Source organism: Chitinophaga terrae (ex Kim and Jung 2007) (assembly GCF_900107795.1).
GTDB classification, from domain to species: domain Bacteria; phylum Bacteroidota; class Bacteroidia; order Chitinophagales; family Chitinophagaceae; genus Chitinophaga; species Chitinophaga terrae.
The window spans coordinates 1-57,671 of record NZ_FNRL01000031.1 but is presented as its reverse complement, the minus strand read 5'-3'; the positions used below and the strand labels follow the sequence as shown (position 1 = coordinate 57,671).

Annotated in this window: 52 protein-coding genes (1 of these 52 running past the window's edge); 24 read left to right on the top strand and 28 right to left on the bottom strand. The window is 46.0% G+C overall.

Annotation, left to right across the window (positions count from 1 at the left end; translation table 11 throughout):
- Both BLV62_RS24050 and BLV62_RS24045 read right to left on the bottom strand, forming a co-directional pair.
- On the bottom strand, positions 1 to 490 hold the 5' portion of the coding sequence (locus tag BLV62_RS24050) for an NAD(P)H-dependent oxidoreductase (protein WP_089765029.1). Its footprint begins 77 nt before the window's first position; 490 of the gene's 567 nt are visible here — the first part of the coding sequence; the start codon lies at positions 488 to 490; its stop codon lies beyond the left edge, outside the window.
- Positions 491 to 494: 4 nt separating this feature from the next.
- Positions 495 to 1,298, bottom strand: a complete 804-nt coding sequence (locus BLV62_RS24045; protein WP_089765027.1) for an enoyl-CoA hydratase/isomerase family protein — start codon at positions 1,296 to 1,298, stop codon at positions 495 to 497.
- A gap of 140 nt (positions 1,299 to 1,438) precedes the next feature.
- On the opposite strand from BLV62_RS24045, the gene BLV62_RS24040 reads away from it, so the two are divergent.
- Both BLV62_RS24040 and BLV62_RS28180 read left to right on the top strand, forming a co-directional pair.
- Positions 1,439 to 1,852 (top strand): winged helix-turn-helix transcriptional regulator, encoded by a 414-nt coding sequence (locus tag BLV62_RS24040; protein ID WP_089765073.1) that lies wholly within the window; start codon positions 1,439 to 1,441, stop codon positions 1,850 to 1,852.
- A 129-nt stretch (positions 1,853 to 1,981) separates the two neighbouring features.
- Positions 1,982 to 2,359, top strand: a complete 378-nt coding sequence (locus BLV62_RS28180) for a hypothetical protein (RefSeq protein WP_139170378.1) — start codon at positions 1,982 to 1,984, stop codon at positions 2,357 to 2,359.
- Here the strand turns inward: BLV62_RS28180 and BLV62_RS24035 are convergent.
- The 12 genes from BLV62_RS24035 to BLV62_RS28175 form a co-directional block, all read right to left on the bottom strand.
- A complete protein-coding gene (locus BLV62_RS24035) occupies positions 2,293 to 2,793 on the bottom strand; it encodes a hypothetical protein (RefSeq protein ID WP_211117949.1) in 501 nt (166 codons plus the stop codon). The genes BLV62_RS28180 and BLV62_RS24035 overlap by 67 nt on opposite strands.
- A gap of 17 nt (positions 2,794 to 2,810) precedes the next feature.
- Complete coding sequence (locus tag BLV62_RS24030) at positions 2,811 to 3,029, bottom strand: PRTRC system protein C (RefSeq protein WP_013406998.1); 219 nt, start codon at positions 3,027 to 3,029, stop codon at positions 2,811 to 2,813.
- Between the two features lie 30 nt (positions 3,030 to 3,059).
- Positions 3,060 to 3,584, bottom strand: coding sequence for a PRTRC system protein E (locus BLV62_RS24025; protein WP_028298680.1), 525 nt, complete (start codon positions 3,582 to 3,584; stop codon positions 3,060 to 3,062).
- The gene (locus tag BLV62_RS24020) at positions 3,581 to 3,790 is read right to left on the bottom strand and encodes a hypothetical protein (RefSeq protein ID WP_026706489.1); all 210 of its coding nucleotides are present in this window, start codon (positions 3,788 to 3,790) and stop codon (positions 3,581 to 3,583) included. Before BLV62_RS24020 ends, BLV62_RS24025 begins: the two co-directional genes overlap by 4 nt.
- Entirely contained in the window at positions 3,787 to 4,182 is a 396-nt protein-coding gene (locus tag BLV62_RS24015) for a DUF1281 family ferredoxin-like fold protein (RefSeq protein WP_225889699.1), read from the bottom strand. The genes BLV62_RS24020 and BLV62_RS24015 overlap by 4 nt, the downstream gene beginning before the upstream one ends.
- Positions 4,183 to 4,315: 133 nt before the next feature.
- On the bottom strand, positions 4,316 to 5,389 hold the full coding sequence (locus BLV62_RS24010; protein WP_089765024.1) for a DUF932 domain-containing protein: 1,074 nt from the start codon (positions 5,387 to 5,389) through the stop codon (positions 4,316 to 4,318).
- 35 nt (positions 5,390 to 5,424) lie between these two features.
- The gene (locus BLV62_RS24005; protein ID WP_089765022.1) at positions 5,425 to 5,802 is read right to left on the bottom strand and encodes a single-stranded DNA-binding protein; all 378 of its coding nucleotides are present in this window, start codon (positions 5,800 to 5,802) and stop codon (positions 5,425 to 5,427) included.
- A gap of 649 nt (positions 5,803 to 6,451) precedes the next feature.
- Positions 6,452 to 7,702 carry a site-specific integrase gene (locus BLV62_RS23995; RefSeq protein WP_089765019.1) on the bottom strand — a complete coding sequence of 417 codons (1,251 nt, stop codon included), beginning with the start codon at positions 7,700 to 7,702 and terminating at the stop codon, positions 6,452 to 6,454.
- Between the two features lie 232 nt (positions 7,703 to 7,934).
- The gene (locus tag BLV62_RS23990; protein WP_225889698.1) at positions 7,935 to 10,415 is read right to left on the bottom strand and encodes a heavy metal translocating P-type ATPase; all 2,481 of its coding nucleotides are present in this window, start codon (positions 10,413 to 10,415) and stop codon (positions 7,935 to 7,937) included.
- Between the two features lie 10 nt (positions 10,416 to 10,425).
- Positions 10,426 to 11,610, bottom strand: coding sequence for an efflux RND transporter periplasmic adaptor subunit (locus BLV62_RS23985; RefSeq protein WP_089765017.1), 1,185 nt, complete (start codon positions 11,608 to 11,610; stop codon positions 10,426 to 10,428).
- Between the two features lie 8 nt (positions 11,611 to 11,618).
- A complete protein-coding gene (locus BLV62_RS23980; RefSeq protein ID WP_089765015.1) occupies positions 11,619 to 15,926 on the bottom strand; it encodes a CusA/CzcA family heavy metal efflux RND transporter in 4,308 nt (1,435 codons plus the stop codon).
- Between the two features lie 102 nt (positions 15,927 to 16,028).
- Positions 16,029 to 16,337 carry a DUF6660 family protein gene (locus BLV62_RS28175; RefSeq protein WP_139170377.1) on the bottom strand — a complete coding sequence of 103 codons (309 nt, stop codon included), beginning with the start codon at positions 16,335 to 16,337 and terminating at the stop codon, positions 16,029 to 16,031.
- 368 nt (positions 16,338 to 16,705) lie between these two features.
- On the opposite strand from BLV62_RS28175, the gene BLV62_RS23975 reads away from it, so the two are divergent.
- The 12 genes from BLV62_RS23975 to BLV62_RS23925 all read left to right on the top strand — a co-directional run bounded on the left by BLV62_RS23975 (position 16,706) and on the right by BLV62_RS23925 (position 28,042).
- Positions 16,706 to 17,179 carry a redoxin domain-containing protein gene (locus BLV62_RS23975; RefSeq protein WP_225889697.1) on the top strand — a complete coding sequence of 158 codons (474 nt, stop codon included), beginning with the start codon at positions 16,706 to 16,708 and terminating at the stop codon, positions 17,177 to 17,179.
- A gap of 6 nt (positions 17,180 to 17,185) precedes the next feature.
- On the top strand, positions 17,186 to 17,704 hold the full coding sequence (locus BLV62_RS23970; RefSeq protein ID WP_089765014.1) for a DsbA family protein: 519 nt from the start codon (positions 17,186 to 17,188) through the stop codon (positions 17,702 to 17,704).
- Positions 17,705 to 17,834: 130 nt separating this feature from the next.
- On the top strand, positions 17,835 to 18,515 hold the full coding sequence (locus BLV62_RS23965; RefSeq protein ID WP_089765067.1) for a response regulator transcription factor: 681 nt from the start codon (positions 17,835 to 17,837) through the stop codon (positions 18,513 to 18,515).
- Positions 18,516 to 18,518: 3 nt separating this feature from the next.
- Positions 18,519 to 19,886: an ATP-binding protein gene (locus tag BLV62_RS23960; protein ID WP_089765012.1), complete on the top strand. Its 1,368-nt coding sequence runs from the start codon at positions 18,519 to 18,521 to the stop codon at positions 19,884 to 19,886.
- Between the two features lie 136 nt (positions 19,887 to 20,022).
- On the top strand, positions 20,023 to 20,190 hold the full coding sequence (locus tag BLV62_RS28410) for a hypothetical protein (protein ID WP_168927978.1): 168 nt from the start codon (positions 20,023 to 20,025) through the stop codon (positions 20,188 to 20,190).
- 82 nt (positions 20,191 to 20,272) lie between these two features.
- On the top strand, positions 20,273 to 21,538 hold the full coding sequence (locus tag BLV62_RS23955) for a TolC family protein (protein WP_089765011.1): 1,266 nt from the start codon (positions 20,273 to 20,275) through the stop codon (positions 21,536 to 21,538).
- A gap of 31 nt (positions 21,539 to 21,569) precedes the next feature.
- Positions 21,570 to 22,631 (top strand): efflux RND transporter periplasmic adaptor subunit, encoded by a 1,062-nt coding sequence (locus BLV62_RS23950; protein ID WP_089765009.1) that lies wholly within the window; start codon positions 21,570 to 21,572, stop codon positions 22,629 to 22,631.
- A gap of 11 nt (positions 22,632 to 22,642) precedes the next feature.
- Complete coding sequence (locus tag BLV62_RS23945; protein WP_089765007.1) at positions 22,643 to 22,948, top strand: DUF190 domain-containing protein; 306 nt, start codon at positions 22,643 to 22,645, stop codon at positions 22,946 to 22,948.
- On the top strand, positions 22,945 to 26,055 hold the full coding sequence (locus tag BLV62_RS23940) for an efflux RND transporter permease subunit (RefSeq protein ID WP_089765005.1): 3,111 nt from the start codon (positions 22,945 to 22,947) through the stop codon (positions 26,053 to 26,055). The genes BLV62_RS23945 and BLV62_RS23940 overlap by 4 nt, the downstream gene beginning before the upstream one ends.
- Before the next feature lie 112 nt (positions 26,056 to 26,167).
- Positions 26,168 to 26,620, top strand: a complete 453-nt coding sequence (locus BLV62_RS23935; protein ID WP_089765004.1) for a DinB family protein — start codon at positions 26,168 to 26,170, stop codon at positions 26,618 to 26,620.
- Positions 26,621 to 26,646: 26 nt separating this feature from the next.
- Complete coding sequence (locus BLV62_RS23930) at positions 26,647 to 27,180, top strand: GNAT family N-acetyltransferase (RefSeq protein WP_089765002.1); 534 nt, start codon at positions 26,647 to 26,649, stop codon at positions 27,178 to 27,180.
- A gap of 52 nt (positions 27,181 to 27,232) precedes the next feature.
- Positions 27,233 to 28,042, top strand: a complete 810-nt coding sequence (locus BLV62_RS23925; protein ID WP_089765000.1) for a class I SAM-dependent methyltransferase — start codon at positions 27,233 to 27,235, stop codon at positions 28,040 to 28,042.
- Positions 28,043 to 28,115: 73 nt separating this feature from the next.
- Here BLV62_RS23925 and BLV62_RS23920 read toward each other — a convergent pair whose 3' ends face one another.
- From BLV62_RS23920 to BLV62_RS23910, 3 genes are all read right to left on the bottom strand, one after another.
- A complete protein-coding gene (locus BLV62_RS23920; protein ID WP_089764999.1) occupies positions 28,116 to 28,763 on the bottom strand; it encodes a DsbA family protein in 648 nt (215 codons plus the stop codon).
- Positions 28,756 to 29,754 (bottom strand): manganese catalase family protein, encoded by a 999-nt coding sequence (locus tag BLV62_RS23915; RefSeq protein ID WP_089764997.1) that lies wholly within the window; start codon positions 29,752 to 29,754, stop codon positions 28,756 to 28,758. Before BLV62_RS23915 ends, BLV62_RS23920 begins: the two co-directional genes overlap by 8 nt.
- Before the next feature lie 190 nt (positions 29,755 to 29,944).
- A complete protein-coding gene (locus BLV62_RS23910; protein WP_089764995.1) occupies positions 29,945 to 31,321 on the bottom strand; it encodes an MmgE/PrpD family protein in 1,377 nt (458 codons plus the stop codon).
- On the opposite strand from BLV62_RS23910, the gene BLV62_RS23905 reads away from it, so the two are divergent.
- Positions 31,315 to 31,896 (top strand): CinA family protein, encoded by a 582-nt coding sequence (locus BLV62_RS23905; RefSeq protein WP_089764994.1) that lies wholly within the window; start codon positions 31,315 to 31,317, stop codon positions 31,894 to 31,896. The genes BLV62_RS23910 and BLV62_RS23905 overlap by 7 nt on opposite strands.
- Positions 31,897 to 32,028: 132 nt before the next feature.
- Positions 32,029 to 34,401: an ABC transporter permease gene (locus BLV62_RS23900; RefSeq protein WP_089764992.1), complete on the top strand. Its 2,373-nt coding sequence runs from the start codon at positions 32,029 to 32,031 to the stop codon at positions 34,399 to 34,401.
- Positions 34,402 to 34,501: 100 nt separating this feature from the next.
- Here BLV62_RS23900 and BLV62_RS23895 read toward each other — a convergent pair whose 3' ends face one another.
- The 6 genes from BLV62_RS23895 to BLV62_RS23870 form a co-directional block, all read right to left on the bottom strand.
- The gene (locus BLV62_RS23895) at positions 34,502 to 37,297 is read right to left on the bottom strand and encodes a porin family protein (RefSeq protein ID WP_139170376.1); all 2,796 of its coding nucleotides are present in this window, start codon (positions 37,295 to 37,297) and stop codon (positions 34,502 to 34,504) included.
- 35 nt (positions 37,298 to 37,332) lie between these two features.
- Entirely contained in the window at positions 37,333 to 38,535 is a 1,203-nt protein-coding gene (locus BLV62_RS23890; RefSeq protein ID WP_168927977.1) for a 6-bladed beta-propeller, read from the bottom strand.
- A 256-nt stretch (positions 38,536 to 38,791) separates the two neighbouring features.
- Positions 38,792 to 39,910 carry a glycoside hydrolase family 99-like domain-containing protein gene (locus BLV62_RS23885; protein ID WP_089764988.1) on the bottom strand — a complete coding sequence of 373 codons (1,119 nt, stop codon included), beginning with the start codon at positions 39,908 to 39,910 and terminating at the stop codon, positions 38,792 to 38,794.
- A 3-nt stretch (positions 39,911 to 39,913) separates the two neighbouring features.
- Positions 39,914 to 41,707: a SusD/RagB family nutrient-binding outer membrane lipoprotein gene (locus tag BLV62_RS23880; RefSeq protein ID WP_089764986.1), complete on the bottom strand. Its 1,794-nt coding sequence runs from the start codon at positions 41,705 to 41,707 to the stop codon at positions 39,914 to 39,916.
- A 9-nt stretch (positions 41,708 to 41,716) separates the two neighbouring features.
- Complete coding sequence (locus tag BLV62_RS23875; protein ID WP_089764984.1) at positions 41,717 to 44,959, bottom strand: SusC/RagA family TonB-linked outer membrane protein; 3,243 nt, start codon at positions 44,957 to 44,959, stop codon at positions 41,717 to 41,719.
- Positions 44,960 to 45,220: 261 nt separating this feature from the next.
- Positions 45,221 to 47,794 (bottom strand): hypothetical protein, encoded by a 2,574-nt coding sequence (locus tag BLV62_RS23870; RefSeq protein WP_139170375.1) that lies wholly within the window; start codon positions 47,792 to 47,794, stop codon positions 45,221 to 45,223.
- Positions 47,795 to 48,110: 316 nt separating this feature from the next.
- On the opposite strand from BLV62_RS23870, the gene BLV62_RS23865 reads away from it, so the two are divergent.
- Positions 48,111 to 48,806, top strand: a complete 696-nt coding sequence (locus BLV62_RS23865; RefSeq protein ID WP_089764980.1) for a hypothetical protein — start codon at positions 48,111 to 48,113, stop codon at positions 48,804 to 48,806.
- Here BLV62_RS23865 and BLV62_RS23860 read toward each other — a convergent pair whose 3' ends face one another.
- Positions 48,807 to 50,111 (bottom strand): MgtC/SapB family protein, encoded by a 1,305-nt coding sequence (locus BLV62_RS23860; protein WP_089764978.1) that lies wholly within the window; start codon positions 50,109 to 50,111, stop codon positions 48,807 to 48,809.
- Between the two features lie 87 nt (positions 50,112 to 50,198).
- Here BLV62_RS23860 and BLV62_RS23855 point away from each other — a divergent pair, with 87 nt between their 5' ends.
- From BLV62_RS23855 to BLV62_RS23840, 4 genes are all read left to right on the top strand, one after another.
- Entirely contained in the window at positions 50,199 to 50,918 is a 720-nt protein-coding gene (locus tag BLV62_RS23855; RefSeq protein ID WP_211117947.1) for a hypothetical protein, read from the top strand.
- 120 nt (positions 50,919 to 51,038) lie between these two features.
- A complete protein-coding gene (locus BLV62_RS23850; RefSeq protein WP_089764976.1) occupies positions 51,039 to 51,446 on the top strand; it encodes a GNAT family N-acetyltransferase in 408 nt (135 codons plus the stop codon).
- Positions 51,447 to 51,520: 74 nt separating this feature from the next.
- Entirely contained in the window at positions 51,521 to 52,897 is a 1,377-nt protein-coding gene (locus BLV62_RS23845) for a glycoside hydrolase family 140 protein (protein ID WP_225889696.1), read from the top strand.
- Between the two features lie 73 nt (positions 52,898 to 52,970).
- Positions 52,971 to 53,483: a PPC domain-containing DNA-binding protein gene (locus BLV62_RS23840; RefSeq protein ID WP_211117945.1), complete on the top strand. Its 513-nt coding sequence runs from the start codon at positions 52,971 to 52,973 to the stop codon at positions 53,481 to 53,483.
- Between the two features lie 125 nt (positions 53,484 to 53,608).
- On the opposite strand, the gene BLV62_RS23835 is transcribed toward BLV62_RS23840, so the two are convergent.
- Both BLV62_RS23835 and BLV62_RS23830 read right to left on the bottom strand, forming a co-directional pair.
- On the bottom strand, positions 53,609 to 53,932 hold the full coding sequence (locus tag BLV62_RS23835) for a hypothetical protein (RefSeq protein ID WP_089764975.1): 324 nt from the start codon (positions 53,930 to 53,932) through the stop codon (positions 53,609 to 53,611).
- Positions 53,933 to 53,941: 9 nt separating this feature from the next.
- A complete protein-coding gene (locus BLV62_RS23830; RefSeq protein ID WP_089764973.1) occupies positions 53,942 to 54,316 on the bottom strand; it encodes a hypothetical protein in 375 nt (124 codons plus the stop codon).
- A gap of 162 nt (positions 54,317 to 54,478) precedes the next feature.
- Here BLV62_RS23830 and BLV62_RS23825 point away from each other — a divergent pair, with 162 nt between their 5' ends.
- From BLV62_RS23825 to BLV62_RS23815, 3 genes are read left to right on the top strand one after another with little or no spacing between them, the layout of a single operon-like run.
- Positions 54,479 to 55,780 (top strand): flavin monoamine oxidase family protein, encoded by a 1,302-nt coding sequence (locus BLV62_RS23825; protein WP_089764972.1) that lies wholly within the window; start codon positions 54,479 to 54,481, stop codon positions 55,778 to 55,780.
- Positions 55,781 to 55,840: 60 nt separating this feature from the next.
- On the top strand, positions 55,841 to 56,104 hold the full coding sequence (locus tag BLV62_RS23820) for a DUF4342 domain-containing protein (RefSeq protein WP_089764970.1): 264 nt from the start codon (positions 55,841 to 55,843) through the stop codon (positions 56,102 to 56,104).
- 31 nt (positions 56,105 to 56,135) lie between these two features.
- On the top strand, positions 56,136 to 56,645 hold the full coding sequence (locus tag BLV62_RS23815) for a VOC family protein (RefSeq protein ID WP_089764969.1): 510 nt from the start codon (positions 56,136 to 56,138) through the stop codon (positions 56,643 to 56,645).
- Here the strand turns inward: BLV62_RS23815 and BLV62_RS23810 are convergent.
- Together BLV62_RS23810 and BLV62_RS23805 are read right to left on the bottom strand one after the other, a co-directional pair.
- Positions 56,642 to 57,313, bottom strand: a complete 672-nt coding sequence (locus tag BLV62_RS23810) for an alpha/beta hydrolase family protein (RefSeq protein WP_089764967.1) — start codon at positions 57,311 to 57,313, stop codon at positions 56,642 to 56,644. The genes BLV62_RS23815 and BLV62_RS23810 overlap by 4 nt on opposite strands.
- A 111-nt stretch (positions 57,314 to 57,424) precedes the next feature.
- Positions 57,425 to 57,671 (bottom strand): integrase core domain-containing protein (locus BLV62_RS23805; protein WP_139170266.1); only part of this gene is annotated, 247 nt, incomplete at its 5' end.

Here is a 57,671-nt window from a genome sequence, read left to right as displayed (position 1 = left end):
ACGCAAATGTCGGCAATGGCTGAACTCCTACAAACTGAAGCGTTGCCGTGAAAGGTCTTGTTAATTCTTCCATTGAGAAATCTTCAAGCAATTGACCTGAGTTTCCAAAAGTCTCTTCGGGAGCGTTCCAAGTATTCACAATCATTCCTTTGCTTTTCAGAAGTCCGCCTGTACCGTAATTTCCGCCATTACTTCTACCATCTCCGGCGTAGATTTTTCCGTAACCACTCATCAAAACTTTATCGATATAATCTTTTGTTTTGGCAGGCATCCCAAACCAATTAATCGGAAAATGAAGGAGTACAAAATCTGCATTTACCCATTTTTCAATTTCCTGTGGAATTTCGTAACCATTATCGATAACTGTTTCGAGAATTTCGTAGCCTTTTTCTTCAAAAACACTTTTACTTTTTTCGAAAATCGTTTTGTTGAGATTTCCTTCTGCAATTTGTGGCCATTTGATATGACCGTTGATGATTAATGCTTTCATTTAATTATAAATATTTTCCAAGATTTAGTTCGACATCGCCGTAGGTTTGTAATCCTTGGTCTAACAATTTTTTAATTCTGGTTCTTGCTTCAGGCTCTGTCAATGATTCGAAAAAGGCTATTTGCGTTTCCATAATATGTTCATTTTTTGGAATAATCACTCTTTCATTCATCGTTGCTTTTATTTTTTTGATGATTTTCAAATCAAATGAGTCAATTCTTTTGGCTAAATTTTCTACGAATGCATCCAAATCGTTATCGGGAAATGCTCGATTAATCCAACCGTAATCAGCGGCAGTTTGAGCATCATAATCGTCCCCACTTAAAATAATTTCAAGAGCTCTGGCTTTTCCTGTTAAGAGATGAAGACGCTCCAATCCGCCACCACCAGGAAAAGAACCGATTCCGATTTCCGGTTGTGCGAAAAATGCTTTTTCCTTGCTTGCAAAACGCATATCGAAAGCCTGAATAAACTCACTTCCCAAACCTCTCGCTCTTCCTCTGATAGACGCAATACTTACAAACGGAGCCTGTTCGAGACGTTTTGCAACATCGGGCCAAGATTTTGAAAGTCCGGTTTTTCCTTCTCCTTTAGGAAAATCAAAAATGTTGACCAATTCTGCGTGAGCAACATAAAATTCGGAATTGGAACTTTCAAAAACGACTACTTTTAAGTTTTCATTAGCTTCCAATTCGTCCATTAATGTTCTTAACTGAACCGAAAATTCAGGGTCGAACACGTTTACCGGAGGATGATTGATCGCTACTTTCCAATAGCTATCTGTAATTTTTTGTGTTGTAAAAATCATAGTAATTTCTTTTTTAAAGTTTATTTGTAATTGGATAAAATCTTATTCAAATTGACAAGTGAGAAATATTTCAGTATTTTTGCTTGCAAATTGAAAGTGTAAAGATACTAACTAACTTGCAAAATACAAGTAGAATATTTATGGCAAAAAAAAATAGAAATTCCGGATGTCCGGTGAGCAACTCTTTGGATATCTGGGGCGATAAATGGAGTTTGTTGATTGTGAGAGATTTGATGTATGAAAAACAGTGTACATACGGTGATTTTTTGAAATCTGAAGAAAAAATAGCAACTAATATTTTGGCGACAAAACTGCAAATTTTAGAGGCTGAAGAAATCATTTCCAAATCGCAACATCCTGAAAGTAAAGCAAAGTTTTTGTATAAACTGACCGAAAAAGGCATCAGTTTACTTCCCGTTTTAATAGAGATTTATTTGTGGGGCGAGCAATATTTTGAGCTGTCTGAAAACCATAAAAAATTTCTACAGGACGTAAAAAAAGACAAAGAAGCATTTCTAAAAAGAGCGCAAGAAAATCTCAGAAAAGCACTTTAATTATTTTAAACAAATCAGTATAAAGCAATTACTTAAACATTTTCGGCAATTAATAATTCTACAAAAACTTTTGAATCTCATCACAAAAAATTGGGTTTGATTTCTTTCAATTCCGAAACGTTGGATTTTGTGAATGGAGAAACATTCAGACCTTACATCAAAGTTTTGTTCGTTCCCGCAGGTTATTCTTTGACGGTAGATTTCAATGTTTATGAAACTGAAAATCCGGCTTTGTTTTTCATTAACACCAATCAATATCTTGATATTCAATCGGCAACTGATGAAGATGCTTTTTTGATTTATTACAACAGAGATTTTTACTGCATTCAGATTCACGACGAAGAGGTGGCTTGTGACGGACTTTTATTCAACAATATTTTTGAAATTCCAAAGGTGGATTTGCTGGAAGACCAGCTGAAAACGGTGTCGCAATTATTTAATCAAATCAATGATGAACTTAATTTTCGGGTCGCACCTGTACTGCACCGTTCCTCGCTAACGAAATAAGTTTTCTTACTATCCTGTATCAAACGTATTTCTTCCCAATCACAAAACTTTTTCCTTAACTGTTCTTCTGTATCATCCAAAGCCAAAGCGATATTGTAGGGATAGCCGTATTGCCTGGACTGCATAGGTTGTATACCGTAATGCCCTGCCAATTTGGAAAGGGACTGATAAAAATCCCTTTCCGTCTTTTCGGGTTTTCCACAAGCCTGTACGGTTTGTGCTTCTTGCAGTTTAGGCAGAAATGAGCATTTTAGAAAACCATTGGTAGCACCGTTATCGGTACCGATTTCAGTTTGTCTTTTCTTATTTCGTCTGCGTTCTTTGGTCTTTGCATCCAGTCTGCGAACTCGCCCAATTGTTTGTGCAAAGTCCGCTGTTTGGGTTGTTGTGGGGTTTTGATGATGCCCGATATGATGTTGCCTTGCATAATTCATTTTTTTTGATTTTTGGTTTAACCTTTCGTTCCCATTACACTCTCAAATCGGTACTGTACTGTATCGTCACGGATAACAGGGGCAGATACTTTGGCAGTGGTCAGTATCGGATAAGAATTTGCATAGAAATTCATCACGGCTTCCACGCTCCATTTGGGTTCTGGGTCGGTCAGTTTAATTTGCTGTCCTTTATCGTTGAGTATAAATACCCTCTCTAATTGCGTTGCTAATAACATGATGCTCGTTTTAAGTGTTAAACAATTGGTTTACTCTGCTCCGAAAAGGCTTGGCGTTGAAAACTTCTCCGATAATTCTGATTTGCGTTTACGGATTTCGTCCGCTTTTTCGGGGAACTCCGTTATATCGGGTACTTTCATCCACGCATCACGGAATTTGCCATCTTTCTCCAGTTCGTCAGCCTTTGCCATACCGTCTTTATACTTCTTGTCTTTGGCTTCCTTATCTTTTTTCTCTTTCTCTGCTTTTTCTTTCTCCATTGCTGATTGTTTTTTAGCTTCTTCCAATTGCTTCATAAATACTTCCATATCCACCATTAAGCCCGAAGCCTTTTGTATAGGCGTGTTTATCTGCTGAAAAAATCCCTCGTCAAACTCCTGTGGTGTAGCGTTAAATGTCAATGGGGGAATGAGGTTTTTGGCGTTATCTCCGCATTGCTCGTTATTGAGTATTACTGATACAATTAGGTTGCTTTCTGCTCCTTTGGCTATGTTTAGTTGTAAAATTCCTGTAAAGTCCAACTGTGCTATCTGATTGAAAAAATTTGCGTTCATAGTTCTGAAATTTTAATTGTTGTTGTTTTTTCCTTTGCTTTTTCTAGTTTCTCGTGCATATCTGCCCAATAGGCTTTTTGCCGTTTGTCAAACTCGGAGAAACTTTTATCCTCGTGGCGATACTCTTTGTACTGCCTTGCTATTTCAATAGCTTCTCTGAGGTTCGTTACCTCAATAAGACAACCGTTCAAGTCTGTTATTTTCATAGCAATGATAGTTTTCGTTCTAAAAGTGTTTCTAGTATCCCACAATCGCTATCGAATGTTTTCCCCTCGAAATGGTACGTATCTGTTTCTTCATTGAAATTGTATTGCTCAAAATCCTCGTCCTCTAAATAAATATCTGTGAGTACCTTGTCAAAAAATGTTGCTCTGCCATATACTAGATTGCCTATTTCTTCATAATCGTGTGTAAAATTCACATCGTAATGTTCCGCTATCTTTTGAATGATTTCTATATTAGGCGACCACTTTGTTTCATACTGAAATTGTCCTTCATCGCCCTCGTTCCAATAGATATTGAAGAAATAACCGCCATTGTCTTTAGAAATAAATTCGGGTAATTGTCCTTCTTCTGTTTCTTCTTCCTCTTTCTTCATTAATTGAAAAAGTTTCTGTATTGCTGTGATTGTTTCGGGTTTCCCCTCGAATACAACTGTATTACTGCACCAATTTGCCATAATGAATATTTTTAGTGGGCTACCACCGATGAAAGCGGTAGCCTGTTGTTATTTAATTAAGATTAAAGATTTCTGCTCCGTCTAATGCAAAGCCATTACACAATTCAAATGCTTTCTGTGACTTGAGTTGAGCAGTTCCACCCAGTACAATACTCTGTAACTTGGCTTCATCATCTTTGTACTTTCTTACGTTCTGATAGTAGCCAGTAACCGCATTATACGCTCCGAACAATGTACCTTTGGTAGTGTCCATTTGTTGGGTGTCGCTTATCATTGCGTATGCAAAGGCATCCTCTACGGTGTTTTTGAACACGGTGGAAATTTCATCTTCTGCACCTTTTTTGATAAGGTCAAGCGTTTCCTTATTCGGGCAAAGTGCCAATTGTATTAGCTTTTTAACTTCACGGTCTGTTACCTTTACTTTTGCCCATTCGTTAAAAATCCCCTCTAATTGGTCGCTCAATGTGTTCGCAAGTCCCATAATCTTATGAGCGTTCTCGATACGTTGTTTCGCTCCCGAAGTGTGCTTGATACGGACTACATTGGTCATACTTCGTAATGAAGCGTTTAAGGTATTTTGGCAAACAATACGGATTGGTGTAAATGCGGCTGTGATACTTCCGCTACCATCGTGCGAAGTGGTTAAGAAAATGTACTTTTCCGTAACGTCATCGCCATTACCCACACGGATATAGTCGGGCAGTTTGGCTGTGATGAAAATGCGTTCTCCGTTGCCTAATGCTCCTGCGGTTTCGTACAGAATGCCCTCGTCACCGCCTACAATAGCATCAAAGAAATTAAAGGCTTCACGGTTTTGTACAATGTGGTAATCCTTGCCGACTACTCCCAATACTTTATTGTTATCGGTGCGAATGTTAGCGTAATAATTAGGCACTTCTAATTCAGTACTGCCTATCTCTATACCATTGGTGGTTTCGATAATGTCCGAACCTTTTGTAAACAATGGAGATTTTACGACTTCATAATCTAACCCTGCATATTTGATAGCTTCCTCGCTTGTAGGGTATTGCTCCACGATTTGCCCTAAACCGTGCCACGCTTTTTGTTGTACGCTAAAGAATGAATAACGCCCTGTTCTCTCGTTGAAATTGATATTATGTGCCATGATAAAATGATTTTAAATGTTTGAAATATTCGTTGTTAAAATGGGAGATCGTCCTCTGACTTGTTGTTGCTTGTTCCTGTGGTAGTTTGTGCGGTTTCTGATTTCTTGCCCCCTCCGTGCAGTTTGATGTTTGAGGTATGGAAATTCAATCCTGCGTGTGCTTCTCCGTCATTACCTGTCCACGCCCTAGCACTTACCCTGCCTGTCAGCTCCACCAATATACCTTTAGTGAGTATCTTCGCTACATTCGGGCTTATCCAGTATGAGCAATCGAAATAGGTAGTTTGCTCTTTGCGTTCGCCCTGTTTGTTACGGTAGCTGTCGTTGGTTGCTATCGAAAAGTTTACTACTTGTTTGTCCTGTGACGTTATGCGTACTTCCGCATCCCTTGTCAGTCTTCCTGTGATGTTCATGTTTTCTACTTTTTTGCGTTATGAAATTTGTTCTGATTTGATTTTTTTAGACTTATTCGGCAATGAGAGGAGGTGCTGTTTCGTTTCATTACCATTTCCAATGTTTTTAATCTTTCTGTCTGACATTTTTTTTATTCGTTTAAAGAGCCGGAGTATGCTATGTTTCGTTTCACGAGCATAAAAGGTTCGTGTTTAGCAGCACCAAGGTTTTGGAAAAAAATACTACCCAAAGGGTGGAGATTATTTTCCAAACTTGCCTGACCTTTGTGATGCGTTAAGAACACGGAAATACCTTTGCTCTTGAAATGGGACAAAAAAGCATACGGGTCTTTGGATAAAATGAATGTGGAAGCCAAGAAGATGGCATTGAGAAATGGTTTACAGTGCATTGAAATAACACTTCCAATTCGCTGAATTTTTAAATCACTTTTTCAAAGCTGTGTGGCTATTAGAGCCACACTTACGGAGGATTAAAATTATTTTGTATGGGAGAAGTTGATGGCAATATTTTTTAATCTTCTGTTCCAGGAGTAGCCGAAAAGCTCTTTTACAGTAGGGGAATAGGAAATTAAATGTGCTTTGGCTGCAAAAAGTAAGGGCATAAAAAAAGCAGAACCGATAAGTTCTGCTCGTTATTGATAGAAGTTAATTATAAGACTGTCAAAAATGCGTCTTCAATCTCCTTAAATTTGGGAGCCACCAAATCCATATCCTTGCTGATTTTTTGACTTGTAATCTTGGCGTAAATCTGTGTGGTTGAAATATTTTTATGTCCCATCATTTTGCTAAGGCTTTCAAGTGGAACACCTTCGGTCAGGAACATGGTAGCAAATGTGTGGCGTGCAGTATGAAATGTTATTTTTTGTTCTGTAACAATTTCTGCTTCTTCTATCATTTTCTTTACATGGCTATTGCAGGTAGCATTGGAAGGAACCGGAAAAACATAATCGCTACGTGTAAGTCCCCTGTATTTTTCAATTATACGTTTCGGAATTTCCAAAAGGCGGACGTTTGAAGCAACATCTGATTTTTTTCTTCTGTTGATGATCCATTGGTGCCCATCAAAAAAGGACTGTATATTGCTCCATTTCAGCTTTTGAATATCAATATAAAAAAGCCCTGTAAAGCAACTGAAAATGAAAATATCTTTTACAAATTCATATTTGTCCTTCGACGGTTTTAGAAGCATTAGCTTTTCTACATTCTCCTTTAAAAGATAGCTGCGATCAGTTTCTTCCATACTGATTTCGTAATCCTCAAAAGGGTTTTGGCGTATAAGGCCTTTTTTAATCGCAAGATCAGCCAAAGCAATAACCGGCATGGTATAAACCCAAACCGTATTATGTGTACATTCCTTATCTATTCGTAGAAAGAAATCGAACTCCCGGATAAAGTCTGAGGTAAGTTCTCGAAATGCCAAATCTTCTCTGTGATAGCGTTCCTTTATAAATTCATTAAGATGGTTATATACAGTCTTGTATTTATTGTAAGTATTCTGAGAACGTTTGCCCTTGCTTACCATTCTTTCAAAATCTTCATTCTGGTCTTTAAATACTTTAAGAATGGCATCATCCATTACACTAACCCCTAAAAAGGACAGCTTTACTTTTTGTGCAGTTGCAAAGCCTTCATCCTTGAGCATATCATCGTAAATCTTGTTGATACGCATCCGAATATTGTCCAATTTGAGATTGGTACCCAAGGCTTGGGCACTTTTACCTAAAACTCTTCCGTGCTTTAAATCCCAATTATTGGGGTTGATGTCCAGTTTGGTACTAAAGGATTTTGGTATTCCGTCAATAGTGATACGTCCCATAACAGGCACGTTTCCGTTCTTCTTAGGTTCATTCTTCTTCAGGTAAAAAAGCAGTTTGAACGTGGATCTTTTCTCTTGTTCCATAACTCAATTGTTTAACGTTTAAAATTAACTTTCATTGAGTTACAAGGGAATATGAAAAGAGGTGCAAATGACTGAAATATAGATTTTTATATAATATTCAGTTAGCTGTAATCAGTAACGATTTAGTAACCTAACCTCGTCATTTCAAGCCCAAAACTTGTTGGACACCTACTTCCAAATTTTGCCTCACGCATTATAAACCACTGTATATGAACGGTTTTAACCGATTTGCTTATTTTTGCTTTCTCCTAATATTTTTCTTAAAAAAACTTATGTCTCTTAAAAAAAATCTTATGCCTCTTTGCCCCTTTTGCGTCTCTGCGTGAAACATTCGCTGGATTCTTACCGCGTTGACGATGGCCAGCAATGCTACGCCGACATCTGCAAATACAGCTTCCCACATCGTTGCAAGTCCTCCCGCCCCTAATACCAATACAATGGCTTTCACCCCAAAGGCAAAGACAATGTTTTGCCACACTACTCTCCTGGTAGCTTTTCCGATATTGATAGCCGTCACGATCCGGGATGGTTGGTCGGTTTGTATCACTACGTCAGCTGTTTCAATAGCTGCATCACTACCTAATCCTCCCATTGCAATACCCACATCGCTCAACGCCAGTACCGGTGCATCGTTGATCCCATCTCCCACAAATGCTACTACAGCGCCCGGAACTTTTTTCACATCTTCCACCTTTTTCACCTTGTCTTCCGGCAACAGGTTGCCATAGGCGTTATCAATCTTCAATGATCCGGATACCTTATCGACGACCGACTGTTTATCGCCGCTCAACATAGTAGTGCGAATATTCAGTTTATGTAGTTGTTCAATCGCTTCCTTGCTGTCCTCTTTGATCTCATCGGCGATAGACAGGTATCCTGTGTAATTACTATCCACGGCTACTGCTACCATGGTATCTGTCACTTGTCTTACCGCATCGGGCACTTTGATCCCTTGTTGTTCCAGCAATTTGATGTTGCCTGCCAATACCATTTTTCCATTCACGTTCCCTTTCAATCCATGCCCGCTTATTTCTTCGATATTGGTGGCCTTATCGGCGCTATTTACGCCAACATACTCCACCACCGCCTTCGCGATGGGATGGGTGGATTGCGCTTCCAATGTTGCGGCCAGTGAGAGCCATTCCGTTTTATCGCTGGTTGCATGTTCAACGGTTTGCACTTTAAATACTCCTTTTGTCAACGTCCCGGTTTTATCCATGATCACGTTGTTGACCTTTGTGATAAGGTCGAGGTAATTGGAGCCCTTGAACAGTATGCCCTTACTGGAAGCTGCGCCTATGCCGCCGAAGTAGCCGAGCGGGATAGAGATAACGAGGGCGCATGGACAGGAAATCACCAGGAAGATCAATGCCCTGTATAACCAATCGTTGAACCGGTAATTCTCTACAAAGAAATAAGGCAACAGGGCGATCAATACAGCCAATAGTACGACTATCGGCGTATAGATACGCGCAAACTTCCTGATAAACTGTTCTGTTTTCGCCTTACGGGTAGTTGCTTCCTGTACCATGGTTAAGATACGGGCCAGGGAGCTGTCATTGAACCGTTTGGTGACTTCCAGGGTGATCACCTGTTGCTGGTTGATCATACCAGCCAACACAGCTTCGCCTTTGCGGATAGTGGCAGGTTTGCTTTCGCCCGTCAGTGCGGCTGTATTAAAAGTACTGCTCTCGCTTAGCATCAGGCCATCCAGCGGCACTTTTTCTCCAGCCTTTACCTGGATGGTACTGCCAATTTCCACCTGGGCGGGCGGCACTTCCTTAAAACTTCCGTTCACCAGCACAGCGGCCGTATCAGGTCTGATATCGAGCAACGCCTTGATGCTTCGTTTGGCGCGGTTTACAGCGGCATCCTGGAACAGTTCTCCTACCGTATAAAATAACATGACCGCTACGCCCTCGGGGTATTCGCCGATGTAGAAAGCGCCTAAAGTAGCAATGGTCATTAACACGAACTCCGTGAACAGGTCTCCTTTCAGCAACAATTTTACACCCCGCAACGCTACCGGGAACCCGACGGGCAGGTAGGCCAGTGCGTACCAGGCAAATCTGACGATCCCGGTGAAGAAAGCCGGCTGCCAGAAGTTATCGGCAGCAATACCCAATACCAGCATGCCAAAGCTGACGATAGCGGGCCATACAGGTTCTCCGCCGCCATGGTCATGACCGTGGTCGTGGTCTTCCCCGCCTTCTGCCTCATGATCATGGTCCGCTCCGTGTTCGTGCGTATGATCATGATGTTTCTCTTCTCCTTTCAATACTTTCAGTCCTTGTTTCCTGATCGCTGCCAGCAGCTGTTTGCTGTCTGTCTGTTTGCGGTCAAATTCCAGGCGGATGTTTCCTGTCGAAGAAACAACGGCGCCTGCAACGCCGGCCTGTTTGCGGAGCTGGTCCTCTATTGCCTTATCTTCCAGCTCCCGGGTATATGCTACTTCCACAGTCAGGTGACCGTATTTGCCTGTGATGGCTGCCCCGGCGTTCTGTGCGAAGCGCTGTATCTGTTGCAAAGTGATCTCGTCGGGATTGTAGTGGAAACACAGTTGTGCATCCTGTCCATCATTTGCCGGTACCAGGTGCGCTTTGTCAATACCTTTATGATGCTCCATGATAAAGATGATCCTTGCCACGCATGCATCGCGTTCGTCGGGCACTTCGGGGAGCAGCAGATGTAAATTGATCTTGATCTTTTCCATAACTTAATGATTAGTGTTCATGTTCGCCGGAATTCGTCTGTTTAGCTAATATAAAGAAAGCGCCTTTGACAACTACCGTTGAACTATCCGGGATATCCTTCAGCGGCGTTATTTCTGTAAAGCCAACATCTGTTGTACCCTTGGCAACAGGTATCCGCTCAAAATATTTGTTTCCGGAAGCAGCGGCAGGATTAGTAACAACAAAAATATAGTCCTGGTTCTGGTAGTTGACCACTGCTTCTGCCGGAACCGCCGGCACTACTGCTTTATCGAGACTGATCAGTGCAGTGATGCCCATCCCGTCTATCAATCCTGTTTTGTCGCCATTCACCTTTGCATGTACGCTGATCGCCTTGCTCTCGCCTTCGAAAGAGGAGCCTAACGAGAAGATAGTGGCGTCATATTCCTTACCCGGGTCGTTCGTCAGGGTGAAGTGGATCAGTTGCCCGGTTTTCAGTTTGGGCAGGTCCTTTTCGTAGATAAACAGGTCGAGGTGCAACTGGCTGTTGTCTACTACTTCTGCCAGCGGGGTGTTGATGTCGAGGTAGCTGCCTACATTGGCGGTCACTTTGCTGATCACGCCGGAAATAGGACTATGAACAGCGATCACGGATACCAGCTTACCATTGCTCAGTTGTTCGGGGTTAATGCCCATTAGCCTGATCTGTTCTTTCAGCGCAGCCGAGCGGGTTTGCAGCGCATGCAATTCCGCTGATGCCGCCTGGAGGTTCTTCAATGCACCGGCATTGCCCTCGTTCAGTTCCTTCTGTCTTGCTACTTCCTGTTCTGCCAGCAGGATCTTAGGTTTCAATGCCAGGTATTCTTCCTGCGCGGCAATAAACTGGGGATTGGAAATAGTGGCGATCACCTCTCCCTTTTTCACCGTATTACCTGTTTGAATAAGCAGGGTTTTTACCACACCGTTATACAATGTATTTACAGTAGCCTTGTTCTGGTTCGGCACTTTCAATACGCCGTTGGCCCTCAGCGAAGCTGTCAGTTGTTTATGCTGAATGCTTCCAAATTCAATGCCTATGCTTTTTATCTGTGCCGGGGTCAGGAACAGGGAATCGGTATGTCCTTCCTCCCCTTCTTCCTGTTCATGGTCATGGCCTTCGGCTACCGGCTGGTTGTTGTTGCAGGAGAAGAAAACTATTGCAGCAATAAATAAGGCAATAATCTTTATATACCTCATATTTTTTATTATTGATGAATGAAATAATTATAGTTAATGACCGCATGATTATAGGCATTCAGGCTATCGAGATAGTTTTTCTCAATATCGATGGCCTGGCCCAGGAACTGCGATAGTTCGGCGAAGCTGATCTGTCCTGCCCTGTAAGCCAGGGTGGATGCTTTGATGATCTCTTCTGCCTGCATTAATCCCGCGCTTTCATAAAACTGCAACAGGTTCCTGTTCTTCTGCACCTCCTGCAATGCCTGTTGCAATTGAGTTTCGAAGCGCTGCGATTCGTACTGGTATTGAGAAGCCTGGTAGGCGGCTTCCGCCTGGGCGGTTTTAACCCTGTTCCTGTACGCACCCATTCCAAACAGTGGTACAGCGGCGGTTACAGAAAAACCGGCATAAGGATCAGGTTTGCCGTAGAGGCGTTGATTGAAAAATCTTCCCGAGAACTCAGGCCTGTTCTCATTTTTCGCAACCGATATTCCTGCATTGGCAATTTCTACCTGCTGCTTTTGGTTCAACAACTGGGGATGCAAACTATCGTTGCCCATTGCCACAAAATCCATCTTCTCCAGCGGCCCGTTCACCGGCAGCAGCACCTCTGTAGTATTCAACAATCGTTGCAGCTCCTGTTGCTGGATCAGCATATCGTTGTCCAACTGGCGGATCAAAACCCTGATCTCTTTTGACCGTACATTGGCCGCTATGCTGTCGAGTCCCGGGCTGTCGCCGGTTTTAACTTTCAGCCTGGCAGCGTTATCCAGCGTACGGTAGATGCTATCCAACCGGTTGTAGAGTTTCTGTTTTTCCTCCAGGAACCAAAGCTGGTAATATGCGCTGCGGATCTCCGTTTTCAATGATGCGGCAACTACTTCCCCGCTGATCTGGTATCCTTTCAGCGTTGCTTCGTATAGCCGGCGCTGTGATTTATACAATCCTGGCCATACTATACTTTGGGAAAGACCAATTTTCAGGATGCCTGTTTTATCTGAAGGCCGGTAATCTTCGTTTTCCGCAAAAACGCCCGTTTTGGGAATAAGGCTGGCAGTTCTTACCTGCGCCTTTCCCTTATTGATCAGTTGCTGGTTGGCTGCCAGCAACAGGTTGCTGCTTCCCATTCCGATCGCCTCATCCACGGATACTCTTGTTTGCGCCTGGATAGTTCCTGGAGCGAGGAGCAACACGGCTATTATGCCTAATCCCCCTGCTGGTCGGATATTGATCTTCTTACCCTCGCCAAACAACAGGTATAATAACGGCAACACAATAAGCGTGAGCAATGTGGCAGTGATCAATCCTCCGATCACTACTGTAGCCAGCGGTTTCTGTACCTCCGCGCCGGCGCCGGTCGACAGGGCCATTGGCAGGAATCCAAAGGAGGCTACCACGGCAGTCATTAACACCGGCCTGAGCCTGGTTTTGGTGCCTGTGATAATTCGTTCTACCATATCCGTTACTCCATCCTTTTTCAATTGGTTAAAAGTGCTGATCAACACGATCCCGTTTAATACCGCTACCCCGAATAAGGCGATAAACCCAACGCCTGCGGAAATGCTGAAAGGCATACCTCGAAGCAATAAGGCAAATACGCCGCCAATGGCGCTCATCGGGATAGCTGTAAAAATGAGCAACGCCTCGTTCATGGAGCGGAAAGTGAAATAGAGCAAGAGAAAGATCAGCAGCAGGCAAACAGGAACGGCTAAACGCAAACGGTCGGAGGCCTCTTGCAGATTTTCGAAGGTTCCGCCATAAGTATAATAGTAGCCGGTAGGAAGAAGGTTGGCTGCTTTCAGCTGCTTTTGAATATCTGCCACTACAGAAGCAACATCCCTGCCTTTTACATTGAATCCTACCACGATCCGGCGTTTGCCTTCTTCGCGGCTGATCTGCGCCGGCCCTTCCTTAATAGCCACTTTCGCCACCTGGTCTAAAGGGATCTGGGTACCATCGGGCAACGCGATGTAAAGATTGTTCACATCATCGACCGTGCTGCGGCTGGTGGAGTCGAGGCGTACTACCAGGTCGAATTTCCTTTCATTCTCAAACACTACGCTGGCGGCCTTGCCGGCAAACGCCATTGCTACGGTATTATTAATGTCCTGGATATTCAGGCCGTAGCCGGCCATACGCGCCCTGTCGTATGTTACGGTGATCTGCGGCAGCCCCACTGTCCGTTCTACCTGCGGCGCCGTTGCGCCCTTTACCTTCTGCACAATAGCTGCCACTTTTGGCGCCAGGGTAGCCAATGTATCGATATTCTCACCAAATATTTTTATAGCCACATCCTGCCTTACGCCTGTCATCAGTTCATTGAAACGCATCTGGATCGGCTGCGAGGCTTCAAAGAACACGCCGGGGATCGCCTCCAGCTCTTCCAGCATACGGGAAGCGAGCGATTCATAGCTTTCTTTTACCGGCCATTCTTTACGCGGCTTCAGCGAGATAACCAGGTCGGAAGCCTCCGGAGGCATAGGATCAGTAGGCACTTCAGCCGATCCTGTTTTACCCACTACCATTTTTACCTGCGGAAATGATTTAATGATACGGCTTGCCTGCATAGATGTCTCAATGCTCTGGGAAAGAGAAGAACCCTGCGGCAGGATACAATGGAACGCATAATCACCTTCCTGCAACTGTGGTATGAATTCTCCACCCATCCTGCTGAACAGGATGATAGCGATAGCCAGCAATGTCACAGAAACGCCTATTACCCAGTATTTCAGCTTAATGGCCTGTTTCAGGACGGGCTCATAATGCCGCTGCAACCAGGCCATAAGTTTATCGGACCAGGTTTCTTTCTCAGCGTGTTGCTTCGGTAAAAAGAGGGCCGACATCATAGGGATATAAGTAAGCGAGAGGATAAGCGCTCCAAGGATCGCAAACCCTACTGTTTGCGCCATCGGGCGGAACATCTTTCCTTCAATGCCCACAAGGGTGAGGATAGGAATGTAAACTATCAGGATGATGATCTCGCCGAATGCGGCGCTGTTACGTATCCTGGCAGCCGCGTTGAACACTTCTTCATCCATCTCGGCCTGTGAAAGCCGGCGCCTGGAAGGTCTGAGGCCCAAATGGTGCATAGTCGCTTCCACGATGATCACGGCGCCATCTACTATCAGCCCGAAGTCAATGGCTCCAAGGCTCATCAGGTTAGCGCTTACCCCGAAGAGGTTCATCAGGCCCAGTGCAAAAAGCATGGACAAAGGAATGGCGGAAGCAACGATAAGGCCTGCACGAATATTACCCAGGAACAGCACCAGTACGAATATAACGATCAGCGCCCCTTCAACCAGGTTACGTTTAACGGTGTTTATTGCCCGGTTTACAAGGCCTGTTCGGTCGAGGAAGGGCTCTATCTCCACATCCGCAGGCAGGGAGCTTTTGATGGTTTCCATCTTTTCCCTGATGCGCCCCACTACTTCAGCGCTGTTCGCGCCTTTCAGCATCATTACGATGCCTCCTACGGCTTCTTTCTCACCGTTGTAGGTCAGCGCCCCGTATCTTACCGCATGCCCGAACTGCACGGTAGCTACGTTCCTGATCAATACAGGGATACCGTCGGCGGTTTTGATAACGATGTTCCCGATATCTTCCAGCGAAGAGACCAGGCCAATGCCGCGGATAAAATAGGCATTCGGCTTCTTATCGATATACGCGCCTCCTGTATTCTCGTTATTCTTTTCGAGCGCCTGGAAAATTTCCGGCAACGTTACATTCAGGGCTTTCAGCCTGTCGGGCTTTACAGCTACCTCGTATTGCTTTACAAGTCCGCCGAAGCTGTTCACTTCTGCAATACCGGGAGTGCCGTATAACTGGCGGGCTACGATCCAGTCCTGCATGGTTCTCAGCTCCATGGCCGTGTATTTGTTTTCACTGCCTTTTTTCGGGTGGATCACGTATTGATAAACTTCTCCCAACCCTGTGCTTACCGGGGCCATTTCCGGTTTCCCTACTTTGGGAGGTATTTTTTCTTCTGCCTCTCTTAATTTCTCCGCGATCAGTTGACGGGCGAAATAAATATCTACTCCTTCTTTAAAAACAATAGTGATCACTGATAAGCCAAAGCGGGAGATAGACCTGAGTTCTATCAGGTCTGGCAGGTTGGCCAGGCTTTGTTCTATCGGGTAAGTGACCAGTTGTTCTACTTCCTGGCTGGCTAAGGTTGGCGTATTGGTGATGATCTGTACCTGGTTATTGGTGATATCAGGAACTGCATCTATTGGTAATTGCCGGGCGCTCCAGATCCCCCAGCCTACAAGGGCCAGGGTAAGCAGCCCGATTATCAGTTTATGTTGAATTGAAAACCGGATGATCGTACTTAACATGCGGAAAGCTTTATTTTAACTGGGCTTCAGTGCATCCGTACAGGACGCAGGCTGTCATGTTCATACAGGCGTATGAACTAATTACTACATAAGAAATAAAAATTAACTAAGCTGAGGGGGCTGCCATACAGGAAGAGGCAAGTCCTGTACTGATGAGGTTTCGAATACGATATAGTTGCGTGGTACGGGGATCACCGGGCATTCTACTGTTGCATGAACGGTAATGAATGATACGGTACCGCAACAGGCGCAGATACAAAGCGGGGAACAATAGTCCGTATGCTGTGGATGTTGGTGACCGGTTTGTGCAATTTCTGTTCCTCCCTGCATACCAGCAGCCACTCCATCCGCACAGGGAATACAACTGAGCGAAAGGACCAGGAATGCTAATATGAAGGTGATAAATCGCATAAGGCAAATGTAAAACTTTTATTATAAAAGCGATGGGCGATTAATGATCACCTGTTGCATTTTCAGGCGGCTGATCAATTAAAATCCAGGAATGACCGGGCATTCGTTATACCGTTGAACAGGCATCTTTGTTTACCTGTTAAATAAGAACGAAAAACCGGTTCATGGCGTCCGGAACCCGCATTTTTTTCACCTGGCACGGGTGAGATACACGGGCATAATTGTTGTTGACCAACCGGTATTCACGGTCGTTTTTCCGCCAGTGTAGTCAATACCGTGAGTACCCATCCATCAGCAAACAACAGATCTCGGAGAATTTACCTGGAGTAAAGGACCTGCAGATATTTTATAAGCATCAAATTTTTGTTATGATACTAGAAAAAAATACACCAGCACCGGAATTTGATCTTTTTTCCACGCCGGACCAACGGCTTAAACTTAGCGACTTCAAAGGGCAGAGAGTAATCCTGGCCTTTTATCCTGCCGACTGGAGCCCTGTTTGCAGCGACGAGTTAAGTTTATTTAACGAAAGTTTAAAACTTTTTACAGAACATAAGGCAGTATTATTGGGTATTTCGGTAGATAGCAAATGGAGCCATATGGCATTTGCACAAAGCCGGAAATTGCATTTCCCGTTACTGGCAGATTTTGAGCCCAAAGGATTGGTATCAAAACAATATGGCGTATATAATGAGGAAGAAGGAGAAAGCAGGCGCGCATTGTTCCTGATCGATGAACACGGGATCATACAATGGAGTTATTTATCGCCTGATGGCATTAACCCGGGGGCAGACGGAATACTGGAAGCCCTGGAATCACTTGATCAGTCAAAAAACCAATAACAGATTATGTCGATGTTAAAAGTACCCGTAAACGCACAGGATCATACACTTGGCAGCCTGCACGCACCCAGGGTGTTGGTGGAATATGGCGATTATCAATGCCCAAGTTGTGGCGAGGCTTACCCTATTATCAAGGAGTTGATAGCCAAACACCAGCATAACCTATTATTTGTTTTCCGCAATTTCCCGCTCCAGGAATCGCACCCCGAAGCGATGCCCGCTGCCCTGGCGGCAGAAGCGGCGGCCAGGCAATCCAAATTCTGGGAAATGCATGATATCATCTACGAAAACCAGGCAGACCTGACTATCCAGCATATCATGAACTTCGCAGAAGAAATTGGGTTGGACATGGAACAGTTCAGGGCCGATTGGAAAAGCCAGGAACTCCTAAACCGGATAGAAAAAGATTATGAAGGGGGCCTTCGCAGTGGAGTGAACGGAACGCCCTGTTTCTTTATCAACGGCCATCGGTTCGATCAGTTCGACGGAAGCCTGGAATCATTGGAAAGCGCCATTGCAATGTAGCTTCCAACCAGGTGTATCCGCTTTACCGTGAGATATTCATTCAATAATAGTTTCAAGGGTTGGCCAATGGCCGGCCCTTTTTGTTTTGGAATTTCTGTTAACTTGCAGGCAATCTGCAAATATTCAGCCCATGCATATTTTAGTGATAGAAGATGAACAAAGAGTGGCCGACCTGCTGAAACGGGGACTGGAAGAGCACCAGTTCACCGTGGAAATAGCCTTTGACGGGGCTATAGGCAGGAAACTGCTGTTACAGAACGAATACGATGTAGTGATCATGGATATTATTCTTCCCCAGGTAAACGGATTGGATCTTTGCAAACAGATCAGGGAAGTAAGACCCCACTTGCCTATTATTATGCTTACCGCGTTGGGAACAACGGATGATAAGATAGAAGGGCTGGATGCAGGAGCGGATGACTACCTGGTAAAACCATTCGATTTCCGGGAACTGCTGGCAAGAATAAGGAATGTTACCAAACGCAATGCTGTTAACAGCTATAGCAACGGCTATATCCTGAAACTATCCGACCTGGCGCTTAACCTGCAAACCATGACAGCCACCCGGGACGGAAAAGAAATTAACCTTACCCCTAAAGAGTTCAAGCTGCTCGAATACATGATGCGCAACAAGGAAAGGGTACTTACCAGGGCCGAAATCGCTGAAAAAGTATGGGATACGACGTTTGACACAGGTACCAATTTTATTGATGTTTATATTAATTATTTAAGGAAGAAGATAGACAAAGACCACCCCGTAAAATTAATTCATACAAAACCAGGGCTGGGTTTCATTCTAAAAGAAAACTGATCCATGAAGATACGGTTAAGGCTTACGTTATTGTTTACCGCGCTTTTTGCAACATTGCTGGCTGCATTTGCGATCGTGACCTATCTTTCGTATGCCGAGAACCGGGAAGATGAGTATTTCAAACGCCTGAAACTACAGGCGGCCAACAGGGCCAATCTCTGGCTGGAAGCGAAAGTAAGTCCTTCTGTACTCCAGCTGCTGCACCGCAATGCTCCCAATACCCTGACAGAAGAGGAAGTGGCCATTTACGATACTTCTCACAACCTCCTGTACCATGATGCCGCAGGTATTGACAAGGTAAAGGAAACTCCCGGCATGCTGGATAGCATCGTACGGCTGAAGGAACTGGATTTCCATATAGGAAAGCTCCAGGCAGTGGGATTCCTGTACGAACATGCAAACAAACAATACATCATTACCGCCGCGGCGTTTGACCAATATGGGCTGGGTAAACTACGTAAACTGAAATACACGCTGATCATCTGTTTTTCCATTGCTATCATCCTCACATTGGCAGCCGGCAGTTTCTTTGCAAAAAGAGCCCTATACCCCGTTTCCAGGATGGTGAAACGCGTAGAAGAGATCACCGCTACCAACCTGGATCTGCGGGTTGATGAAGGCAACAGGAAAGACGAAATAGCGGAACTGGCCATTACCTTCAACCAGATGCTGAACAGGCTTGAGAACTCGTTTGATGCCCAGAAACAATTTGTATCCAATGTTTCCCATGAATTGAGAACGCCTTTGGCCACTATCACCGCCGAACTGGAACTTTCGGCCATTAAGGACAGGACGCAGGAAGAATATAAAGCCGTAATAAAAAATGCCCTGGCAGATGCCAAAAGGATGGCCCGTCTTTCCAACGGCCTGCTCGATCTGGCCAAAGCCAGCTACGACCCTTCGGAGATCACATTCAAACCGGTAAGGATAGACGAAGTGCTGCTCGACGCCCGGCAGCAGGTATTGAAAAGCAACCCGGATTACCATATCAGCGTAGTTTTTGAACAGGAAATTGATGATGCGGATAATATTTCAGTATCGGGTAATGAATACCTGTTGAAAGTAGCGTTCATGAACCTGATGGAGAATGGTTGCAAATTTTCAACAGATCATCAGAACACCGTAAACATTATTATTGAACCTGACTTTACTATACTCCAATTCACCGACCAGGGAATTGGGATCAACACTGCCGACCTGCCGGATATCTTTACTCCTTTCTTCAGGGGAAGCAACAAATCATTTGCTGACGGAAATGGCATTGGTCTTTCCCTCACCCATAAGATCATACAACTGCACAAGGGGCAGATATTTGTAGTTTCGACTCCGAACAAGGGAACTACGTTTACTATCAAACTAAAACACCTGTAACCCTTTCTAATAAAATTCTAATATTTTTCTATCTGGTATATAATAGCCTCTTAGCCCTTGCCAGCTTAGCTTTGCAGTAGATTAACAATATCGGGCAACTACCGGGAACTCCCTTCCCGGTTCTTAAAATTGAGGCATGATCAACTTTACCTACAGCAACAACAAAAAGGGTATCAACTACCTTTCCTGCACCAAACCAACAGCTTTCAGCAACCTTACTTTTGCAGTCTTATATTTTGTATTTAAATTCAGTAAAGAAAAATATTTAGCCCCGTTCCAGAATGGCAGGCATACGTTCCCATAACAACCAGGTCTGAAATAGTCGATTGTCCGGAATACACAAACACAACAAACTTATTCATCAAATATAAACCCAACAGCCAGGCATGCGATCAATACGCTATCTACTCCTTGCATGTATAATACCTGTTATACCTGCAAGCCTGCACGCCCAAAACAACCTGTCACTGGTGGAAACATTGCAGGCAGCCCAGAAGAACAACCCGTTCCTCCGGCCTGCCAGTCTCGATATTTCCATCGCGCAATCGGATGTTATCACAGCAGGGCTCAGACCTAACCCGGTCCTGAATAACCAAACCTTGCAGCTCCTGGGTACAGAGCATTTCCAGCCGGGAACCAATTTCTATAACTCCCATAATAACCAGAGCTGGTGGCAACTGACCAAGGAGTTCCAGTTCTCGGGACAACGCAAACTGAAACAGGAAGTGGCCAACAGGAATGTTGTCACCGCCGAAAGGAATTACGCAGATATTGAACGGAACGTGCTTACCTCCGCAGGCAACAAATGGCTGGATGTCTGGTTCAACAAGATCAACCTGACACTGGTCCAGGAAGCTAAAGACAATATCGACAGCCTGCTGAAGATCCAGCAGATCCGGTTAAAGAACCAGGTGATCAGTTCCAGCGAATTATTGAGAACACAGTTGCTGCTGGAACAGTACCAGCTTCAGTACAGGAATGCAGAACAGGATTACAACAATGAACTTCAGAACCTCAAACTGATGATAGGACGAACAGACAGTATCAGCATCAATGAAAAGGATACTGCTATCAACTATATCGCCACAACGCGGATAGACAGCCTGCTGCAGCTTTCCCTGCAACAACGCCCTGATGTACAGGTTGTACAAAGCAGCATTGAATCGGCCAAAAGCAATATCAGGTTGCAAAGATCGCTGGCCAAACCAGTTCCGGAGCTGGGCGTGATCTATAACCCGCAGAACACTATCCAGTACGCGGGCATTTATGGCACTATTCCCCTGCCCTTCTTCAACAGGAACCAGGGCGAGATCAGGAAATCGCGGTTGCAACTGCAACAGTCGGAACAGTCCCTCAGCGCTTTGCAGCAACAGGTACAAACGGAAGTTCAGAATGCGTGGAGAAGCTTTCAACTGAGCAGGGAAACTATGACCAAATACAGGAACATTATTGAAAAGTCGGAAACCGTGCTGCAATCCGTGAAGTATGCGTATACCAGGGGCGGTACTACGATCATCGATTTCCTGGATGCCCAAAGAACCTGGTTCGATACACAGAAAATGTATTACGAGGCGCTTTACAATTACAGGAAGAATTACCTGCAACTCCTGTCGGTTACCGGTTTAATCAATCAATATACCCAGGTGCTCTAAACGAAAATCGATCACAGTTAAATATCAACGAATGAAAACATCAGTCTATAGCTTAATATTCGCTGTTATATCCTGGACGGCAATATCCTGTGGCGGTCATGAACAGAAGAAAACCAACGCCCCGGTATCCACCAAACCCACGGTTGAAGACAGCGGACTGGTTGTGAGGTTTCCGCCCGACAGTCTTACTTTAAGCTATTTCAAAACAGCTGCCGTTACCAAAACCGATATCAGCGCGGAGCTGACAGCGCCTGCAATGGTGGCGGCCACCGTGGTCTATTCAAAAGAAAATCCCAGCCAGAACCTGGTGTTATTCGATAACCCGGAACTCACAGCCAATTATACCGCTATGTTGCAGCATATTATCAATATCCGGCAAAAGGGGAACATCGTGCAACAGCGTAAAGCAATCGTTTCCCAAAAGCAAATAGAGCTGGACAGGTTCAGCGATCTGGCAGCTCATGGAGCGGGGACGGGTAAAGACGTATCAGACGCTAAAACAGACCTTATATCTGCAGAAACTGACCTGGCCATGGCGCAGACAGAGCTGATCAACGAACGCACTTCCATTATAGAGCATGAATCAAAGCTCAAACTGGCAGGCTTTGATCCGCAGGCCCTGGTGAACGCCCGGTTAAACAAAACCTGGGTCATCTGCGAAATGCCGGAGAACCAGGTGACCAAAGTAAAGAAGAACAATGCCTGCAAGCTTCTTTTTACTTCCTACCCCAGCGAAGAATTCCCGGGCACGATCGAAGATATAGGGGAAGTGATAGACAATGTGACGAGGATGGTGAAATTACGTATAGGCGTTGACGATCCCGGCGGCAAACTACGGGCAGGCATGTTTGCCACGGTAAGGTTCGGGGTGAACGAAGGTAACAGCCTTTCAGTTCCGAAAGCGGCGCTGATCACCGTACAGGGCGGCAACTATGTGTTTACGAAAGAGGCAGATAATTCGTTCCGTCGCCGCGAAGTGGTATCAGGCCCGGAAGCCAATAACCGGATCATCATATACCGCGGCCTGAACGAAGGCGACCAGGTGGTCACCGATGGAGCGATGCAATTAAAAGGACTTTCATTCGGATATTAAAATATTGTCTTATGCTACAAGCACAGATCTTTATAGACAAAGATAACCTGATCCACTCACAGCCCTTATATGAGTTCATTATGCAGTTCCTGTTACGGCATAACGTTAAAGGCGCTACGGCATTCACCGGCATGATGGGATTCGGTATTAACCACAAGATCAAACGACCCAACCAGATATTCTCCTTTGATGATCCTTCCATGATGATCGTTTTTATAGATGAAGATGAGAAGGTATTATCCGTATTGAAATTATTGAGAGAACAATATAAAGGAGGGCTTATTATTACTCATCCAGTAGACCTGATAGACGCATGATCCGCAACATTCTGATATTTTCCCTGCGCAACAGGTGGGCTGTTATCATAGCAGCCATCGTGTTGTCGGCCATCGGCTACTGGTGCTTTACACAGCTGAAGATAGAAGCCTATCCCGACATTGCAGATACCAACGTAATTATAGTGGCGCCGTTCGACGGACGGGCGGCCGAAGAAGTAGAGCAGCAGGTGACCATTCCTATAGAACGGGCGCTTAACAATGTGCCCAGGGTGCTGGACAGGAGAAGCCGTACCATCTTCGGACTTTCCGTTGTACAGCTGACCTTCCAGGATGGAACAGACGATTATTTTGCCAGGCAGCAGGTGATAGAGCGGTTATCTTCCATCAGCCTGCCGGATGGCGTTACCCCGCAACTGGCGCCGCTCACCACGGCAGTAGGTGAAATTTACAGGTACGTGGTAGAAGCGCCTGCCAATTATACCGCCATGCAGCTGCGCGACCTGCAGGACTGGGTGATCCGCCCTGCTATTTTACAGGTGCCGGGCATTGCTGATGTGACAACGTTCGGGGGGCCGTTAAAAGAGTTTCATATACTCACCTCTCCTACCAAACTTCGCAAGTATAACCTCACGTTGGAAGATGTGATCAACGCGGTGCAGAAAAACAACCTTAATACGGGAGGCAATGTAATTGCCCGCGGGGGCCAGGGCTTTGCCGTACGGGGGCTTGGAGCCGTTAAAACAGAACATGATATTGAGAACATAGTACTGGCAGCGGTTAGCGGTACGCCTATCTATGTGCGGGATGTGGCAACGGTAGAAATAGCGCCTCCTCCTCCATCCGGCGTATTGGGGTATTCTATTCCTGATGAGGGCATAGACAAGATCGGCTCTCCCGAAGGGATCATCCTTTTGCGCAGGGGCGAAAATCCCAGCGAAGTACTGAAATCCCTTAAAAGCAAAATAGCCGAGTTAAGCGAAACGGAATTGCCGGAAGGGGTGAAACTCCGCGTGCTTTACGACAGGAGCTTCCTAATTGACCATTCCCTTGAAACCGTGTCGCATACCCTTTTTATGGGTATCAGCATCGTAGTGATCGTACTGGTGTTCTTCCTGGGAAGTTTAAGATCGGCGCTGGTAGTAACCGCCACTATTCCTTTCTCGCTGTTGTTCGCATTTATACTCATGCGGCTTACAGGAATACCCGCCAACCTGCTTTCCTTAGGCGCCATAGACTTCGGGATCATTGTTGACGGCGCCTGCGTAATGGCCGAGCACCTGATCAGGCGGTACAGGAGTGCAACGCCTGAAGAGAAGAGGACGGGTATTATCGGGATCACGCTGGCGGCCGCACAGGAAGTAGGCAGGGAAATTTTCTTCTCCGTTACCATTATCATCCTCGCATATACGCCCATCCTGATGATGACGCGGGTAGAAGGAAAACTGTTTTCTCCCATGGCCTTAACCCTGGCCTTTGCAGTGATAGGCGCCATGATCTGCGCCCTTACCCTCATCCCGGTACTGATATCCTTTGCTTACAGGAAGGCGCTTTCAACGGATGCGCCAATGAAGGAGCATAAAAACCCGGTGCTGAACTTCTTCGAACGTTCGTATCACCGGACCCTGGTTGTTTTCCTTAAATCGTATAAACGGACCATCCTGATTGCCGGCCTGGCTATCGTGGCGCTGGTAGGATTAGGAACAAGGTTAGGTACAGAGTTTTTACCGGAACTGGATGAAGGATCTATATTCATGCGCGCATTCCTTCCCGCCGGCGTTACCATACAGGAAAATGCGAAGATAGCGCCGCAGATCAGGGCCATCATCAGTAAGTATAGCCCTGTACGTTACGTGATCACGCAAACAGGCCGGAACGACGATGGAACAGACCCCTTCCCTGCCAACAGGACGGAAATACTGGTTGGCCTGAAGGACTATAAGCTATGGAGCGATACCATTTCCAAAAAGGAACTGGTAAGGCGGATACAAAGCGATTTGGAAAGAAGTATTCCGGGCGCTTCGTTCAACTCCGGGCAACCGATTATAGACCAGGTAATGGAAATTGTTACCGGAAGCGCCGCCGACCTCGCGATTTCCGTAGTGGGCGACGACCTGCAGATGATGCGGCGGAAAGCCGACAGTATTGCTGCCATCGTAAAAGCCACGCAGGGATCAGCATCTGTGAACATTGAGCAGGAAGGTACGCAGGCCCAGCTGGCGATCAATATCAACCGCGAGAATGCAGCGAGGTTCGCTATTAATGTAAGCGATATACAAGCCATGATAGAAGCGGCCATTGGAGGCAAACCTATCGGCACGTTGTACGACGGCACCAAGCGGTACGATATCGTGATCCGTTACCTGCCCGAGTACAGGAGTACGATCGAAGCCATTAAATCGTTACAGGTGCCATCGGCTACCGGCGCCCTTATCCCGATGGATCAGCTGGCGGAAGTTAAGTTTATAGACGGGCAAACGAATATCTACCGTATCGATGGCAAAAGAATGGTAACAGTACGCACGAATGTGAGAGGGCGCGACCAGGGTTCGTTTGTAAAGGAATTACAGGATCGGATAGGGCAAACCGTTCATGTACCCAAAGGTTATTCCATTATCTACGGAGGCCAGTACGAAAACCTGGAGCGGGCGGGCAAACAGCTTGCGTTCACCATCCCGCTTACAATCGTCATCGTGTTCGTATTCCTCTTCATGCTGTTCAAGAATATGAAGCAGACATTCATTACCATGAGCTGCATCCTGGTAGCGTTGGCAGGAGGAATTGTGGCGCTGTTCATACGGGGTTATCACTTCAATGTTTCGGCCGGTGTGGGTTTCGTTTCCATCTTTGGTATTTCTGTAATGGCCGGGGTGTTGCTGGTTTCGGCGCTGAACAGGGAAACGCTCATCAGCAACGATCCGCTGATCAATACCGTAGAACGAACGTCGGTAGAGCAATACCGGGCAATCATGATGATGCTGATGGTAGCGATCATCGGCCTGGTTCCCGCTGCGCTGAGTACTGGTATCGGTTCGGATGTACAACGGCCGCTGGCCACTGTGATTATCGGGGGACTTACCTTTACCCTGCTGTTTACACCGGCACTGATCCCGCCGCTTTATTACTGGGTATTTAAGCCTAAGAAATAATCGAACGGCCCGGGAAGTCAAATATTTCCCGGGCCGTTCCGTCTATCTTCTTCCCCAAAATCCTCATCTCCGCTCACCATAGATTTTAGTAACTTACAGGAAAAATAATCGTATGTCAACAGCTCTTCATCCCTCATTGGACCGGTTAACCTGGATATTGGAAAACCTTCCCGCGAAACTGGCGGCTATTCCCGAAGAACAATGGAGTTTTAAAAGCAGTCCCGAAAAGTGGAGCAGGAAAGAAATACTCGGGCACCTGATTGACAGCGCCGCCAATAACCATCAACGGTTTGTCAGGATACAGTTTGAGTGTACGCCTACCATCCGTTACCAGCAGAACGACTGGAATTACTACAGCTATCACCAGTTGCAGGAAACAAAGCTATTGATCGATACCTGGAAGCAGTATAATCTTTTCCTGAAAGGCATATTGCAACATCTTCCTGCTTCTGCGCTAAACCGCGAAGGAATAGGCGGAGAAGGCGTTCCCTTCACGCTCGACTATATAGTGGAAGACTATGTGAACCACATGGAGCACCATCTCAGGCAGATAGTTGAATATTAAATATCTTCGTGTCAAATCAAACATCCATGCAATTCGACATTCAACCCATCCTGGAAAATGACAAAATCAAGCTCCTTCCGTTGCAGGAAAGTGATTTCGACTCTTTATACGCCGTAGCTTCCGACAAAAAGATCTGGGAGCAGCACCCGAACAAAGACCGCTGGCAGGAAGAGGTATTCAGGAATTTTTTTGAAGGCGCCATTAAAAGCAAAGGTGCGTATAAGATAATTGACAAGTCGAACGATGTCGTTATCGGTTCTACCAGGTTTTATGATTACGACGAAGCCGACAACAGCATTCAGATAGGTTATACCTTCTACTCTACTAAATACTGGGGAACAGGTATTAACCCTATGGTTAAAAAACTGATGCTGGACTATGCTTTCCGGTATGTTGACAAAGTATATTTTGTGATTGGCGCCGACAACCTGAGGTCGCAGATCGCCATTGGCAGGATAGGCGCTAAAAAGATAGATGAGAAGGAAATGTCTTATTACGGCGAACCGCCTCGTCACAACTTTATTTATGAGATAAAGAAAGCTGACTGGCAGAAAAAGTAACTTCCTTCAACAGCCCTCTTTATTAACCTATATTCATTTTAATTTTTAAAAGATGGAAGACATTAATATATATTTTTTAGCGAATCAAAAACTCTGGAACAATAAAGTAGATGTACATGTAGCTTCAGATTTTTATAATGTTGAAAGGTTCAAAGCCGGCGGTACTTCTCTGAATGCCGTAGAATTGCAGGAAGTGGGCGATGTGAGTGGAAAAACATTACTGCACCTGCAATGTCATTTTGGTATGGATACGATTTCCTGGGCAAGGAAAGGCGCTATCACCACAGGGCTGGACTTTTCAGACAAGGCGATCAGCCAGGCCAATCAACTGGCTAAAGAGCTGCAGGTGAACAGTCGTTTTGTTTGCGCCAACGTATATGACACAGACCTTTACATCAGGGAACAGTTTGATATTGTTTTTACATCCTATGGCACTATTGGCTGGTTGCCGGATCTGAAAAAGTGGGCGAATGTAATAGCAGAACGGCTGAAGCCGGGCGCTATGTTCTACATAGTAGACTTTCATCCTATCGTCTGGATGTTTGACAACATGTTCACCCATATCCAGTACCCCTATTTCAACGAAGGGAAACCATTTGAAGAAGTAAGCAGTGGTACGTATGCCGACAGGTCGGCCGACCTTCATGATACGGAATATGGATGGAATCACAGCATCAGCGATATCCTGAATTCGCTGATCGAAGCAGGGTTAACGATCGAATTTTTCAACGAACACAAATCTTCTCCTTATCATAGTTTTCGTACCATGACAGAAGTTGAGCCCGGCAGCTTCCAGATCACGGGCCTGGAAAATAAGATCCCTCTGTTGTTTTCCCTTAAAGCTACCAAGCCAACAAACTGATAAAACAAGGACGGGGAAACCGGCAAGGATCTCCTCGACCTTTTTCGACCTGTACATGGAAATGCTGGCCGATTTAAAACTGATGAATCAAGGTTTGTAGCGCTTCAAACGGTCGGTTACCCGTAATCAATAAAGATTTTCTTTCATCCTCCTGCGTCGATATCCATAAACTCGGAAACCGGGAAATGTTTCTTTCCTTCCGTTCGTTGAGATCAGCTTTAAAAGCATTGATAGTAGTTTCATCTGTTAATTGTTGTTTAAAGAGTGGCAGATCGAATAAGCCCGGCGCCTCTTTATCCAGCGCTTCGGCCAGCTGAAGCAGCACTTCGGGTTTCGCGATATTCTTCTCTTCCAGCATTACTGCTTTGCGCAGCCTGTACAAATATTCCTCTTCCGCGTTCTTCGACTGGCGGCCCATACACTTTACCGCAATACAGGCGGGATAGGAAGAAGCGGGCGGGTCGAAATGCCATATCCTTTCATTGAGCTTTGCTCCTGTCACCTGTCTGACCTGCATCCATACAGGTCCCATCTGCGCAGGTCTTGTCACCATCAGCAATGTATCCTGGTAGGTATTCCAGGAGGCAAGCATGCCCCCCATGCAATAACGTATCTCGCAATCATCTTTCAGGTACTCCCTTAATTGCCGGAGCGTGGACTCAAAGGCCCAGCTCCAGCAACATAAGGGGTCTGTGTAATAAACTATATTGAATCTATTCATTTGAGCGGCTGTTTCTTTTCTTAGTTCCTTTAGCAGGACTTTCCATCTGATCGATACTATGCTGACTCCATGCCTGTTCTCCGATCGGCACGGCCATATTTACTTCCTCGCTTCTTGTTTCGCTCATTTCCTTATCCAGCTTATCCACTCCCTTAACGGTCCTTGGAGTTCCGTTAGGTTCCAGGTTGGTAAGCCCGTTGGTTTCCATCACGTATCTTACAGGGTCATCAATAAACTGCCAGGTTTCGCCTAATTGAGAAGACTCGCCTTCGTTCCATGGTCCGCGAATGTCTGCACCGCTGGACATGTTGAAATACAGGTTGCTGTAACGCGGATCTGACTGGCGTACGCCCGGAGGGAAGTTTGGCTGGATGGATTCCAGCGCCGCTTCGAACATCTGGAAGTGCGCTACCTCTCTTGTCATCAGGAAGTTCAGGGTTTGTTTAACATACGGATCGTCTGTAAACTGCAGGAGGTATTCGTACGTGATCTTAGCCCTTGATTCGGCAGCGATATCGGAGCGCAGGTCCACGGTTAAGTCGCCGTTACAGTCGCCATTAATGTAAGCCGCCGACCAGGGAACACCCTGGCTGTTCGTATAAGCCGGGCCGCCGCCAGACGAAACCAGTGTTTGAGGCGCCACTAAAGCCTGGTGAATGAATTCCTCCTTTGCTTTCTTGCCATCCAGCAAAGCCATGATCTCTGATTCGTCGGCAGCTCTTTTCAGGTCGCCGTTGATACCTTGCAGCAGCATCTGGATGGTAGCTCCGACGATTTCGAGGTGACTGAATTCCTCCGTAGCGATATCCATCAGCAAATCATATTTATCAGGGAATGGCTTCCTGGCTGCGAAAGCCTGCCCGAAATATCGCAGTGCTGCGGCCAATTCGCCGTTTGCCCCACCGAACTGTTCCAATAACAAGGTAGCAAATGCCGGATCGGGTTTAGAAACCCTTGCATCAAATTGAAGTTCTTTTACGTGATAAAACATAAGCGAAATTTTTATAACTACACGGTCCAAAAAGCAGTCCGGCATTGTTATTTCAGCAGTGTTCCGCCATGGGCGTCTATCCTGGCGTTCAACGAATGCCGGAAGCTCCGGCGTTTTTGGGCAAAAACTTCCCTTTTTCAGAAGCGAGTTGGAAACAAACGCCACACCTAACCTACAGGCATATACGTTGTTATCTGAAGTTGATAGCGTCCAGGAGTTCTTTTACGGAAGCGTTCTCCAGGTTGCTTACCAGCGTAAAGATCCGGTTAGCGGACTCTCTATCTACATAACTTTCATTCAGCTTAATGAACTTTTGCTGCACATCCTCATACGTTAAAGGCGTTGAATAGAAGCCTTTATAGGTTTCCTTTTCTCCAGATATCTTCTTTCCATCTTTAAGCACTATTTCCACTTTGCACTTAACCTTGTCCGGGTACGCAGAGGTGTAAGGGTCCAGCATCCCTGCCACTTTCACGGGTTTATGCAACGGGAAACCGGTGTGTACCTTTACTTTCTTCAATAATTCCTGCACATCCGGGCTGGTGATCCGGTCGGCGATCAGTTGCTGCGGATATACCTGTTTATCCAGGATCGTAACAGCTGCCAGGTAAGGGAGACTGTGATCCGCCTGCTCTTTGGAATACACTACAGTGCGATCGCCGTACTCGCCGTTGCCGATAATATGGTAGGCGGTGAGGAAAGTAGTGATATCTACCTGCTCTATTTCCCCCGCAGCGAACCGGTGAGCGGCGGCCAGCTCGGAGATCAGTTCCAGCACTGATTGCGCATGCACTTCGGCGTTAAAGGTTTTAAGAGAGCACCTGGAGATAATGCTGAAATCTTCCTTCGACCAATCCACATCCAGGTGTTGTTTATAGATAGCGTTCAATCCTTTTTCGGGGATCTCGAAGAGCTTTTCAGGCCCGGTGATCCCTTGTTTGGCAATGGAGAGGATGTTCATGCAACCGGCGTTGACCATCGAAGAAACCAGTCCTTTCCATTGGCTGGTATAAGAAGCTCTTGACGTTACAACCGGGTTAAAGCTGCAGCCTGCAATGCCGAGGGCGTTCGTCAGTTCCTCCCTGCTTAACCCCAGCAGTCGCCCCGCTCCCGCAGTTGCAGAGAACGACAGCAGTACTGTGTGATCATACCCTTCGATCATTACAGGAAAAAGCTCGGTAAGGCGGCATTCCACATCATAAGCAATAGCCATAGCGGTGAGAAAGTCTTTTCCCTGGATCTCTTCCAGATGGCCGGCTGCCAGCAGGATACCGATATTATCGGATGGATGGCAGGTAGATTCTTTAGCCAGGAAGTTATCCATAAAATCAGGATACCTGATATAAGTAGTGTAAAGCTGGGCGAGATGGTCTGCGGGCATAATGCCGTCGGGCGATAAAGCAGTTAAAGCTTTCTTTACATTAGCAGGCAGTTCCTGGAACTGCGCCCAGACGAATGAAGCAATGGCATCCAGCAGGTGAAGTTTTAGCCTGTCGATCGTGGCAGACGGAATAGCGTTAAAGGATACGGAGTTTGCGAATTCAGCAATTCTTTCTGTTTGTGTCATCAGCTAATAGTTTCAAACGTTCAGCACCAAAACTCTATGCCAAAGGTTGGCATAAGATTAGCGCAGGCACAGGCATGATAAACCTCGACCTAAAACTCATAGATCAAATCGGCAAGAAACTCATTACCCGTAAGGAAACCATCGCAGTAGCTGAAAGTGTAACAGCCGGGCTGTTGCAGACAGGACTATCGTCGGGCGGGCAGGCAACCAGTTATTTCCAGGGCGGTATAACTGTGTACAATCTTGGACAAAAAGTGAAACACCTGGGTTTAGATCCCATTCATGGGGAAGCATGCAACTGTGTTTCTCCCGATACCGCAAAAGTACTTTCCGCCAATTGCTGCGGCTATTTTATATCACATTGGGCATTGGGTATAACGGGTTATGCTTCTCCGGTTCCGGAATTGGGAATTGAAAAAGTGTTTGCTTTTTATGCTATCGCTTATAACCATAAAATTGCCAAAGCAGGCAAGATCACACCCAAATCGGTCAGCGACCCTGTAGATATCCGGACATTTTATGCCAATACCGTATTTGCGGAATTGGATAAGTTGTTAAAAAACTCCCGCGCCTAATGTCCGTTTCTGGACATTTACTGTATCAGAACTGGACAGATCCGCTTATCTTTTCCAGGTAAAACGCCCTGTTTTCAGTACTTTCGCAAGCTGGCACCTTCTTGGCATCAACCAGGCAAAGTCAACTTCCTTATGATTATAAACTATCTGAAAACAGCATTGCGTAATATCAGAAAGAACAAGACCTATAGCTTCCTGAATATTTTCGGGTTGAGTATCGGGATTGTATGTGCTGCGCTGATTTTGTTATGGGTAGAAGATGAGTTTAGTTATAATAATTACTACAAAGACAGGGACCATACCCAACTTGTCAAATTCAACTGGTCATTAAACAACGAAATACGGACCTATACTTCTACCTCCGGTCCTGTAGGCCCGGCAGCCCTCGCAGAGATCCCGGGCGTTACTGCCTATTGCAGGAGTACAGAGGGCGCCACTACCGCCCTGTTCAACTATAATAATAATCCCATGTACAGCAGTGGGAAGTATGTAGATACTTCCTTCTTCAGGATATTTGAATGCCATTTCCTGGAGGGTTCTCCTGCTACGGCTTTCAGCAATCCGCGGTCGCTGGTCGTTACAGAAAAGACGGCTGCAAAATTCTTCAAAACAACTTCTAACGTTGTCGGTAAAACGATTGTTGTTTCAAACCGCGAAGCCTACACAGTTACGGGGTTGATAAAAGATATTCCGGATAATACTACCATCAGGTACGAATGGCTTGCACCACTGGCAGATGCCTTCGAAGATCCCGGAAAATTAAAAAAATGGGATAACTGTTCATTGGAAACATATTTACAGACTGCACCGGGAGCCGACCTGGGCCAGATCAAAAGCAAGCTGGATAAGATCATTTCTGCGCAACCCAATATCAGCACCACTACTGTTGCCCTGCTTAACATGAAAGACTGGCGCCTGCGCAACGCATTCAAAGACGGCGTGCAATCGGGCGGCCGCATTGTCTATATTCGCCTGTTCCTTATCATTGCCGGTATTATATTGTTGATAGCCTGTATCAATTTTATGAACTTAGCTACTGCCAACAGCGAACAGAGGGCGAAAGAGATCGGGGTACGGAAAGCGTTGGGAGCAGGCAGGGGCGCCCTGGTGAAACAATTTATGGGCGAATCATTCATCCAGGCGGCTTTAGCTACGCTGCTGGCTATACTTTTGTTATTGCTGGTACTGCCAGGATTCAATGCGCTGGTAGGAAAAACCATGTCGCTGCACCTGCTTAACCCTGTTCATTTACTGGCCATTTTAACTTTATTAGTAGTTTGCGGCCTGCTGGCAGGCAGCTACCCTGCTTTATATCTCAGCAATTTCAATCCCGTTTTGATCCTGAAAGGGTTCAAGATCAAAACCGGCGGCGCTGCATTTATCCGCCGCGGACTGGTTGTTTCGCAATTTAGTATCTCCATTGTGCTGATCATTGCTACGGTTATTATATACCAGCAAATACAGCATGTGAAATCCAGGGACCTTGGATTCAATGTATCGCACCTGGTTTCAATAGACATCAACGAAGGATTGGTAAAAAGCTTCCCGGCTATCCGCCAGGAGTTATACAACACGGGAGTGGTTGACAAGGCTGCGCTGGCAGATTACAACCCCTTGTACGACGGCAACAGCACTGATGAAATAACCTGGGACGGCAAACCTGCCAACTTAAAAACCATCACTTCTATCCGGCAGATCGGCCCTGATTTCCTGGCCACTACCGGTATGACATTGTTGGAAGGAAAAGATTTTACCAGGGATGCCGACGACAGCAGCCACGTAATGATCAATGAAGCCATGGCCAGGCAACTGGGTAGTGGCAGTCCTATCGGTAAATCGCTATACATGAGTGATGGCAATGGCAATAAGTTAAGATTGGAAATAACGGGCCTCGTAAAAGACTATGTATACGGGGATATGTTTGGCAAACCTGATCCGGTGATCTTCTTCGGCATCCCATCGGGCTCCAATACCATCTTTGCCCGTATCAATGCCAAGTTACCTCCAGACCAGTCGCTGGACAAGGTGGCTGCAGTGATTAAAAAATACAATCCTGCCTACCCCTTCTCTTATACCTTTACAGACCAACAGTTCAATGGCATGTTCCAGAACGAAATGCTGATGCAGAAGCTGTCGCGCATCTTTGCGCTGATAGCCATTATCATCAGTTGCCTGGGATTATTTGGTCTTTCTGCCTATACCGCCGAACGCCGAACCAAGGAAATAGGCATCAGGAAGGTATTAGGCGCTACAACAGGCAGCATTGCCAGGTTGCTGTCTATCGATTTCCTTAAACTGGTTATGATCGCTATGCTGATCGCGTTCCCTGTAGCTTACTGGGTAATGCATAATTGGTTGCTCCAATACCAGTACAGGGTGAGTATTGGGCCGTTGGTATTTGTGCTGGCTGGAGTAGCGGCGATAGTTATCAGTGTCATTACGGTGAGTTACCAGTCGATCAGGGCTTCCATGCTGGATCCTGTAAAGAGTATTAAATCAGAATAAAGAGCTTTAGTCTTCCTACGTATCAGGACTAATGGAAAATGAATGACAGTATTACAGAAGGGACGTTTTGACGTCCTTTTGTTATTTGGTTAAACTGCAATTATTGAGTTTTCCGACCAAACTTCCTCGGATAATAAGATAACGACAGCATAAAATACTGTCTTAGTACATTAACTGTACTTGTAGTTAGCATATTATTGCTTCCCTCGTAAAACACGCCCCTGTTCTGCCTCAACAAATCCAACGCCGACAGTCTTATCTCCCAGTCCTTTGCTTTCGTTAAACGATAAACAGCTGCGGCATTCCAGAGAATGAAGTTCTCAATACCATAGCCGGAATTATTGTTATAGGAAACGTTGGTATTGATAGTAAACCGGGAAGTCGTGTTGCAACTGGCGCTTAAAATAGTGGAATAGGTACGGCTTCTCAGTTCCTCTGCCTTGATATTTTTTTGTACTGCCAGGTAGCTATAGAACTGTTGAGAAAGGTTGAGCGCTATAAACTGTCCCGCAGAATAGGCAATACCAAGCCTGATAGTATTATTCAAAGAACCGGTAGCGTTTGCAAATCCATTTATGCTGTTAGGCCTGTTTATATAATTTGAAGTGGCATTCAGCTGCAGCTCCAGGAGATTGGAGTTGAATTTGAAGGCTTTGTTCATGTTAACGCCTATCCGCGCATGCTTTTCAGTTCCCAGGTTGATGTACCTGAACGTCCGTCTGCCGAGGCTATCGGTGGTGATGTCTTCTGTTATAGGGTTATTAATTGCTCCAATATTCAAATTGACAAAATAATTGAACGGTTGGATGCCCGAGATATTATTATGCCGCATATTAAACGATAATTCATACCTGTCGGCCGGTTTTAATGCCTTATTTCTTAATAAAATGAAATACTGGTTGATACTGTCTACCAACGGCGCCATCTGGCCGGAGGTTGGGTAATCAGGTTTTATTTCCAGGGTCCAGTTATATGAATCCTGGAAAGCGCCATATTGATTGTTCAGGTAATTGATGGTCAGTATAGGCGTAAACTTTATGGCATTAAGACCATATCGCTGGCTTTCCTGGGTCGATTCATTTTTTTGCCTGTAGAACTGGTATTGCAGGATGAGTTCTGCCAACAGGTTCTTCTGGTAACGCTGGTACAGCGACTTAATAAAATTTCTGCTGATACTGATACCTGGCGCTTCATTGATGACCGTATTCCGCTGCTCTGCTGTCAGTAAAGGATTCAGGAAATAATCATCCGACGACTTTAACCGGTCGAAAGCCTTGTTATCGTCCCTTCCCTGCCTCAGTTCCAGTACATTCACAATTTGCAGGTTAAATCTGGCAAGCGGGCTATATGAACCTACGATCCATGGAAGAAAATTCCCCCACCTGGTATCCAGCAACTGGTCAGTACCCTTCCTTTTTTCTTCATATTTCCTGTCGAAATGCCTGGAAAGCGTCATATCTTTCAAAGCTGTAAACTCGCTTTCCCTGGCCCTGTCACCTTCGTTATTGCTCAACGTCAGGGAATATTTCACCTGGTAATCTCCCGGTCGCAGGTGACTTTTGGATACTGATTTTCTTCCTGCCGCTTCGATGGTCCAGTTAAGTCGCTGGTATCTCGAATCGTCGGTCGATTGAAGAACATCCTTGCTTTGCGGCAGGTTATCATAGTCGAGCGACCTGGTAGTTTCGTTGCCGTTGCTATGCAGGCTTCCCAGGTTGAAAGAAACGGCAGTTGAGAAAGAAGACAGCTGGTTGTTTTTCTCATACTTTGAGCTGAATGAATGATCCGAGGAATGCCTTTTGTAGGCGCTCTGGCTTTCCTGGATATTGCCAACTCCATCGCCCAGGAGTATTTCCGACCTGGATTGCCTGGATACCGATTCATGCATATCGTCCATGAAGTAGTTAAGATTAAGCCTGTTTATCTTCATACTCCCCACGTCAGGAGTAAAATCGTATTGCCATGAAACGCCTGCGTTGACAGGGGAATGCAACCCTTGTACCATCAATTCCGGTTGGTATTCCAGGCTGGTTCCTACACCTTTAAAGGTAGTATTTCGAAGTATGGTGTTGAGATCCTTAGCTACCTTATTTACATCATTTGCTGCCGCTACAAGAGAAAGCTGGCTTTTTTCCGAAAAAAAGTTCATACCTGCATCTGCTTCATAATGCTGATCTGTTCCGGCGCCGGCGGCCATCTTTCCGAAATAACCCACTCCTTTTCCTTTTCGCAGTTTTATATTCACTTCCAGGAGGGAATCAAGTATGCTGCCCGGAGAACCGGCAACCTGATAGACCTGTATTTTATCAACTGCATTTTTAGGCAGGTTCTGGATAGCAACCTTCGTGTCGCCTCCGAAAAATGGTTTGCCATTCACCTGCACCCTTGATACCTTCTTTCCGTTTACCGTAATACTTCCATCATTCCATACAATAACACCCGGCAACATCTTTAACAGGTCTTCCGCCTGTGCCGCCTTATCCAGTTTGAATGCAGATGCATTAAACTCGAGGGTATCGCCATTGAACTGAACCGGCGGAGCGGCTATTTCGATGGTTGGCAGTTCCCTGTTTTTCTGAACAAGGTTTATTGCTTCCAGTTGCAATACCTGCTTTTCTTTTGAGATCAGTAACGGGAAATAGCGTGTAATATAGCTAAGATGGCTGACCGCCAGGTATAATGGTTGTTCGACCGGCAGTTGAGCAAAGCTGAATTCGCCCTCGTTGCCGGTTAACCTGAAAGCAATAAGACTGGAGTCCTTTTCCAGGTACAGCGCCACAGTAGCGGAAACAAGATCGTAATCGTGCACAGAATCCCTTACTGCGCCTTCTAACCTCCCCGTTGAGGCGGTATCTTTTTTCTGCGCTGTTGCAGGTAAAAAGAACAGCAGCTTCAAAACAGCAGCAATTATTAAGAACCGGGACCTGCGCATTAAAGGTTAGATTTGGGCCTTAACTGAAGTAACACCGGGTTGCTTTTTCTATCCTGTGTATTAAAGTAATTCTCTAACAGTGCCGGGTAAACGGGATGTTTGTCCCTGGCGGCTTCCTTCGCAGCAAACATCGCAACGGAGGGAACACTGAAATATATATTTTCATGATCGCTGAACAGCATTTCTGATCTGCTTCCCGTTGAAACCGGCAAATAGGCGGTTTTTATATCAGCAGCTATTTTATCAAGTGTAATAAGCCTGCCGCTTTGCGGACTGTATAAAAGAGTAACAGCAGCAGGGTTTGTCATCCTCAGGTCCATCAACAGGTAGTTTTTGACGAATGAAGCCGCCCAGATGCAGTGAACAAGGGATTTGCCTTTCAGCCATTCCTGGCGCTTCCCTTTATAAATACTATCAGTATCAAAATTCAGGGGAATAGACAGATCCTTTGGCAACAGGATCTCAATTTCCTTTTGTATACCGCCAGCGTCTAATTGGTATAAAGTATAGCTGAAGTCTGGAGAGTAAAGACAAACGCTATCTACCGGCCCCCTATTGAAATAATTCATGTGCATGCTTAAATCATCAAGCAGCGTTGCATTCCGGAAGTTGACAGGCAGGTAAAAACCGGGAGCCGACAAACTATCTTTTACAATTGAAATATCAAAAGGGACAAATTCATTTATTCTTTTTTCAGAATAAGGCCGGAGTTGCTTGCAAACGAAATATCCGTTCTTTAGCTGGAAATAATCCTGGGTGTATCTAGGAAGCATGATCTTCCCTACCCTTTCACCGTCGAATGAATAAACATACAAAACGTTGGGCTCAAAAACAGATCTAACGTAAAACCTGTCGCCAGTTGCCGCAATACTGATTGAAGAAATGATACTCCGCCTCTGCCCTTCGTTGCTCCCCGTTCTAAATACCCTGTCGAATTTCAACCTGTTAACTTTATGGTGGAAACTGCCATCTTTGTTGAAAAACAGCACTGCTTCCGTATCCTTGTCCAGGATCACATAATATTCAGGCGTTACAAATAACTGGTCAATTCTTCCAAACAGGCTCTCTTTGGTTGTCTGTAAAGGAATAAACTGCACATCGTCAAAATATTTGGAAGCTGCTCCTCCCATTGCATTCAAGGGATCGATCATCACTTTCTGCTTTTCAACCGGGTCCTGGGAGCGTACAACTACGTGGGCCAATAGGGTGAATATAAAGACAACCAGAGTTTTTGGGTTCGGGAACATAAAGTTTTCTAGTGTATAGATGTGTTATGGAATTTATGGGTCAATATGCGCAGCACAGATCGGAAAAACCTGCTACAGCTTTCCCAATTTAATAAAATGAATTTATACAAACTTGAATAACATAGAGAATAATTCTCTTTCCTCTTTCAACATATAAAAAAGGGACCGTAAAAACGGCCCCTGTATATATTGCTTTTGACGAGTTGCGACTTTACTGTCGCTTAAATTGTTTCCTGGTCAGGTTCAGGTAAAGCTCTCCATAAGCTTTGGAAGCCTCCAGCTGGCTGCCTTCCGACCAGTTATTCCATGAATCTATCAATATCATCCTGAGCTGGCTGCTGACATTCTTCTTGGCTACATTGCATAATTTCTGGTACAACGCCCCGCTATCACTACGCGGATAAGTTGGATTGGTACTATTCACATTGGTGATAAGCGGATCGTAGGCGGGAGAAATATTCGGGATATATTCTGCCTGGAAGTTATCCTTGAAATACTGTTTCGAGTAAATCCAGGCCTGATCCATTACCTGCGGCAACAGGTACCACCTGTCCCAGTTGCTGATCTGGGTGCTGTAAGAACTATGATAAAGCGCATTTACCGTACCGCCCCTGAAACGCAGGTCGTACCTGGCAGGCGGCGTCCAGCGGTCCTGCATCCCAACGATGTAGGCATCTACGCCCTGGGCTTTCAGCCTTGCCCTGAGGGTATCGTATACTTTTTTGCTGCTGTCGGAGTTCAGGTTCTGCGCATTCTGGATAAACAGCATTGGTTTACCATCCACTTTTACGCTGTTATCATCTTTCAGGTAAGGAACAAGCCTGACAAAATCGCTGAAAAACGCTTCCAGGTTAGCAGGATTCTTTTCAATAGGCGCTGTAGGGCTCAAACCAAACTGGCCTGTATTCAGGTTGTATTGTACGGCAAATTTCAGCTGGCCTTCTGCATTGTTATTGAGGAAGTTCCTGACTGTAGCAGAGTCGGAGCGATAGTTCGCGGCGTCTTTATTTGCAGAACGAATACTGAAGATAAAGAAATCGATACCTGCTTTTTTTGCCTGGCTGATATGCGCCGCCATTATATTGGCCTGGGCGGGTACGCCATTGGTATAATTATAACGGCCTACTACCGGCGTATCCTTTACATTGGCGTTAAAACCGCCGAAGGTGTAATAGAACGCGCCAACGTTATAGTCGTCTGTTACCGGTATCTCAGGTATCTGGTAGTTCAGAAAATTATCATCTGCCGAAGGCCCTGTTAGATCTTTCTTACAGGAAATTATAAACGCAGTGGCAGCAACTATGGTAAATAATATTTTGATACGTTTCATCGATTACGGTTTAATGGTCTGTGAAAGCCTGATCGGGATACCTGTTTTCCTGCAATCTTCTACATAGGCTTCCCAGTTAGGATATTTTTTACGCAAATAGGTGTTATCATAAGCTACGTCGGTACGATCGTTCCATTTCTTGCTCTCTCTTTTATCATCTACTGCAAAATGCAAACGGGTGTACATATCGTAATCATTCCCGCTTGTAACGTTGAGCAATTTCAGGCCGCTGTTATAACCTTGCGGATTAAGGGTAGGCACTGAAGTGGGGTAAGATCCGCGGCCCGGGATGTCGGCATAGGTTGGCGTAGAAGAATAGGAAGAATAACCGCCCGGGTTCGTATGCGGAGGCAGGTCAAACACCAGGGTGCGGCGTTGCAGGCACCAGCAATCGAAAGCCCCGTCAGGAAAGTAATTCAGCCAGCGTTGTGCATATATCTTATTCAGGTTACCGGCAGGTATAGCCGGTTTAACCAGGTGCAGGTAGTTCCAGAACGGGTTGCCTTCTGTTCCCCATTTCACACCATCTACTTTCATATAATTGCCCAGGTCGGCCGACGAAATATTCCAGGCCCTGAAATTGGCTGCAATGCCCTCGTTATAATACGACTCCGCAGATCCTGAACCATAGCCGCGGTAGGCTGCTTCCGCTTTCAGGAACAACACTTCGGCATACGACATGATCACATAAGGCCTTGTTACCTGCATGATAGCTGGTGTCACAGCAGAAAACGCCTTCTGGTCGTTAGATCCCAGGTCTACTCCCTGGTTGGGATTCAGGAAGGCATTCCATCCTGTAAGCTTGGTATTGGCCAAAGGCATCCCCAGGTAATCTATTGGATATTGAACTATGCGGAGGGAGTCGTCGTTCAGGCTTGTCAGCGTATCGGTGATCAATGCCCGGTTGGCGGTAGGTACGGAGTCGTAATATACCTTCATACGGGGATCCGGGTAAGAACGGAAGAAGGTACTTAAAAACTCGCTCATCTTTGGTCCGGCATTCGTTGAATTGGCGTTGTATGGCCAGAAGTTATTGCTTTTCACATATCGCTGGAAGTAAGGATTTTCGTTGCCCGACACGTTTTCAAAAGGCATTTTCGCGGCGTCGGCATCGCTGCTCATCAGCGCCCCTTCGTTCTGCATCACTTCCCTGATATGACCTTCTGCAAACTGTTTCAGCTTCGGGTTTTCCAGGATGTTCAGCGCGATCTTCAGCCGCAGCGAGTTGGCGAATTTGATCCATTTATTAATATCCCCGCTGAAGATAGCGTCGTAGGTCAGCTTATCCCTGGAGGGATTGAGATTGCCGGCCGCATCTTTCAGGGTATTCAGCGAATAAGTGTAAACATCATCCTCATCATCAAACAACACATTGCTCAGGTAACCGGTATTATTGGCCTGGGTCATCGGAACCGGGCCATAGATGCCTGTAAGAATGGAATAAGTATATGCTTTCATTATACGGGCTACCTGTACCCGGTTGCGATATATGGAATCGGCGCCGTAGTTCAGTTCTACCTGTGTAAGGTTGCCGAGAACGCCCTGGTAAATATTCTGCCAGAAACCATTGTCGGTTACATCGTACCTGGTACCAGCGATGGCCAGGTGGCTAAGGTCCCAGAACCTTGTTCCGTTCATATTTCCCAGTTGCAGGACCAGGTTCCTGTTGGCGGCGTGAATAGAGGCTTCAGGCGTTGCGCTTCCAAACTGGGAGCTGTCTTTGTTCATGCTTGCAAAGTCGCGGGTACATCCCCAACTGAATAGCAGAAGGCTTATATATATTGTAAGTTTCTTCATAAATGTCGATTAAAACGTGAGTTTCAGGTCAAAGCCATAAGTAGAGTACGGGAAAGACCCTCCCAGTTCGATACCCTGGGCATTGCCGGTAGATAAAGCCGATTCAGGATCAATTCCTCTTGGCGTGTGTTTGAAGATGGTCCATAGGTTGCGGCCTACTAACGCCAACCGGGCCGACCTGACAGGAGTAGGTTTGAGTAAACCGTTAGGCAGCGCATAGCCGAAGATCACTTCTGACAAGCGGATGCAGGTGGCGTCGAAAGTGACGGCAGGCGTATTGTTGGTTACCATGTCCGATTGGTAAGTAGTAGGGTTCATCCAGATGGTGCTTTTCACCAGGATAGGTTTACCGTCTTTATCCGTTGCCGAGTAGTAAGCATTCGGGTACATCGACCCTTTAGGCCGTTCTGCGTCTGCATACTGCGTGTTGCCTTTAGAGTTAGGCAATCCCTGGCCCATCCTTTCCTGGTCGTTTTCTCCCAGCACAATAGCGCTCATCAGCCATTCATCCCTGCCATACAGGCTGGACTGCGTACTTCCTGCAAAGTTGGCCCTGGCATAGGAGCCTGAAAACAGTTTACCTCCCCATTTCACCGTTACAAGGAACGACAGGTCGAAGTTTTTATATTTTAAACCGGAGCCTATTGATCCCAGCCAATCGGGGTGAAAGTTGCCCAGGTAAACGTTCTGGTCTACGATTGTGCGGCCATTGCTGGAACTGACCATAATGGTATCGCCTCTTTTCAACGGCCCGTTGCCGATCAGTTCACCGTACTGGCGGCCTTCCACGGCATATACGGAAGCTCCCAACTGACCGCCCAGGCGGATCCTGTCGATGCCCGGCGCTATAGAAACAACCTTATTCACGTTTTTGGACCAGTTAGCCCTGACAGTCCATTTCCAGTCTTTGTTCTGGTAAGGCACCGCGTTCATGGAAATTTCCACTCCCTTGTTCTGCATCTCGCCGGCATTCATCATGCGGGTGCTGTAACCCGTTTCGTTTGGCACATTAGCCTCGATGATCTGGTTAAGGGTATTGGATTTGTAGAAGTTAGTGGTCAGTTGCAAACGGCTCTTGAAGAAAGAGAGTTCCAGCCCTATCTCCCTGGATATTGTTTTCTCAGGTTTCAGGTTTGGATTCATCAGTTTATAGTTATTGGACGTACCAACCTGCGCATAGTTCAGGTAAGGATTGCCCAGGAACAGGCCATTGCTGTACATGGTATACAGGGTTAGCGGCGGGGCGGCGTTACCAACCTGCGCATAGGAAGCTCTTAGTTTACCGAAATTCAGGACGCTGGACTGGGGTAAAAGGTTAGAGAAAACGAAACTGCCGCTGACAGAAGGGTAAAAGAAACTGGAATTGTTTACCGGCAAGGTAGAAGACCAGTCGTTACGCCCTGTCACATTCAGGAACAGGAACTCGCGGAAGCCCAGCGTTGCATCTCCTAAAATCGATTGCACATTTGATCTTAAAAGATATTCCCTGGAAACAGGAGGAGAAGTGGTGTTCTGGATGCTCGGCATATCGTGGGTCAGTAACGCGTCTGTAGAGGTGAACTTGGTCTGGTTGTTATTCATCACATACTCCGCGCCCACGTTGGCCTGCAAGGTGAAGTCTTTACCGAATTTATCGCGGTACGAGAGCATTCCCTGGTAATCCCACATCTGGTTGATCTGGGAAGTGGTGTTATAAGCGCCTCTTGGCGTTCTTAAACTTCCCAACTCCGTATAGGTATAGTTGTTAAAATTCAGGATGTCGGTAGATGCCTGGGTTTTAAAACTTAGTTTATTGGAGAAGTTAATGGTAGCGCTGATACCGCCTATGATCCTGTTCCGTTTATCCTGGTTGCTGTTCTCATACAACATCCAAAGCGGGTTTTCCGTACTGTTGGTAGATCCCAGCGTGGTAGAGTTGCCAAAGGCGTCGGCCCAGGGGGTCATGGCATCCAGGTCGAAGCTGCGTGGCAGGTATACGTATGCCGCCATCGGGCTGTTCTGATCCAGGTTCCTGACCATCCTGTTCTTCGTGTTCTGAGTGGTATATATTACCCTGGTATCAATATTCAGCCAGTCCACCACTTTCCTGCTGGCATTCAGCTGGAGGTTGTGTTTCTGGATCAGGTTGGAATTTTTCAGCACATCATTGCTATTCGTATAGCCGTAAGAGAGACGGAAGGAAGATAATCCATCGGCCCTGCTAATGGCTACGTTGGAAGAATTGGTGATGCTGTTCTTATACAGGTCGGTAATATTATTGGGCTTCGGACGGTAACCGCCGGGAATGGGGTTGCCGGCAAAATCGTTGTATGGCTGCCCGAGCATTGGCATACCCCAGGAGCTGTTATTTTGCCCCATCCGCACGCCATTGGTGCCTTTTACGATGTTGTTGCCATTTCCGACCAGCTGCCCGTTTCCTCCCTCGCCGTATACATTCTGGTATTCCGGAAACTGGGCGATGCTGTTCACCTGGGTGTTCTGGTTAACGGAAAGCCCTAATGACCCGTCTCCTATTTTTCCTTTCTTGGTAGTGATGAGGATGGCGCCATTGGCAGCGCGGGAACCGTATAAAGCGGCGGCGTTGGGCCCCTGTAAAACGGTCATGGTTTCGATGTCGTCGGGATTGATATCTGCCGCCCCGTTGCCATAGTCCAGCTTATTATCGTTGGCATCTCCCATATCGTTGTTGATAGGCACCCCGTCGATCACCCACAACGGCTGGTTGTTCTGGGTGATGGAGTTCTCGCCGCGGATCACTACCCTGGCCGAGCTGCCCGGTTGTCCCATATTGGTGACCTGCAGACCGGCTACTTTTCCTGATAAGGCATTCACCAGGTTCAGGTCGCGGGCTTCTGTAAAATTGTTAGCATCTACCGTTTGGGAGGCATAGCCTACCTGTTTTTGCGTTTTGGTAAGCCCCATCGCCCCGGTGATCACCACGTTGTTCAGGTTGATGGCGGAAGGCGTTAGCAGGAACTGGACGGCTGTCCGCCCGTTTAAAGCAATTTCTTTTGGTTCATAACCCGTCATTGTAGCTCTGAGTACCGTGTTGTTTGGATCATTCACATTCAGGGAAAAGGTACCATCGGCCTGGGTAGCCGTACCCATTTTAGTTCCCTTTACCAGGATACTTACTCCCGGGAGCGGATTGTTTTTGTCGTCTGTGGCTTTACCCCGGATCTGGGTGCGTTGGGCCATTGCCTGCGAAAAAAGGCAAAGCGACAGGACAGCTGACAAGCAGAATCGCATCATTGATTGATAATTAATGGTTTAAAAAATCGTGGAACTTCTGTTAGCCTGATGGCGTTTAGCTGATCGTACTTATAGGAATTTGCAGGAAAGGGATGGTACTTTCAAATCGTGGAATCCAGTAAGTCATCGCTTCGCCGAAACGCAGCTTTTGTTAAATCATATTGCAAATCAATGCGCTAGACGCTAATAAATGGATTAACATTCGCATTAACGCGCCATTAATTGCCAGATTTTTTTGCCTGGGGAGATAAAAAGACGGGATTAAGAGATGATTTCCTGGAAACTGGTGTTAAATGATTCGCCATAGATATGACGATAGTCTTTACAGAATTTCTCATAAACAGATTTCGCTAACGTCAACCTGTTTAACTGTATCAGGTTCCGGCACTTCCAGCGAAGTGCATCTTCATGTATAGGATCAAAAACGAAAATTGCATTGGCGATCTCTATAAAGGTATCGGGAGATGCATTTCCGGGAAGCTGCCCTATCTCCCTTAACAATATATCCAATACCTGGGAGGAGACTTCCGATTTAATATCTTCCAACCATAAATACTCCGTTCTGAAAAGGAAGGTTCCTTCTTTAAGAATATTCAATAAAGTATGTAATTCGTTCGTTGTCAAATTATTAGACTTGGATAGTGCATAGAATTCCATCAGGTCTACCCATAATAACGCCGGGTCATACACGAACTTCCATTTGCCATCTTCCCGCTGGATCACTCCTGTTCCCAATTTCTCCAGTATCCCTTTCAGTTTCACCATGTTCACGGAACGGTTATTCCGGGCATCTCTTTCCGATTTGTCGTACCACAGCACTTCGTATAGCTTTTCCGTTGAAATGCCTTTGCCGGTGCGAGCTGTATGAATAACGATCAGCAGGAACATCTCTTTGATCAGGGGAGAAAAAAGATGTGTCAGCGCGTTCTTGTCCTTATCCCTGACTGTAAATTCGCCGAACAGGGTTAATATAGCTTTCCCTTCCTTAGGGTCTTGCCCTTGTTCCGCTACCGGCGCAACGGGCTTCACAGGAACCGTATTAACGGTTGGTAAAGCCGGGGCCGCAGGCTCGTCAGGAAGTTTAGTTATTGCCGGCAAAGGTTTACGAATCAAATACTTACGCAAAAAGACAAATAAGGCAATAGCTACGCCGATTAATGCAATTATTAATAAATAACGGGGCCGGTTATACCAACCGGCGGCACTGGTTGCGGCTGTAGCGCCCTCCTGCAGTTGCTGAGGCGGGAAGGCCAGTGAGTAGATACGCACCTCGGTTGATCTGTCTTTTGCCGTGAGCTGGGTAATGGCCAGCAACTGGTTGCTTCGGGCGCAGTAAAAGAGATCCGCGCTTGATAAGTTGTCAGCAAACGCATAAGGAATAGTATCCGCGGCCAGCTGATAGGTCGGTTCGTGCAACGATCCTTTGATCAGTTGCAGGGCCGACCTAAAACGGTCATTAGGAAAGATAAGTGCGTAATAACTATTGTCGGAGGTATCTATAACCATGGAAGAAGCAAAAGCGAACGGCTCTTCCGGTTCCTTCAGGGTATAGATCTTTTTTATTTCCCGGTTCTTTACATCGAACATCAACAGGTCGTAGTAGTAGCGGGGATTGAGCATCTGCTCGCCCGTGTTGCTGCCATAACCGCCGAGTATATACGCTGTATCGCCCCCGGCTTTGGTACCCAATGCCGCCAGGTAACGGGGCTTGTAATCCTGCTGCTGTACCTTTACCTCTTCCCATTTGCGGTCGTTGAAGGAACAACGCTGTACCAGGTTCTTGTACTTCAGCTGCCCATAGCCGCCGAGTACATACAAGGCGTTTTCCCGTTGGTTGATGAACTTATTTGATTGCCAGTACTGGGTCACTTCCAGGGAATCGATCTGCTGATCCCATTTTTTTGCACCAAAAAGAAAGGCAGTGATCTCCCGCTTATCAATATGTATGCTATATAAGGTCTTGTCGGCCGGGTTGTAAATCGATTGAAATCCTCTTGCTAAAAAAACCGGTTTCGACAGGCCATCAGCAGACAAAGAACGGTCTCTCAGCAGGAAACGATGAATGCTGTCTGACCCTACCATATATACTTCTTCTTCGAGCGGGTTAAAAGTATAACTACCGTTCCCTTTAACGGTAACGGTTTGCAACAGCTGCCAGCGTTGATGCAGCGGCGTTTCCCAGATAGGGTTGGTAACGAGTGCCTTCTTCCCTCCTATACTGTCTATTGCCAGATTTCCATCTACTTCTTTCAAAGGCCAGAAAGCGTATTGTTTGCTTCCGCGGTGCAGGGATACATCTTTCAGCTTCATCGGCGGCAGGTCGCTGGATTTAAAATTCGGCAGTTGCGATGCCCCGAAACTGATCAGGAAACAATGATCCCGGAGCGCGAGCTGTCGCCCGCCGCAGGATCTCCCGTTTATGAACAACGATAAAGTCTGGTCCTTATATTCCAACGCGCAGGTATTCCATTTCCTGAAAAGCAAACTGCTATCGATCGTGAAGGAGAGATCCATGTAATTCCCTCCTGAAACAATATTGAATTGCTGGTTTTGATTATTGTAGATGAGATCTATATTCTGCCCGTGCTGATTGACCATCCGCAACAGGTAACCATAATAGACCTGTTTATCAGGATAGAAGCTGAATTGAAAAGACATACCAAAGTCGCCATCCAGGCACCATGGTTCCTTATCGCTTAAATTCAGCGAGGTTCTTTTCTCCTGGACCTGTTCAAAGGAAGAGAAAACCAATCCCTGCGAACAGACTGGCCGACCTGTTACAATTAATATTACGACCCATACTACTATCAGTACTTTCGACGAGCAAATATTCATGATGGAAATCACTAAAGGGCACAGTTATCTTAAAAACCTAAGGTGAACGTTATGATGCAACCAATCGCTTCAATCTCATAACATGGAACCAGGACCTGTTGTTGGTTGATTAAATACTGCTATAATGTTTTTAATAAACTTGCAGCAGTAAAATTAAGGGAAAAAAACTAAGGTCAAAAGCCCGGTAATGTAGTTTTTTACATGCGACAGCGATAGATGTATCTTTCCTTTTCTTTTTCTCCCGTAGTTGTCTTATCTTCTTACTGGTAAATACTAAAGCAGTTCCCTATTTCTAAAATAAATTAAATACTGTACCATGAATTTCTTCCAACGGGTTGCCCAGGCGATTATCCGCATCTCCTTTTATTTAAGCGTATGGGTGATCAAACTCTTTTCCAACAAGAAGCAATACCAGGAAAAAAGGCAGCAACTGGATGAGTTGCCGGCCGGCACACTGGGCAAAGATATTTCAACTTGCTTGCAGGCAAATAAACTAGACCTGATCCCCGGATTCGGGAGTCATGACCTCAAACATGTTCTTCTTGGCTTTAAGATGACGGCATTGGATGAAATACGCCTGCAGGCGTTCATGCTGGGAAATGGCAACATCACCTTTATCAGTTTAGCCATCTTTATTTATGGAGCATTACTCCTGCCCGGAAAATGGAAGATCTTTTACCAGGATTTTAAGAACGGACGAAATGCCCTCCCTATTGCCTCATGGACAATAGAAGAATATGGGCATCGATCAACCAGCGAACTGAGAGCGCTGGTTTTTGAAACCAGCAATGCAAAAGTGAATACGCAATTCTTCTTTGCCAAGGTTGCTGCATATGCCGCTATGATCGCCAGGTTATCAGGAATGTTGTACTGTCTTCCATTCCTTTTCTCCGCTTCCGTGGCCGACCTGGTCGGAGCCGGATTTCCATTTGTAGGAGGAGCGGTGCTTGCTGGCGCAGGGCTAATAGCGCTATCTAACCTGGCGGCGAAAAAATATATTCCCGCATCCTGATCACTGAAAAGCGCCGATCAGCGATCCTGAAATATTAAAGATATGATCCAGTACTACGGATAATACACCGGCAGCCAGTACCGACATCAGTTTCCATGTAAATGCCTTTACAAGGGTCTTATCTTTAATATTCTTCCAGACAATAGGAAAGTCTATCATGGCGCTGGCCATGGAAGAAATAATTGCCGTACTGCCGGCAACGTTAGGGGAAATTTGTCCGTGCATGGCCATCGTAGCTGCCGCGGCTGTGGTACTGGCGCTGCTGGCAAGTCCTCCCAGGAAACCTGTAACCAGGATACCGCTGTTTCCGAACACGCGGGTCAACAAAGTTCCTCCAACCTGGATGATGATAAACAACAAGCCGAAAGTCAGCAGTTTCCTTATTGAAATAGGCGACTTTAACTCCAGCTTGCCTTCCTGTTGCCCGTAGGCCTTCTCGGCCATGAGATCGCGCCATATCCAGATAGCCGCCACCACCGACATTGCCAGCAACGGCAGCAGCGTAGCGGTCAATGACAGCGGAACAAAGATGGCGGCCAGTATCATATTCCGGGTGAACATAGAAATATTAATAATACTGGAAAGGATAGTGATCCTCCCTGGCGTACCTGCTTCCTGGACCCGGGTGGTCATTTCAGCAATTGTTGCCGTACTGTTTACCAGTCCACCGAATACCGCGCCCAGGTACAGGCCTTTGGAGCTGAAGATCTTCAGGAATACATAGTTGAGAAAGCCAATCCCGGCAATCGCGATAATACTGACCCATGCATCGCTGGGGTTGAAGAGGTTCCATTTATCGACATACCTGTCGGGCAATAAAGGATAGATAACGAAGCCGATCAATCCCAGCAATATGGCGCCCCTGATCTCTGAAGTTTGCAGATCTCCGGCAAACCTGCTAAGTTCCGTTTTCCATGCGAGCAGCATGGTAATCACAATGGCTGAGGCAACCGGTGTGAAAATATGCCCCAATCCGGTGAGCACTCCTAACACATAGCAGGCTATTAAAGCTGCAGAGGTGGTCATTTCGGAGCTTTTATCCGTCAGGAAGCTTTTAACGTTAGAAATCACTACTAAAAGGCATACCGCTATTAATCCACCTATCACCAACCCGCTGCTGATCTGTACCGCCAGCATCCCTGTTAACGACACGATAGAGAAAGTACGTATGCCCGCTTCCTTGTGCGACCAATTCCTTTCCAACCCGATCAACATTCCCATACCTACCGCCACAGCGATCTTCAGGGCAATGGCAGCTACATTAAAGTGTACAAATTGTTCGTTCAATTCCAAAAGTTTTATCATCTCACTAAATATAGATCCAATACGATAGTGGCCCGCATTTTGTCGCGCTCCGTTTTAGCGCATATCACAAACCTGAAAATCATTGTTATGGCAACTCAAGTCAAGGCTCCGGCGCCTAAAACCAAAAAGACAACAACTGCTAAAAAGCCTGTAGCCAAAAAATCAGCACCCAAAGTGGTGGTCAAAGATTTAGCCAAAGGCTACAATAAATTTAAAAGTTTTGAAGGGAAAGAGTATACAGGCATGCAGGTTGGGCGCAGCCACCATTGGCAATATGACGCCGGCGACTGGAAAGAAACCAAGATCACGCCTGACCTGTGGGAAATTTCCTACGCAGTGACCAAGCGCCGTAAAGGACATGCCCCGGAAAATTCCGGCGCCAAAGTAGGAACAGGCTACCAATGGTATATATTGGCCAACCAGAAAGTGGTGAAGCTGAATGCAGATGACTACACCACCGAAATGTCGGGCCTGAAATTCAAGCTGGCGCATAAACGGGCAGGGAAAGAGAAATGGAATATCAGCGCTGCTACGCAACGTAAACACCTGATACAGTTTTTAAACGAGATCATTAACCAGTTGCAGATTGAACCCATCACTTTCGAATTTGATTACCAGGATGTGCATTATAAGGGAGAAGCGCTGCCTGTACTGGCAACCTGCGGGGAAGACGGTACCTGCTCGGAATTTGAAATCACGCTGAATGATGAGAATATGGGGATCATCAAGCACATGAAAAGTGGCTGGAAGATGGATAGAATGGATAAGAAGATGATTAAGCTGATAGGGGAACAATTGGAGATATAAGTGTGCCCTATTTCTTCAGAAGAGGTGTGAACAACGCCAACAATTGGACCACCGGTTTTTATCAAAAATGGACTACCCGGATGATCCAACTCCTTGGTACATTTGTTTCAAATTTCAACAATGATCACCTACCAGATAGAACAACAACTGGATGCTGCAGCATTCACCGACCTGCTGATCAGGTCAACCCTCGGCGAACGCAGACCAATTGATAATCCTTCCCGCATCAACAAAATGTTGCAACATGCCAACCTTATCATCACGGCAAGGGACAATGGCCAATTAGTTGGCGTAGCCAGGTCACTGAGCGACTTTGCTTTCTGCACTTATTTGTCTGATCTCGCAGTTGATGAAGCCTATCAAAAGCAGGGAATAGGAAGAGAATTGATAAGAAGAACAAAAATCGAATCGCCGGATGCGAGGCTGATCTTGCTGGCCGCTCCAAAAGCAATCCATTACTATCCCAAAATCGGCATGAGCCAGTGGGAACATTGTTACACATTGGATAATCCGGAAAAACTCGTTTAGCCAACGATTCCCCTTTCCGGCGCATTTGCTCTCTCAAAAAAATATCCCTATCTTTTGAAGAGCCCTTAAACGTTATGGATAAACGCTTTTTCACATTACCGGTACTCCTGCTATGGATATTAAGCGGTATGGCGCAGCAAAAACATATGGCAGACCGCCTGCATGTCAGCGCCGACGGACATTTTCTTGAACATGCAGACGGCGCCCCTTTCTTCTGGTTGGGGGATACAGGCTGGGAGCTGTTTCACAGGTTAAGCAGGGAAGAGATCAAATCATATCTCGACAATCGCGCCGCTAAAGGATTTACAGTGATCCAGGCGGTAGCGCTTGCGGAAATGGACGGATTGCGTACACCGAATGTTTACGGTCAGACACCATTCGATAACCAGGACCCGGCGAAACCCAACAACGCTTACTTTTCGCTGATCGATAGTACTATTGCCTGGGCCATGCAGCGCAATCTTTACATCGGCCTGCTACCTACCTGGGGCGACAAAGTGACTCAGTTATGGGGCACAGGGCCCGTGGTCTTTGACAGCGCCAAAGCATACGCTTACGGCAAATGGATAGGCAGCCGGTATAAGAACAATACCAACATCATTTGGATCCTGGGAGGCGACAGGCCCGCAGCCAGGGAGAACGAGGACTGGAGGCCTGTTTGGCGGGCCATGGCCGCCGGTATTAAATCGGCTACCGGCAATAAATGCCTGATCGCCTACCATCCTTCAGGAGGAAGTTCATCGTCGCAGTGGTTGCATAATGAACCCTGGCTGAACGTCAATACCTTTCAGAGCGGGCATGGAAACGGGCACGACGTAGCCTGCTGGGATTTTGTAACGAAGGACCGGGGTTTGAGTCCGCCTAAACCCACCCTGGATGCAGAACCCAATTATGAAGACCATCCTGTCAGTCCCTGGCCAAAATGGAATCCCGACAATGGCTATTTCCGGGCCTACGATGTGCGCAAACAATTGTACCGTTCTGTTTTCGCCGGCGCCTGTGGCGTTACCTACGGTCACCATGCCATCTGGCAATTTATGGGCGATAAACAGGAAGCCATCAACTACCCCGACAGGGGATGGAAAAATGCGATGGACAGGCCCGGCGCTTTCCAGGCCGGTTATCTTTGTCGACTAATGCAGGAATATCCTTCTGCCAATCAGCAACCCAACAATAAACTCATCGCATCTGCGAACGGCGAAAAGGGGACCTACCAGCAGGCCTGCCAGAGCGCCGATGGGAAAATAGCAATGGTATATTTGCCTGTGGGAACGGAAATAAAGATCGATCTGAATTTTCTGAAAGGGAAAACGGTGAACGCCACCTGGTTTGATCCCCGTACCGGCAAGAAACAGGCAACTCAAGCGGTTAGCGGCCGGGAGATACATGCCTTCACCCCTCCTGCCCTCGGGGTGGAAAATGACTGGGTACTGTTGCTGCAAGCTATATAACAGCTGGTTGGTACATGTAAAGCAATCTTATGGCAGAACTTTTGATGCCGGTGTCTTTTTAAACAGATGTTCTATGAAGAAGACTGCTTTCATTTTTATCACATTGCTAAATATTATTGCTATGAATACCACCGCACAAACGATATTAAAAGGCAAAGGCTGGACGGCCCGGAAGGTAGACAACGCTTATATTGTAAGCGTCGCTGACAAATCGAGTATCGTAAATGCGCTGACAGATTTCGTAACAAGCCAGCAAATACGTGCGGGGCAAATTACCGGTATCGGAGCGGTGAACGAAGCGACCTTGCGTTTCTTCAACCCTGATACAAAGAAGTATGTCGACAAAACGTTCAACGAGCAGATGGAGGTAAGTAATCTTTCAGGAAATATTTCTGAAGTAGAGGGGAAACCTATGCTGCACCTGCATGCCACATTAGGCAAAAGCGATTACACAGCGCTGGCGGGACACTTGCAGGATGCACATGTGAGGGGCGCCGGCGAATTTTTCATTTATCCATTGAACAGCAGGGTTGTTAAAGTGAAGAATGAAAATGTGGGACTGAACTTTTATGATTTTGAGCAATAGGCAGATGTAAACAGGCAACGTTCCACGGAGGCGCCGGCCTGAAGCTGCTTTTAAATAAACAAGCGGTTGCCTCGATACCAGGTGAGGCAACCGCTTGGCGTATTTTAAATACCAACGGATCGTTCTTATCGGTTCGGGAAAAATCTATCCAGGTCTTCGTCTCCCACTACCATTCGCAGATCAATTTCATTTTCGTTTAAAGACATTGCCAGGCAGTAAAGCCTGGAGTCGGCGTACTGATTGCTATGCAGCACTACTTTTATTGAATTGGCAACAGGATCGACTTCGAGCGTTTTACTATCAAAATTACGGAGCAGGGTTTCAAATTCCCTGGCTGCCGGGGTGTCAGACGATTTCCATTTTCCGGTTATATACCACATGTCATTGGCCACATCTGTGAGTTCACCGATCGGGTTCCCGTTCCAGGTTATAGTAAAGGTATCCGGCATAAAATTATGTTATAGTTTGGGGTTAAAAATAGATAAAATGAATGAAAGGATGCGTGGATATTTTGGTTTGTGGAAAAACTTGTCTATGGCCTCAGACGACGCAAGCTGCCTGAGATTTATCACATTATCATCAATATAAATTGCAAGACAATAAAGCACCAGATCAGCATTTTCCGTATTGTGTAAAATGACCTTCAATGAATTCGTTTCCGGATCTTGCTGAAATGCTTTCATATCTCCATCCCGGAGCCTTTTTTCAAATTCGGTAGAGATTTCAGTACCAGACAATATATATTTCCCTTCCAGGTACCACATATCCCTGGACATTAGTTCAATTTCACCAACAGCATTTCCATTCCAAACAATATTATAGGTATCTGGCATAAAGGCTAAAATCGGATGTATACAAAACAATCAAACACCTCGTACATGTTTCTTAAAGATAAATAATAAACCTGTCTCATCGCAGTTTTTACAAAAATGATTATTGAAGCCGGAGGATTTGAATTCAACAAAATACTAACTTGTGTACAGCAATAAAGAAAGATGAAACAGACAGATATTCTTATAATCGGAGCCGGAGCAGCAGGACTCATGACTGCCTACACCCTTGTGAAAGCAGGTAAAAAAGTAACCATACTGGAAGCCCGCGACCGCATTGGTGGCCGTGTCCATACATTCGGCGATGCGCACCATTTTTCGGGTATAGAGCTGGGAGCAGAATTCATTCATGGGAACTTACCTGTAACCCTGGGATTGTTGAAGGAAGCCGGTATTAAGAGCAACAGCATTAGTTTTGAAATGTTGAGGCATGCAAATGGAAAGTTTGAAGAAAGCGAGGAGTTGGTAGAAGGATGGGACGAGTTTATGGAAAAGGTGAACCAGCTGCAGGAGGATATGACGCTGCATGATTTCATTCTTCAAAATTTCGCGGAAGAAAAATATGCCCCTATGCGTTTGCAGCTTGCCAACTACGTGAATGGCTACGATACCGCCGACCTTTTGGATGTAAGTACATTTGCCCTGCGGGAAGAATGGAATAATGAAGATGAGGACGCGCAGCATCGTGTAGCCGGCGGCTATAGCGCCCTGATGAACTATTTGGCAAAAGTCTGCCTGGATAATGGCAGCGAGATAGTACTGAACACACCGGTAAGAGGAATCCATTGGAGAGAGAATAACGTGCAGGTAACAACTGCAGGCAACGATGTTTACAAGACGGGCAAGGTGGTGATTGCCTTACCGCTTGGAGTGCTGCAGGCGGATGACGCCATTGCATTTCACCCGGTCATCGACAGCCATATGGAAGCAGTGAGAAATATAGGCTTCGGATCTGTAATAAAGCTATTATTGAAATTTGATGATGCGTTCTGGGAAAAGCACGAGGCGATCAGGCAAGCCGGCGACCTATCTGCCACTAAAATGATGTTGCTGGCAGGCCAGTCAATCCCTACCTTCTGGACAACGCCCGACTCCCATCCTCACCTGCTTACAGGCTGGCTGGGCGGTCCGCCGGCATACCGGCAGAAAGACCTGTCGTCAGCTGCCCTGGTACAACTGGCCCTGGAAACCTTAAGCCATGTTTTCAATACCAGTTCAGAAGCCCTGGGAAGCAAACTGGCAGCATCGCAGGTTGCCAATTGGATCACTGACCCCTATACCAGGGGGTCCTATGCCTACGATAAAGTGGGAAGTACCAAAGCCCGGAAATTGCTGAACCAACCGGTGGAGGGTACGCTCTATTTTGCAGGAGAATACCTCTATAGCGGCCCTACCATGGGCACCGTGGAAGCGGCGCTGATCAGCGGAAAAAATACCGCAGAAACGTTGCTGAAATATGCAGTATAAAAATGAGGAGATGACAATTTTCATTATCTTCATTACCTCTACTTTTAAACAAAAGACGCCATGACTACAAAAGAAACATTTATTCTCCACGGAGAAAACCTGGTAAAGAAAATAAAAGAACTTATTGCAGAAGGTAATATCAGGAAGATTACCATCGCACATAAAGACGGTAAAGAGATCATGAGCTTTCCGCTGACCTTTGGAGTGGTTGGTATAGTACTTGCCCCGGTGCTGGCTGCGGTTGGAGCGGTTGCTGCGCTGGTGGGAGAATGCAGTATAACTGTAGAAAGAGAAGAAACGAAGGAAGGAAAAGAGAGCGTGTAGTCTTTCACGTATTACCACTCACTTACTGACTATGAGTAATATTAACAGTACGCTTGCAGGCCTTGAATTTGCTCAAATCGGCTGGGTAGTTCCGGATATTCATACAACGGTACGGTTCCTGTCGCAAACGCTTGGCATCGGGTTTCCGGAACCAGAGTACATACGGGCCCAGGACCTGAAAATGAGTTACATGGGAAAAGTAGTGGAAGCCGACTGGCTGGCAACCCAAACCTACAATGGCGGCACTTTTATTGAGCTAATACAACCACTTACGGGCCAGAGCATGTTTCATGATTACCTGGCTAAATATCCTGCCGGCGGGACTCAACATCTTGCTTTCCGGTTGCCCATCAGTGGCTTTGATAAGATCACCGAAGAGATACATAAGCAGGGATACACTGTTATCAGTGAAGTAGATCACCCAATTGCCAGGATGGCTTTTTTTGACACATATCGCACCTTAGGTGTTGCTACAGAGATTATGGGTATAACACCCGAAGGATGGGCGGCGATCAAACAAATGCAACGGGCCAACGGCTAATTGTTAAAATAATTATTGATGATCTGATTGATGGTATCTGCTTTGTTATAGACCATCAGATGCCCGCCGCCTTTGATCTTGTAATCGGGATGCACCAGCCAGCAGGGAATGACCCTGTCGGCCGTTCCGTGGATCTGGATAACCCTTTCAGGCGCTTCCCTGTTGTCCCAAAAGGCAATTGCTCTCAATGCCCAACGGAAAAAAGTAATATCGGTGCCTCTTAAGAGTTTCGACAAAGCTTGTTTATCCATAGGCGATTTTACCCCGAAATAACTATAGGTAAGAAAATTGGAATGCCGCAGCAAGGAGCCCGGAATGATCTTATACAAACCCAGTTTCATGAAAAAGCACTGTATCCGGTTCAGGTCATCCCTGGTTTTGGCTGTAGAGATCAACGCCATTTTATCTACCCTCACCTGTTTTGATACTTCTACGGCTACTATGCCGCCAAAAGAAAGCCCGATGAAATAAGGATTAGGTGCAGTGATCTGGTTTTTGATCCTCCCTGCGTAAGAAGTTAATGATTCGTTATGCTCTGCAGGGATCCATTTGATATATACTTTATTATAACCGGGAAGTTCCAGGTTGTTAAAAACGCTTGAATCGGCGCCCAGGCCGCTGAACAGGTATACCGTTCTTTTATTTCCAGTAGCTGAATCCTTTGGCATTTGTGCATAGCCAAAGCAACTGCCTAATACAAACAGAACATGTCGGCTTCCCGAAATTAAGACTGTGTAATTTTACAAAATTCTCTTCAAATTAACCTAAACCTAAATACCCTAACACGCCTGTTTATCGCTTTCAAAATTGGATAGAGCAGCATATTCTGTTGGTGGCATATTTCCAAGACTGTCATGTGGCCTGTGATTGTTATAATCATCCATCCATTGCCAGGTAACTTCCCTCACTTCGTCCAATGTGTCAAACAGGTAGCAGTCCAACACATTATCACGGTAAGTACCGTTCAATCTTTCCACGAAACCGTTCTGCGTGGGCTTTCCGGGCTGGATATATAAAAATTCGATG

Bases quoted from the DNA above. Each gene is read 5' to 3' on its own strand.
- BLV62_RS24045 (WP_089765027.1), bottom strand. From the start codon at position 1,298: ATGATTTTTACAACACAAAAAATTACAGATAGCTATTGGAAAGTAGCG.
- BLV62_RS24040 (WP_089765073.1), top strand. From the start codon at position 1,439: ATGGCAAAAAAAAATAGAAATTCCGGATGTCCGGTGAGCAACTCTTTG.
- BLV62_RS24035 (WP_211117949.1), bottom strand. From the start codon at position 2,793: ATGAATTATGCAAGGCAACATCATATCGGGCATCATCAAAACCCCACA.
- BLV62_RS24030 (WP_013406998.1), bottom strand. From the start codon at position 3,029: ATGTTATTAGCAACGCAATTAGAGAGGGTATTTATACTCAACGATAAA.
- BLV62_RS24025 (WP_028298680.1), bottom strand. From the start codon at position 3,584: ATGAACGCAAATTTTTTCAATCAGATAGCACAGTTGGACTTTACAGGA.
- BLV62_RS24020 (WP_026706489.1), bottom strand. From the start codon at position 3,790: ATGAAAATAACAGACTTGAACGGTTGTCTTATTGAGGTAACGAACCTC.
- BLV62_RS24015 (WP_225889699.1), bottom strand. From the start codon at position 4,182: ATGAAGAAAGAGGAAGAAGAAACAGAAGAAGGACAATTACCCGAATTT.
- BLV62_RS24010 (WP_089765024.1), bottom strand. From the start codon at position 5,389: ATGGCACATAATATCAATTTCAACGAGAGAACAGGGCGTTATTCATTC.
- BLV62_RS24005 (WP_089765022.1), bottom strand. From the start codon at position 5,802: ATGAACATCACAGGAAGACTGACAAGGGATGCGGAAGTACGCATAACG.
- BLV62_RS23995 (WP_089765019.1), bottom strand. From the start codon at position 7,702: ATGGAACAAGAGAAAAGATCCACGTTCAAACTGCTTTTTTACCTGAAG.
- BLV62_RS23990 (WP_225889698.1), bottom strand. From the start codon at position 10,415: ATGGAAAAGATCAAGATCAATTTACATCTGCTGCTCCCCGAAGTGCCC.
- BLV62_RS23985 (WP_089765017.1), bottom strand. From the start codon at position 11,610: ATGAGGTATATAAAGATTATTGCCTTATTTATTGCTGCAATAGTTTTC.
- BLV62_RS23980 (WP_089765015.1), bottom strand. From the start codon at position 15,926: ATGTTAAGTACGATCATCCGGTTTTCAATTCAACATAAACTGATAATC.
- BLV62_RS28175 (WP_139170377.1), bottom strand. From the start codon at position 16,337: ATGCGATTTATCACCTTCATATTAGCATTCCTGGTCCTTTCGCTCAGT.
- BLV62_RS23975 (WP_225889697.1), top strand. From the start codon at position 16,706: ATGATACTAGAAAAAAATACACCAGCACCGGAATTTGATCTTTTTTCC.
- BLV62_RS23970 (WP_089765014.1), top strand. From the start codon at position 17,186: ATGTCGATGTTAAAAGTACCCGTAAACGCACAGGATCATACACTTGGC.
- BLV62_RS23965 (WP_089765067.1), top strand. From the start codon at position 17,835: ATGCATATTTTAGTGATAGAAGATGAACAAAGAGTGGCCGACCTGCTG.
- BLV62_RS23960 (WP_089765012.1), top strand. From the start codon at position 18,519: ATGAAGATACGGTTAAGGCTTACGTTATTGTTTACCGCGCTTTTTGCA.
- BLV62_RS28410 (WP_168927978.1), top strand. From the start codon at position 20,023: ATGATCAACTTTACCTACAGCAACAACAAAAAGGGTATCAACTACCTT.
- BLV62_RS23955 (WP_089765011.1), top strand. From the start codon at position 20,273: ATGCGATCAATACGCTATCTACTCCTTGCATGTATAATACCTGTTATA.
- BLV62_RS23950 (WP_089765009.1), top strand. From the start codon at position 21,570: ATGAAAACATCAGTCTATAGCTTAATATTCGCTGTTATATCCTGGACG.
- BLV62_RS23945 (WP_089765007.1), top strand. From the start codon at position 22,643: ATGCTACAAGCACAGATCTTTATAGACAAAGATAACCTGATCCACTCA.
- BLV62_RS23940 (WP_089765005.1), top strand. From the start codon at position 22,945: ATGATCCGCAACATTCTGATATTTTCCCTGCGCAACAGGTGGGCTGTT.
- BLV62_RS23935 (WP_089765004.1), top strand. From the start codon at position 26,168: ATGTCAACAGCTCTTCATCCCTCATTGGACCGGTTAACCTGGATATTG.
- BLV62_RS23930 (WP_089765002.1), top strand. From the start codon at position 26,647: ATGCAATTCGACATTCAACCCATCCTGGAAAATGACAAAATCAAGCTC.
- BLV62_RS23925 (WP_089765000.1), top strand. From the start codon at position 27,233: ATGGAAGACATTAATATATATTTTTTAGCGAATCAAAAACTCTGGAAC.
- BLV62_RS23920 (WP_089764999.1), bottom strand. From the start codon at position 28,763: ATGAATAGATTCAATATAGTTTATTACACAGACCCCTTATGTTGCTGG.
- BLV62_RS23915 (WP_089764997.1), bottom strand. From the start codon at position 29,754: ATGTTTTATCACGTAAAAGAACTTCAATTTGATGCAAGGGTTTCTAAA.
- BLV62_RS23910 (WP_089764995.1), bottom strand. From the start codon at position 31,321: ATGACACAAACAGAAAGAATTGCTGAATTCGCAAACTCCGTATCCTTT.
- BLV62_RS23900 (WP_089764992.1), top strand. From the start codon at position 32,029: ATGATTATAAACTATCTGAAAACAGCATTGCGTAATATCAGAAAGAAC.
- BLV62_RS23885 (WP_089764988.1), bottom strand. From the start codon at position 39,910: ATGAAACGTATCAAAATATTATTTACCATAGTTGCTGCCACTGCGTTT.
- BLV62_RS23880 (WP_089764986.1), bottom strand. From the start codon at position 41,707: ATGAAGAAACTTACAATATATATAAGCCTTCTGCTATTCAGTTGGGGA.
- BLV62_RS23875 (WP_089764984.1), bottom strand. From the start codon at position 44,959: ATGATGCGATTCTGCTTGTCAGCTGTCCTGTCGCTTTGCCTTTTTTCG.
- BLV62_RS23870 (WP_139170375.1), bottom strand. From the start codon at position 47,794: ATGAATATTTGCTCGTCGAAAGTACTGATAGTAGTATGGGTCGTAATA.
- BLV62_RS23865 (WP_089764980.1), top strand. From the start codon at position 48,111: ATGAATTTCTTCCAACGGGTTGCCCAGGCGATTATCCGCATCTCCTTT.
- BLV62_RS23860 (WP_089764978.1), bottom strand. From the start codon at position 50,111: ATGATAAAACTTTTGGAATTGAACGAACAATTTGTACACTTTAATGTA.
- BLV62_RS23855 (WP_211117947.1), top strand. From the start codon at position 50,199: ATGGCAACTCAAGTCAAGGCTCCGGCGCCTAAAACCAAAAAGACAACA.
- BLV62_RS23850 (WP_089764976.1), top strand. From the start codon at position 51,039: ATGATCACCTACCAGATAGAACAACAACTGGATGCTGCAGCATTCACC.
- BLV62_RS23845 (WP_225889696.1), top strand. From the start codon at position 51,521: ATGGATAAACGCTTTTTCACATTACCGGTACTCCTGCTATGGATATTA.
- BLV62_RS23840 (WP_211117945.1), top strand. From the start codon at position 52,971: ATGAAGAAGACTGCTTTCATTTTTATCACATTGCTAAATATTATTGCT.
- BLV62_RS23835 (WP_089764975.1), bottom strand. From the start codon at position 53,932: ATGCCGGATACCTTTACTATAACCTGGAACGGGAACCCGATCGGTGAA.
- BLV62_RS23830 (WP_089764973.1), bottom strand. From the start codon at position 54,316: ATGCCAGATACCTATAATATTGTTTGGAATGGAAATGCTGTTGGTGAA.
- BLV62_RS23825 (WP_089764972.1), top strand. From the start codon at position 54,479: ATGAAACAGACAGATATTCTTATAATCGGAGCCGGAGCAGCAGGACTC.
- BLV62_RS23820 (WP_089764970.1), top strand. From the start codon at position 55,841: ATGACTACAAAAGAAACATTTATTCTCCACGGAGAAAACCTGGTAAAG.
- BLV62_RS23815 (WP_089764969.1), top strand. From the start codon at position 56,136: ATGAGTAATATTAACAGTACGCTTGCAGGCCTTGAATTTGCTCAAATC.
- BLV62_RS23810 (WP_089764967.1), bottom strand. From the start codon at position 57,313: ATGCCAAAGGATTCAGCTACTGGAAATAAAAGAACGGTATACCTGTTC.